General features: G+C 39.5%; 56 protein-coding genes, 1 tRNA gene and 1 pseudogene (2 of these 58 only partly in view). 37 read left to right on the forward strand and 21 right to left on the reverse strand.

Annotated elements, in window-relative coordinates; genetic code table 11:
- On the reverse strand, positions 1 to 212 hold the start of the coding sequence (locus P162_RS15280; protein WP_031428586.1) for an ABC transporter permease. 655 nt of this gene lie to the left of the window's left edge; only the first 212 of its 867 coding nucleotides appear in the window; the start codon lies at positions 210 to 212; its stop codon lies beyond the left edge, outside the window.
- A gap of 316 nt (positions 213 to 528) precedes the next feature.
- On the opposite strand from P162_RS15280, the gene P162_RS15285 reads away from it, so the two are divergent.
- The 5 genes from P162_RS15285 to P162_RS15305 are packed head-to-tail and all read left to right on the forward strand — an operon-like array spanning position 529 to position 4881.
- The gene (locus P162_RS15285) at positions 529 to 1539 is read left to right on the forward strand and encodes a zinc-binding alcohol dehydrogenase family protein (RefSeq protein WP_031428588.1); all 1011 of its coding nucleotides are present in this window, start codon (positions 529 to 531) and stop codon (positions 1537 to 1539) included.
- A 33-nt stretch (positions 1540 to 1572) separates the two neighbouring features.
- Positions 1573 to 2406, forward strand: coding sequence for an amidohydrolase family protein (locus tag P162_RS15290; RefSeq protein ID WP_031428590.1), 834 nt, complete (start codon positions 1573 to 1575; stop codon positions 2404 to 2406).
- Positions 2406 to 3200 carry an SDR family oxidoreductase gene (locus P162_RS15295; RefSeq protein WP_031428591.1) on the forward strand — a complete coding sequence of 265 codons (795 nt, stop codon included), beginning with the start codon at positions 2406 to 2408 and terminating at the stop codon, positions 3198 to 3200. Before P162_RS15290 ends, P162_RS15295 begins: the two co-directional genes overlap by 1 nt.
- A gap of 14 nt (positions 3201 to 3214) precedes the next feature.
- Complete coding sequence (gene fucP, locus P162_RS15300) at positions 3215 to 4534, forward strand: L-fucose:H+ symporter permease (protein ID WP_031428593.1); 1320 nt, start codon at positions 3215 to 3217, stop codon at positions 4532 to 4534.
- 2 nt (positions 4535 to 4536) lie between these two features.
- Positions 4537 to 4881 carry an L-rhamnose mutarotase gene (locus tag P162_RS15305; RefSeq protein ID WP_031428595.1) on the forward strand — a complete coding sequence of 115 codons (345 nt, stop codon included), beginning with the start codon at positions 4537 to 4539 and terminating at the stop codon, positions 4879 to 4881.
- A 973-nt stretch (positions 4882 to 5854) separates the two neighbouring features.
- Here the strand turns inward: P162_RS15305 and P162_RS15320 are convergent.
- Together P162_RS15320 and P162_RS15325 are read right to left on the reverse strand one after the other, a co-directional pair.
- Entirely contained in the window at positions 5855 to 6727 is an 873-nt protein-coding gene (locus P162_RS15320) for a fumarylacetoacetate hydrolase family protein (protein WP_031428600.1), read from the reverse strand.
- A 19-nt stretch (positions 6728 to 6746) separates the two neighbouring features.
- The gene (locus P162_RS15325; protein WP_031428602.1) at positions 6747 to 7523 is read right to left on the reverse strand and encodes an SDR family NAD(P)-dependent oxidoreductase; all 777 of its coding nucleotides are present in this window, start codon (positions 7521 to 7523) and stop codon (positions 6747 to 6749) included.
- Between the two features lie 319 nt (positions 7524 to 7842).
- Between P162_RS15325 and P162_RS15330 the strand changes: the two genes are divergently transcribed.
- Positions 7843 to 8865, forward strand: coding sequence for a hypothetical protein (locus P162_RS15330; RefSeq protein WP_031428603.1), 1023 nt, complete (start codon positions 7843 to 7845; stop codon positions 8863 to 8865).
- 129 nt (positions 8866 to 8994) lie between these two features.
- Here the strand turns inward: P162_RS15330 and P162_RS15335 are convergent, their stop codons facing one another.
- The 4 genes from P162_RS15335 to P162_RS15350 all read right to left on the reverse strand — a co-directional run bounded on the left by P162_RS15335 (position 8995) and on the right by P162_RS15350 (position 11891).
- Positions 8995 to 9246: a DUF3253 domain-containing protein gene (locus P162_RS15335; RefSeq protein WP_031428605.1), complete on the reverse strand. Its 252-nt coding sequence runs from the start codon at positions 9244 to 9246 to the stop codon at positions 8995 to 8997.
- Between the two features lie 764 nt (positions 9247 to 10010).
- Positions 10011 to 10085 (reverse strand) — tRNA-Pro (locus P162_RS15340).
- A 205-nt stretch (positions 10086 to 10290) separates the two neighbouring features.
- On the reverse strand, positions 10291 to 10761 hold the full coding sequence (locus tag P162_RS15345; RefSeq protein WP_081868444.1) for a c-type cytochrome: 471 nt from the start codon (positions 10759 to 10761) through the stop codon (positions 10291 to 10293).
- The gene (locus tag P162_RS15350) at positions 10758 to 11891 is read right to left on the reverse strand and encodes a PQQ-dependent sugar dehydrogenase (protein WP_031428608.1); all 1134 of its coding nucleotides are present in this window, start codon (positions 11889 to 11891) and stop codon (positions 10758 to 10760) included. Before P162_RS15350 ends, P162_RS15345 begins: the two co-directional genes overlap by 4 nt.
- Positions 11892 to 12052: 161 nt before the next feature.
- On the opposite strand from P162_RS15350, the gene trxB reads away from it, so the two are divergent.
- On the forward strand, positions 12053 to 13009 hold the full coding sequence (gene trxB / locus P162_RS15355) for a thioredoxin-disulfide reductase (protein WP_031428610.1): 957 nt from the start codon (positions 12053 to 12055) through the stop codon (positions 13007 to 13009).
- A gap of 86 nt (positions 13010 to 13095) precedes the next feature.
- On the opposite strand, the gene P162_RS15360 is transcribed toward trxB, so the two are convergent.
- Together P162_RS15360 and aroB are read right to left on the reverse strand one after the other, a co-directional pair.
- Positions 13096 to 13419, reverse strand: a complete 324-nt coding sequence (locus P162_RS15360) for a hypothetical protein (RefSeq protein ID WP_031428611.1) — start codon at positions 13417 to 13419, stop codon at positions 13096 to 13098.
- A gap of 235 nt (positions 13420 to 13654) precedes the next feature.
- Complete coding sequence (aroB, locus tag P162_RS15365) at positions 13655 to 14731, reverse strand: 3-dehydroquinate synthase (RefSeq protein ID WP_031428613.1); 1077 nt, start codon at positions 14729 to 14731, stop codon at positions 13655 to 13657.
- A 92-nt stretch (positions 14732 to 14823) separates the two neighbouring features.
- On the opposite strand from aroB, the gene P162_RS15370 reads away from it, so the two are divergent.
- A complete protein-coding gene (locus P162_RS15370) occupies positions 14824 to 15993 on the forward strand; it encodes a proline dehydrogenase family protein (RefSeq protein ID WP_031428615.1) in 1170 nt (389 codons plus the stop codon).
- A gap of 15 nt (positions 15994 to 16008) precedes the next feature.
- On the opposite strand, the gene P162_RS15375 is transcribed toward P162_RS15370, so the two are convergent.
- The 6 genes from P162_RS15375 to P162_RS15395 form a co-directional block, all read right to left on the reverse strand.
- Positions 16009 to 16401, reverse strand: a complete 393-nt coding sequence (locus P162_RS15375; protein WP_031428616.1) for a hypothetical protein — start codon at positions 16399 to 16401, stop codon at positions 16009 to 16011.
- Positions 16402 to 16485: 84 nt separating this feature from the next.
- Positions 16486 to 17694: an alanine dehydrogenase gene (locus P162_RS15380; protein ID WP_031428617.1), complete on the reverse strand. Its 1209-nt coding sequence runs from the start codon at positions 17692 to 17694 to the stop codon at positions 16486 to 16488.
- Between the two features lie 195 nt (positions 17695 to 17889).
- Positions 17890 to 18504, reverse strand: a complete 615-nt coding sequence (locus P162_RS17760; RefSeq protein ID WP_051907952.1) for a hypothetical protein — start codon at positions 18502 to 18504, stop codon at positions 17890 to 17892.
- Positions 18443 to 18586 (reverse strand): hypothetical protein, encoded by a 144-nt coding sequence (locus P162_RS17765; protein ID WP_164076273.1) that lies wholly within the window; start codon positions 18584 to 18586, stop codon positions 18443 to 18445. The genes P162_RS17760 and P162_RS17765 overlap by 62 nt, the downstream gene beginning before the upstream one ends.
- Positions 18587 to 18870: 284 nt before the next feature.
- Positions 18871 to 19278, reverse strand: coding sequence for a tRNA (adenosine(37)-N6)-threonylcarbamoyltransferase complex ATPase subunit type 1 TsaE (tsaE, locus tag P162_RS15390; protein ID WP_031428621.1), 408 nt, complete (start codon positions 19276 to 19278; stop codon positions 18871 to 18873).
- A gap of 208 nt (positions 19279 to 19486) precedes the next feature.
- Positions 19487 to 21034 (reverse strand): response regulator, encoded by a 1548-nt coding sequence (locus tag P162_RS15395; RefSeq protein ID WP_031428623.1) that lies wholly within the window; start codon positions 21032 to 21034, stop codon positions 19487 to 19489.
- 77 nt (positions 21035 to 21111) lie between these two features.
- Between P162_RS15395 and P162_RS15400 the strand changes: the two genes are divergently transcribed.
- The 20 genes from P162_RS15400 to P162_RS15495 all read left to right on the forward strand — a co-directional run bounded on the left by P162_RS15400 (position 21112) and on the right by P162_RS15495 (position 41232).
- The gene (locus tag P162_RS15400; RefSeq protein WP_031428624.1) at positions 21112 to 22347 is read left to right on the forward strand and encodes an HD domain-containing protein; all 1236 of its coding nucleotides are present in this window, start codon (positions 21112 to 21114) and stop codon (positions 22345 to 22347) included.
- 137 nt (positions 22348 to 22484) lie between these two features.
- On the forward strand, positions 22485 to 23513 hold the full coding sequence (gene lpxD, locus P162_RS15405) for a UDP-3-O-(3-hydroxymyristoyl)glucosamine N-acyltransferase (RefSeq protein ID WP_031428626.1): 1029 nt from the start codon (positions 22485 to 22487) through the stop codon (positions 23511 to 23513).
- On the forward strand, positions 23503 to 24915 hold the full coding sequence (locus P162_RS15410) for a bifunctional UDP-3-O-[3-hydroxymyristoyl] N-acetylglucosamine deacetylase/3-hydroxyacyl-ACP dehydratase (protein ID WP_031428628.1): 1413 nt from the start codon (positions 23503 to 23505) through the stop codon (positions 24913 to 24915). The genes lpxD and P162_RS15410 overlap by 11 nt, the downstream gene beginning before the upstream one ends.
- A gap of 1 nt (position 24916) precedes the next feature.
- Positions 24917 to 25705 (forward strand): acyl-ACP--UDP-N-acetylglucosamine O-acyltransferase, encoded by a 789-nt coding sequence (gene lpxA, locus P162_RS15415; protein WP_031428630.1) that lies wholly within the window; start codon positions 24917 to 24919, stop codon positions 25703 to 25705.
- A 127-nt stretch (positions 25706 to 25832) separates the two neighbouring features.
- Positions 25833 to 26399, forward strand: coding sequence for an elongation factor P (efp, locus tag P162_RS15420; protein WP_031428632.1), 567 nt, complete (start codon positions 25833 to 25835; stop codon positions 26397 to 26399).
- 85 nt (positions 26400 to 26484) lie between these two features.
- Positions 26485 to 27423 (forward strand): UDP-3-O-(3-hydroxymyristoyl)glucosamine N-acyltransferase, encoded by a 939-nt coding sequence (locus P162_RS15425; RefSeq protein ID WP_031428633.1) that lies wholly within the window; start codon positions 26485 to 26487, stop codon positions 27421 to 27423.
- The gene (locus P162_RS15430) at positions 27420 to 27833 is read left to right on the forward strand and encodes a nuclear transport factor 2 family protein (protein WP_031428635.1); all 414 of its coding nucleotides are present in this window, start codon (positions 27420 to 27422) and stop codon (positions 27831 to 27833) included. The genes P162_RS15425 and P162_RS15430 overlap by 4 nt, the downstream gene beginning before the upstream one ends.
- Before the next feature lie 61 nt (positions 27834 to 27894).
- Positions 27895 to 28770, forward strand: coding sequence for a succinate--CoA ligase subunit alpha (gene sucD / locus P162_RS15435; RefSeq protein WP_031428636.1), 876 nt, complete (start codon positions 27895 to 27897; stop codon positions 28768 to 28770).
- Positions 28771 to 29066: 296 nt separating this feature from the next.
- Entirely contained in the window at positions 29067 to 29813 is a 747-nt protein-coding gene (fabG, locus tag P162_RS15440; protein ID WP_031428638.1) for a 3-oxoacyl-[acyl-carrier-protein] reductase, read from the forward strand.
- Positions 29814 to 29910: 97 nt separating this feature from the next.
- Positions 29911 to 31944: a hypothetical protein gene (locus tag P162_RS15445; protein ID WP_031428640.1), complete on the forward strand. Its 2034-nt coding sequence runs from the start codon at positions 29911 to 29913 to the stop codon at positions 31942 to 31944.
- Between the two features lie 11 nt (positions 31945 to 31955).
- A complete protein-coding gene (locus P162_RS15450) occupies positions 31956 to 32774 on the forward strand; it encodes a prohibitin family protein (RefSeq protein WP_031428642.1) in 819 nt (272 codons plus the stop codon).
- A gap of 410 nt (positions 32775 to 33184) precedes the next feature.
- On the forward strand, positions 33185 to 34045 hold the full coding sequence (gene hisG / locus P162_RS15455; protein ID WP_031428643.1) for an ATP phosphoribosyltransferase: 861 nt from the start codon (positions 33185 to 33187) through the stop codon (positions 34043 to 34045).
- A gap of 28 nt (positions 34046 to 34073) precedes the next feature.
- On the forward strand, positions 34074 to 35360 hold the full coding sequence (gene hisD, locus P162_RS15460) for a histidinol dehydrogenase (RefSeq protein ID WP_031428645.1): 1287 nt from the start codon (positions 34074 to 34076) through the stop codon (positions 35358 to 35360).
- A 21-nt stretch (positions 35361 to 35381) separates the two neighbouring features.
- Entirely contained in the window at positions 35382 to 36434 is a 1053-nt protein-coding gene (gene hisC / locus P162_RS15465; protein ID WP_031428646.1) for a histidinol-phosphate transaminase, read from the forward strand.
- A gap of 61 nt (positions 36435 to 36495) precedes the next feature.
- Complete coding sequence (hisB, locus tag P162_RS15470; protein ID WP_031428647.1) at positions 36496 to 37635, forward strand: bifunctional histidinol-phosphatase/imidazoleglycerol-phosphate dehydratase HisB; 1140 nt, start codon at positions 36496 to 36498, stop codon at positions 37633 to 37635.
- Between the two features lie 75 nt (positions 37636 to 37710).
- On the forward strand, positions 37711 to 38325 hold the full coding sequence (gene hisH, locus P162_RS15475; RefSeq protein WP_051907957.1) for an imidazole glycerol phosphate synthase subunit HisH: 615 nt from the start codon (positions 37711 to 37713) through the stop codon (positions 38323 to 38325).
- Between the two features lie 9 nt (positions 38326 to 38334).
- A complete protein-coding gene (gene hisA / locus P162_RS15480; protein ID WP_031428650.1) occupies positions 38335 to 39072 on the forward strand; it encodes a 1-(5-phosphoribosyl)-5-[(5-phosphoribosylamino)methylideneamino]imidazole-4-carboxamide isomerase in 738 nt (245 codons plus the stop codon).
- Positions 39073 to 39102: 30 nt separating this feature from the next.
- On the forward strand, positions 39103 to 39858 hold the full coding sequence (hisF, locus tag P162_RS15485; protein ID WP_031428651.1) for an imidazole glycerol phosphate synthase subunit HisF: 756 nt from the start codon (positions 39103 to 39105) through the stop codon (positions 39856 to 39858).
- Positions 39825 to 40508, forward strand: coding sequence for a bifunctional phosphoribosyl-AMP cyclohydrolase/phosphoribosyl-ATP diphosphatase HisIE (gene hisIE, locus P162_RS15490; protein WP_262493930.1), 684 nt, complete (start codon positions 39825 to 39827; stop codon positions 40506 to 40508). The genes hisF and hisIE overlap by 34 nt, the downstream gene beginning before the upstream one ends.
- A 37-nt stretch (positions 40509 to 40545) precedes the next feature.
- Positions 40546 to 41232: a DUF2461 domain-containing protein gene (locus P162_RS15495; protein ID WP_031428655.1), complete on the forward strand. Its 687-nt coding sequence runs from the start codon at positions 40546 to 40548 to the stop codon at positions 41230 to 41232.
- Here the strand turns inward: P162_RS15495 and P162_RS15500 are convergent.
- Complete coding sequence (locus P162_RS15500) at positions 41222 to 42385, reverse strand: PAS domain-containing sensor histidine kinase (protein WP_051907959.1); 1164 nt, start codon at positions 42383 to 42385, stop codon at positions 41222 to 41224. The two genes, P162_RS15495 and P162_RS15500, sit on opposite strands and share 11 nt — an antisense overlap.
- Before the next feature lie 186 nt (positions 42386 to 42571).
- Between P162_RS15500 and P162_RS15505 the strand changes: the two genes are divergently transcribed.
- Genes P162_RS15505 through P162_RS15515 form a run of 3 tightly spaced genes read left to right on the forward strand, consistent with a single transcriptional unit; the run spans position 42572 to position 47644 of the window.
- A complete protein-coding gene (locus P162_RS15505) occupies positions 42572 to 44425 on the forward strand; it encodes a DNA topoisomerase IV subunit B (RefSeq protein ID WP_031428658.1) in 1854 nt (617 codons plus the stop codon).
- Positions 44426 to 44436: 11 nt separating this feature from the next.
- Positions 44437 to 44949 carry an O-acetyl-ADP-ribose deacetylase gene (locus tag P162_RS15510; protein ID WP_031428660.1) on the forward strand — a complete coding sequence of 171 codons (513 nt, stop codon included), beginning with the start codon at positions 44437 to 44439 and terminating at the stop codon, positions 44947 to 44949.
- 40 nt (positions 44950 to 44989) lie between these two features.
- Positions 44990 to 47644 carry a DNA gyrase/topoisomerase IV subunit A gene (locus P162_RS15515; RefSeq protein WP_051907961.1) on the forward strand — a complete coding sequence of 885 codons (2655 nt, stop codon included), beginning with the start codon at positions 44990 to 44992 and terminating at the stop codon, positions 47642 to 47644.
- A 63-nt stretch (positions 47645 to 47707) separates the two neighbouring features.
- Here P162_RS15515 and P162_RS15520 read toward each other — a convergent pair whose 3' ends face one another.
- Positions 47708 to 48661 (reverse strand): CHAD domain-containing protein, encoded by a 954-nt coding sequence (locus P162_RS15520; RefSeq protein ID WP_031428663.1) that lies wholly within the window; start codon positions 48659 to 48661, stop codon positions 47708 to 47710.
- Positions 48662 to 48914: 253 nt separating this feature from the next.
- Between P162_RS15520 and P162_RS15525 the strand changes: the two genes are divergently transcribed.
- Positions 48915 to 49895, forward strand: a complete 981-nt coding sequence (locus P162_RS15525; RefSeq protein WP_031428665.1) for a Gfo/Idh/MocA family protein — start codon at positions 48915 to 48917, stop codon at positions 49893 to 49895.
- A gap of 67 nt (positions 49896 to 49962) precedes the next feature.
- Here the strand turns inward: P162_RS15525 and P162_RS15530 are convergent.
- Positions 49963 to 50809 (reverse strand): annotated as a pseudogene (locus tag P162_RS15530) (UDP-2,3-diacylglucosamine diphosphatase).
- 143 nt (positions 50810 to 50952) lie between these two features.
- On the opposite strand from P162_RS15530, the gene aroC reads away from it, so the two are divergent.
- From aroC to P162_RS15555, 5 genes are all read left to right on the forward strand, one after another.
- Positions 50953 to 52017 carry a chorismate synthase gene (aroC, locus tag P162_RS15535; RefSeq protein ID WP_031428666.1) on the forward strand — a complete coding sequence of 355 codons (1065 nt, stop codon included), beginning with the start codon at positions 50953 to 50955 and terminating at the stop codon, positions 52015 to 52017.
- Between the two features lie 77 nt (positions 52018 to 52094).
- Complete coding sequence (locus P162_RS15540; RefSeq protein ID WP_031428668.1) at positions 52095 to 52520, forward strand: antitoxin Xre/MbcA/ParS toxin-binding domain-containing protein; 426 nt, start codon at positions 52095 to 52097, stop codon at positions 52518 to 52520.
- A gap of 8 nt (positions 52521 to 52528) precedes the next feature.
- On the forward strand, positions 52529 to 52984 hold the full coding sequence (locus tag P162_RS15545; RefSeq protein WP_031428669.1) for an RES family NAD+ phosphorylase: 456 nt from the start codon (positions 52529 to 52531) through the stop codon (positions 52982 to 52984).
- A 161-nt stretch (positions 52985 to 53145) separates the two neighbouring features.
- Positions 53146 to 54594: a dicarboxylate/amino acid:cation symporter gene (locus P162_RS15550; RefSeq protein WP_031428671.1), complete on the forward strand. Its 1449-nt coding sequence runs from the start codon at positions 53146 to 53148 to the stop codon at positions 54592 to 54594.
- A 136-nt stretch (positions 54595 to 54730) separates the two neighbouring features.
- Positions 54731 to 55540 carry a hypothetical protein gene (locus P162_RS15555; protein ID WP_031428672.1) on the forward strand — a complete coding sequence of 270 codons (810 nt, stop codon included), beginning with the start codon at positions 54731 to 54733 and terminating at the stop codon, positions 55538 to 55540.
- On the opposite strand, the gene P162_RS15560 is transcribed toward P162_RS15555, so the two are convergent.
- The 3 genes in view from P162_RS15560 to P162_RS15570 are tightly spaced (at most 33 nt apart) and all read right to left on the reverse strand, a layout consistent with a single transcriptional unit that may run on beyond the window.
- A complete protein-coding gene (locus P162_RS15560) occupies positions 55533 to 56204 on the reverse strand; it encodes a haloacid dehalogenase type II (protein ID WP_031428673.1) in 672 nt (223 codons plus the stop codon). The genes P162_RS15555 and P162_RS15560 overlap by 8 nt on opposite strands.
- A gap of 31 nt (positions 56205 to 56235) precedes the next feature.
- The gene (locus tag P162_RS15565) at positions 56236 to 56649 is read right to left on the reverse strand and encodes a DCC1-like thiol-disulfide oxidoreductase family protein (protein WP_031428674.1); all 414 of its coding nucleotides are present in this window, start codon (positions 56647 to 56649) and stop codon (positions 56236 to 56238) included.
- Positions 56650 to 56682: 33 nt separating this feature from the next.
- A protein-coding gene (locus P162_RS15570) for an endonuclease MutS2 (RefSeq protein WP_031428675.1) crosses the window boundary here: on the reverse strand, positions 56683 to 57671 show its final stretch. It continues 1186 nt past the right edge of the window; only the last 989 of its 2175 coding nucleotides appear in the window; the start codon falls outside the window, past its right edge — the gene reads right to left on this strand; its stop codon occupies positions 56683 to 56685.

Here is a 57671-nt window from a genome sequence, read left to right on the forward strand (position 1 = left end):
AAGATGAAAGTGGTAAGGATAGGTCGTATTATTAACCAAAGCGGGCCTAAAATTGTTTGTTTATAGTTCACGATGAGGTCCCGCCGCACCATAAGAACCATAAGATCTTTATATTCTAAAATCTTGCCCAACTTAAAAGTAAATAACTTAGTGTGCGCATTTACTTCAATATCCCACTGGGGCGCTGCTTTATCAGATGAAGATGTGGACATTGATATTTGTTTCTAAATTCATGTTTAAAATAGGCAATTCAAAACTAAAGTATTAAAAACTTTTAGACAGAAGAAACAGGAGGTTTAGCATTTGAAAAAAGTTCGGGGTAATAGAATTTACTCTCCGTTAAATGAACTTTAAGAATCATTGAGCAAGCTTTCTTGAAGAATCATAAAACATTGCCTGGAGATATTTTCTAAATCAAATCTATATCTGGGTATTATTAAAGATATATGATTAGATTTGAAAGTGTAAAGAACAAACTTATTAGAGAAGTCCCTAGTCTAAAGGCTTAAATTTATTTAAAGCATGTCCATAAAATATATCGTTTGCGAAGAACCTGGCAAATTCAGCTATAAAGAAAAAGAAAATCCAACTCGAGAACGAGGTCATGTCTTGTTACAAATCAAAAAAGTAGGGATTTGCGGAACAGATCTTCATGCTTATGGAGGCAACCAACCGTTTTTTTCCTATCCACGAATTCTGGGTCATGAGTTGGCCGCTGTAGTTTTAGACGCAGACGACACCAGTCGTTTTAAAAAAGGTGATAAGGTTGTTGTTATGCCTTATTTAAGTTGCGGAAAGTGTATTGCCTGCCGAACGGGAAAAACAAATTGTTGTCAGCAGATCAAAGTATTTGGTGTACATATAGATGGTGGTATGCAGGAAGAAGTTGTGCTACCGGAAGCAGTACTATTACCCACACCTGAGCTGACTTTTGAAGAAATAGCAATAATAGAACCGCTGGCCATTGGCGCGCATGCCTTGCGCCGGGCAGCTTTGAAACCTGATGAGTTTGTGGTTGTGGTAGGCTGTGGTCCCATAGGTATTGGCATTATTAAACTGGCGCAAATCGCTGGGGCAAAAGTTATTGCACTTGATGTTGACGACAACCGCTTAAAATATGCAAAAAATGAAATTGGGGCAGGCTACACCATAAATGTTTTACAAAATCCCATAGAACAAATCTCTGAAATTACTTCTGGAGATATGGCTACTGCCGTTTTTGATGCCACGGGGAACAAAAAAGCCCTTGAAAATGGTGTTGATTACATGGCGCATGGCGGCCGCTATGTTTTAGTGGGATTGTCAAAAGGAGACCTTACATTCACACATCCTAAAATACACGCGAAGGAAACGACACTGATGTGCAGTCGCAATGCGACCCTTGAGGATTTTAAACATGTGATAGAACATATCAAATTATTTCCAACGGATTCTTTCGTGACCCATACGGTTGCGTTTGAAAGTATGGCAGCTCAATTCCCAGACTGGTTAAAGCCAGAAAACAATGTGATCAAGGCGATGGTAGATTTTGATTTGTAATTGAGTAAACAGAAAATTAGATTTAGCTAAACTATGATTCTAGACAGCCATCAGCATTTCTGGAACTATGAGCCGGTAAAACATGCGTGGATCGATGATACGATGAACGTGATTCGGCAGGATTTTATGCCTGAAATGCTTAAAAAAGAATTTGATGAGTATCAAATTGAAGGCTGTATTGCCGTTCAGGCAGATCAAAACGAGGCGGAAAACGAATTTTTATTAAATCTTGCCGAAAATAACGATTTCATAAAAGGAATCGTGGGTTGGGTAGATTTGCAATCCGATAGTCTTGAAGAGCGGCTGAAGTATTATGATTCACAGAAAAAAATAAAAGGTTTTAGACATATCGTACAGGCCGAAAAAGATCCTGATTTCCTGCTCAGGAAGCCGTTTTTAGCTGGAATTAGCCAATTATCCAATTATAACTTTACCTATGACATTCTGGTTTTTCCACACCAGTTGGGCGCTGTTCTTGAATTCGTAAAAAAATTTCCGAAGCAAAAATTTGTAATAGACCATCTGGCCAAGCCGTACATAAAAGATGGATTCATAGAAGGCTGGGCGAATCAGATAAAAGCCATTGGCGCGTGTGAAAATGTGTGGTGCAAACTATCTGGAATGATCACGGAAGCAGATTATAAAAAATGGACCTACAAAGATCTGGATCCTTATATGAATATCGTACTGGAAGCCTTTGGTCCAGAGCGTATCCTGTATGGTTCAGACTGGCCGGTATGTCTTGTGGCGGGTCAGTATGGGGAAGTCCTGGAGGTGGCAAAGCGCTTTGCCAACAGTTTATCAGCGCAGGAACAGGAACAATTTTGGTTTAAAAATGCAATTGAATTTTACAATTTAAAACAATAATGGATTTAAAGTTAAAGGATAAAGTAATTCTGGTGACCGGCGGTGATGGCATTGCGGGTAGCATAGGTCAAACCATAGTATTTGCGCTGGCCAAAGAAGGTGCGATTCCCGTGATTGTGGGGCGCAATGATAGGGGAGTAGACCATGAAAAAGAGCTCAGGGAAATGGGGATCGACGGAATGTTCATCAAAACCGATGTTACCAGAACCGAACAAATTAAGAGCGCAGTTTCTAAAATTGAAGACCATTACGGGCGTATTGATGCTGTTGTCAATAATGTGGGGGTAAATGACGGCGTAAACCTGGATGCCTCGGTAGATGAATTTATAGATTCCCTAAAATTAAACCTGATCAGCTATTTTGCTACCGTAAAGTATGCGCTTCCCCTATTGAAGAAAAGCAAGGGTAGCATTCTCAATATTGGCTCTAAAGTGGCACTAACCGGACAGGGAGGAACTTCTGGCTACGCGGCAGCAAAAGGCGGAGTGCTAGGGCTTACCAGGGAGTGGGCGGTAGAACTTATTGGTTTCGGTATACGGTCCAATGCGTTGATCATTGCGGAAAGTTACACGCCGGCCTATGAAAACTGGATCGAAGGACTTAATAATGGCAAACAGAAATTACAGTCCATTAAGGATAAGATACCACTTGGAAACCGAATGACAACCCCTGAGGAAATTGCAGATACCTGTTTATTTGTTTTGTCAGATAAATCCTCGCACACTACAGGACAATTTATTTTTGTGGACGGTGGTTACGTACATCTGGACCGCGCACTACTTTCTAAGGAATAATAAAAAAACCAACCATGACCGAACCAAAATCACCTCTTGTATCTAAAAAGGTACTGCTTCCCTTTGTGCTTATCACTTCGTTGTTTGCCTTATGGGGTTTCGCAAACGATATCACAAACCCCATGGTTTCGGCTTTTAAAAAAGTACTGGAACTTGATAACTTTCAGGCTTCTTTAGTACAACTGGCTTTTTACGGTGGGTATTTTACGATGGCGCTCCCAGCGGCAATTTTCGTGAATAGATATTCCTATAAAAAGGGAATACTCCTTGGTTTGATTTTATATGCCGTGGGAGCGCTTTTGTTTTATCCGGCGGCTGCTTATGAAGAGTTTGGTTTTTTCCTTGCAGCGCTGTATATATTGACCTTTGGACTCGCTTTTTTAGAAACCACGGCAAACCCGTATATACTTTCCATGGGGCCCGAAAAAACGGCCACGCAACGGCTCAACCTCGCTCAGGCTTTTAATCCATTAGGCGCTTTAGGGGGGTTGATTGTAGCTCAGAAGTTTATACTGGGCGGCTTGCAATCTGATGATCTTGATGCTACGGGCAATTCGGTCTATGAAACGTTATCAGAGGGTGCAAAAGCCGCCGTCCGAACGTCAGACCTGGCCATTATACGGGATCCTTATGTTATTCTTGGCCTTGTGGTGATCGCTTTTCTCGTCATCATTGGCTTTATGAATATGCCACAGAACAAAGATCAGGAATCAAAAGTAAAGATCGGGAAGTCAATAAAACGACTTTTTAGCACGCCAAAGTTTGTGGGTGGGGTACTCGCACAGGCGTTTTATGTAGGAGCACAAATCATGTGCTGGACGTATCTTTACCAGTATGCAGAATCCTTTGGGATCGATAATGAAACCGCAGTAAACTACGGGATTTCTGCCCTGATAATGTTTATTATTGGACGCTGGGTAGGTACATTTTTACTCAAATATGTACATGCAGGTAAATTATTGCTCTATTTTTCAGTAGGAGCCATGAGTTGCACGTTGATTACTATATTTATCCCAGGAATGGTAGGATTGTATGCCCTTGTAGGTATTTCCTTTTTCATGTCTATCATGTTTCCCACGATCTACGGTATCGCTTTGGAAGGTAGGGGGGAAGATGCAAAATTTGGCGCAGCATTCCTTGTTATGGCAATTGTAGGCGGTGCCCTTATGCCCACATTGCAGGGATTGATTTTAGATCTGGGGGGCAATGGTTATACAGATGTGCAGCTATTAGGCGTACCAGAAGTCAATTTTTCCTTTATTTTACCTCTTTTTTGTTTCCTGATGGTTGCCCTTTATGGTAGGAATGTATTTGCTGTTTACGACAAAAATTAATTATGAAAAGTAAAAGAATGTGTTTTGCATGTGATCTAAAGAGCGATCCAAAGCTTATTGAAGAATATAAAGAATATCACGCGGCTGAAAATACCTGGCCTGCAATTACACAGAGTATAAAAGATGCCGGCATACTCAATATGGAGATTTACCTATTGGGAAACCGACTTTTTATGATCATGGATGTTGATGATACTTTTGATCCCGACAGAAAAAAGCAAATGGATGAAGAAAACCCCAAAGTGCAGGAATGGGAAAAACTGATGTGGAAATTTCAAAAACAGCTTCCAGAGGCTAAAAACGGCGAAAAATGGGTAGAAATGGAGCGCGTATATGCTTTTCAATAAAATAAATTATCTGATTTCTTAAACCAGTTTTTGATTGTGCATTTTTTGGGCGTTTCCCTGCGGGCCGGGCTTTGTGTTGCAATCTTTTTGCTCGTACCTCATAAAAAGGATTTTCACTTCAATCCCTAACGCAAAAACCGTTGATGATTGTGCATTTTTTGGGCGTTTCCCTGTGGGTCGGTCTTTGTGTTACAATCTTTTTGATCGTTCCTCACAAAAAGGATTTCCACTTCAATCCCTAACGCAAAAACCGTTGCTGATTGTGCATTTTTTGGGCGTTTCCCTGCGGGTCGGGCTTTGTGTTGCAATCTTTTTACTCGTGCCTCACCAAAAGGATTTTCACTTCAATCCCTAACGCAAAAACCGTTGCTGATTGTGCATTTTTTGGGCGTTTCCCTACGGGCCGGACTTTGTGTTGCAATCTTTTTGCTCGTGCCTCACCAAAAGGATTTCCACTTCAATCCCTAACGCAAAAACCGTTGCTGATTGTGCATTTTTTGGGCGTTTCCCTGCGGGTCGGGATTTGTGTTGCATTCTTTTTGCTCGTGCCTCACAAAAAGGATTTTCACTTCAATCCCTAACGCAAAAACTGTTGATGATTGTGCATTTTTTGGGCGTTTCCCTGCGGGTCGGGCTTTGTGTTGCAATCTTTTTGCTCGTGCCTCACCAAAAGGACTTCCACTTCAATCCCTAACGCAAAAACCGTTCTTAACTCATGTTTTTGTCTTTATGTATTCGATTTTTAAGATGTTATAAATGAAGTATTTGGTCTGTTATGTTAGGATTAAAGCTTCATTATAGTATTTCGAAATTATTCTGAATAAATGACGGATTTTCAGTAAAAATGTTGAAAAAAATAGGCCAAAAATGATCTAAAACCAACAAAAATAGGTCAAAAAACAAGCGATTTTAACCAATTTTTATCAACTATATCCAACAAAAAAACCGGGGATTTTCCCGGTTTTTTGATGTTTTAAGCTGTTTTTTCACCTTCAGAATACGCTTTTGCCGTTTGTTTAGAAGTTCCCAGGCCATCTATTCCCAATTCGACAACATCGCCAGGTTTTAAATAGCGAGGAGGTTTAAAGCCCAAACCTACCCCGAAGGGTGTTCCCGTAGAAATAATATCACCGGGCAGCAAAGTCATAAACTGACTGATATAACTTACCACTTGTGGTATATTAAAAACAAAGTCAGACGTGTTGCTATTTTGCAAGGTTTCTCCGTTGACCTTGAGCCAAAGGTTGAGGTTGTGTGGATCTTTGATTTCCTCTTTTGTGGCCATAAAGGGTCCTAACGGCGCAAAAGTATCACAACTTTTTCCCTTGACCCATTGCCCAGAGCGTTCCAGCTGAAAAGCCCGCTCGCTGTAGTCATTGTGCAAAACATAACCGGCAACATAATCCATCGCATCTTCCTCTTCAACATACGACGTTTTTTTGCCAATTACCACACCCAGTTCAACCTCCCAATCTGTTTTTGTACTGTTTTTTGGAATAATAATATCATCATTAGGACCCACAATGGCTGAGGTTGCTTTAAAAAATAAAATGGGTTCCTTAGGCAAGTCGGCGCCTGTTTCCTCGGCATGTTTGGCGTAATTGAGACCTATACAAACAAGTTTTGAAGGTCGTAACGTGGGAGGTCCCAAACGGGTTTCTGGAGAGATTTCAGTACAATGGGCCTGCTCTTTCTCAAGCCAGGTTTTAAGACGTGATAGACCATCGTTCTCAAAAAATTGTTCCGTATAATCTTCACCAAAATCGGATACATCAATGCGTTTCTCATTATTTAGTTGAATCCCTGGTTTTTCTTTTCCGGCTTCGCCGAAACGTATTAATTTCATAGTTGGAGCTTATAGTTAGTTATCCGTTCAATTTAATAAATCCGCCATCAATGGGAAAATCGGTTCCGGTGATAAAGGAAGCCTCGTCAGAGGCAAGGTATAGCGCTAAATGGGCGATTTCTTCTGGTTTGCCCATTCTTCCCAAGGGTTGGGTTTTAGATAGTTTTTTAAACATTTCATCCTGATTGTCAGGATAATTCTGAGCGATAAAATTGTCCACAAAAGGAGTATGTACGCGTGCGGGCGAGATGCAATTACAGCGTATGCCCTCAGCTACATAATCTTTTGCGATGGAATAGGTCATGGTAAGCACCGCCCCTTTTGACATGGAATACGCAAAACGATCAGAAATCCCTACTGATGATGCAATTGAAGCCATATTGAGAATCACCCCGCCGTTGCCTTTCATGTTGTTGATAACAGCTTTTGCACAATTAAAGACCCCTTTTATATTTATGGAATAAATGTGGTCAAGATCTGCTGCTGTGGTTTTTTCTATATTTCCAATGTGGGCCACACCCGCATTGTTTATAAGGATATCTATTTTATTTTTGTTAGCTATGCGATCTATAAGTTCTGCGATTTGCTTTTCATCTGCTACGTCACAAAATTCAAAAGAAGCTTTAAATCCCTTATCAGTAAGCTCCCTGGCGACATGTGCGCCTTCCTCCTTGTTATAATCTAATATGTAAACTTTTGCTCCATGCTGTGCAAAAACAGTACTTATTGCTTTACCTATACCGCTTGCCCCGCCGGTAATCAATGCTGTTTTTCCATTCAATTGAAATGCTGCCATAATTTTTTAGTTGGGTTGAATATTTGAAAATCTGCATTGTTGAGATCTCTAACGGGTAGTAAAGTTAAGAACTTACTTTTTTTACCGAACAGTATTGCGAAATTTTTGAAGTTAAATTGTACTTGTGGGATATGGTTTATAATATTCTTATCTCAAAAGCGTGTCAATCTAAATTTACATAAGTATCATTATATCCTTGCGTCTTTTATATCATTAAAAATTATAACCTCTTTTACTATGAGTAAATAGTATTGTTTGAATTTTGTTTGTTGTATTACTTTCAATCATTAAAATTGGTTGTAATTCTTATCTTGCAACAATGGAAATTGCTTTGTTCATTATAGGTGTAACCGTTGTTTTTGTTACCCTTTACGATATTACCACGACCATACTTGCCCCCAGGGGAGTGGGTTTAATCGCAGATAGGGTTTCGAGGGGAATCTGGAGATTTTCCCTTGTATTATCTGGAAAAAATGGTAGAAATAGGCCATTACGTTCTGTAGGTCCATTTTTATTATTGATAATAATATTTATATGGGTGATTCTTATGTGGTTGGGTAATACCCTTATCGTTTATTCGGATAGCCAGTCTTTATGGTCTCCTGATAAAAGTGCTTATGTTAATGATTTTGCAGAGAATATGTATTTTGTTGCCTACGTGCTCTCTTCAATGGGAAGCGGTAATTACACTCCCGTTTCGGATTGGTGGTTGTTTTATACCGGTCTTATTTCTTATACGGGGGTGATTTTTATAAGCTTAAGTATATCTTTTTTGATACCGGTGGTAGAGGCGATAACGCTCAAGAGGGAGGTTAGCCTAAGGATACACGCGCTGGGTAAGAATCCACAGGAAATACTTACGAGGTACAAGGATGACAACTACAGAGAACTTCTGGAAGTTTTGGCAGATCTTGAGCCATCTATTCTGAAACTTGCACAGTACCATTTAGCCTATCCCGTAATCCATTATTTTCATGCGGTAAATCTTTTTGAATCCCTACCTGTTAAGCTGGTATCCTTAGATGAGGCCATGTCGATCCTAATGTATAAGATTCCAGAAGAAAACATAGCCAACAGGGTTATTCTTGAAAGGACGTATGAATCTATGACCTATTACCTGTCAACCCTTGCAAGCGCTTTTATCAAACCTGGCGATGACGAACCAGAATATCCTGATATCTCGTATTTAGAACATATTTCAGAAGAATCATCTATAAAAGGGACGGAATGGAACGATAACCTTAAAGGACGCCGATTATTGCTTTTAGCCTATTTGCAGAATGACGGCTGGGGTTGGGACGATATGGTTCAAAGCACAGATAGGGTACAAATCAATATATAATCAATACACCGCCCATAAATTATTTTTATAAGTTTCTTATGATCAAATAGTTAGATATTACACGACGTTCTATTTGTAAATTATTGTGGCAAATATGGTTTCCATTGATAATATTGTTTTAGGGGTTGGTTATTTCTTACGTAACCGAATAGGACCAGATGCATTTGATGCACTGTCCTGAATAATCTTTCCTTTTTGCATTACAACCAGAACAGCATCATCAACCAGCTCGTCTGCAACTTCCCGAACAGTGTCCATCAAATCCCTCCAGTTTTCAGGATTTATTTTTCGTGCAACTTCTGATGGACAGTAAGTAGCTTCCAGACCTCGGCTTTCAGCAAATTCTATATGCGATTCTCTGATTTGTTCTTTAATATCCATAAGGTGTATTTTATAGAATTGCTGTATTTACTATATGACGAGTAAAAATTTACTCTATCCAATATTTTTTTAAATTAAGATAATTATGGTAGTCTTGGATAACTCGGTTTTAAGGGATGCTTACAAAACTTGAATAGCATAGGAGTTAAACAAGGAAAATAGTAAACAACTTGTATTGATAGATGTAGCCAACAAGATTTTAGGGCTTGCCTTATGATAAGGACTACATATCTTTTTTAATTATGAAGCAATTGAAAAATGGCATAAATACAATTGCTAATATAAAAAATCGTGGATGATGGGCGAAAGAGAATATGATTAGAGAAGAATTGTTTTTACCTCAGTTCTTCTTAGTTTAACTCTAGTTAAATTTTGAGGAGAAAACCTTAGAAAAAGGAAGTGTAGGAACTCTGTTCTGAGTAAAAAAAATTGCCCTGTATTAAAGATTTAAAATTACATATCGGGATATATAGTGAAATATATATTTTGCAGAGAGAAGATATAATTTGAACATTTTTGATAAAATCCTCTAGTGCAATTGATTTATCAAGGTCGCAATCTAAGTACTTCTAGCTTCAATTTATAAATGCAATTTTCAACAAAAGAGAGAAATTCTTTTAAAGAACAATTACTTGAGTTTTAAATGGGGATTAGGTAGTTTTTCAACTATCTAATGGCAAAGAGACGTTTACCAAGTCTAAACTTATAATAATACTTGATTTTTAATTTTAGTCAATAATCAATGTGTTACAACACTGTAATTGTCGGGTAGAGAGGATTCGAACCTCCGCTCTCGCGCCCCCCAGACGCGCACTTTAACCGGACTAAGCTACTACCCGTAGTTTTAACATTGCCCATAAATTTGGGACGGCAAATATAGCTAATTAAACACTTGTAAAAAACATCTTGTAAATAAATTTAGCAGCACTGACAATTTAGCATATAGCTTTACCATCTCATACTAAATAGATCAATAGGATAGATGTTGACTATCTATGTTCAAAAGGATGTTTTTAATATAGAAATAATATATATCGGTAGACTTCAATTCTGCTTTTCTTGAACTTCACTTACCTGATCTTCGGTAATGGTTCCCTCTGCTTTATTTCCCCAGGAATTAAGAACGTAATTCATTACATCGGCTACTTCATAGTCATAAAGTCCAGGAGATGGCATGGCGCTGTCATAAGTAGTACCATTAACGACAATTTTGCCCTGAATACCATATTTAACTGCTCTGATACTTGCCACTGTATTAGTATTCAAAAAATCTGCTTTGGCAAGTGGTGGAAAAGTGCCAGCTACACCAGAACCATTTTCCATATGACATTGCATACAGAAATCTGTGTATATAGTGCTACCGCGCTCCATACTTTTTACAAGTAAACTGTCTTGAACCTGTAACGGCTTAATTTCGCTTTTTGCTATATAGAGGTTGCTATAATCTATTACAGAAGGTTCATTTATGGTATTAAAATTAAATAAATTACTTATTAGTATGAAGAAGTAGATCATTGCTCTTTATTGATAATTAATTTTACGATACCTTTTCCTTCTACGCTAACATAAATAGTTCCATCAGGAGCGCTATTAATGTCACGGATACGACCTATGTCTTCCAATAGCTTTTCCCTCTTTACGACTTGGCCGTCATTCAAGTAATCTGCTTCTAGATATTGAAACTTTAAGGAGCCTACTAATAAATTACCTTTAAGTTCTGGATATTGATCGCCAGTTACAAATGCCATTCCACTAGGTGCTATAGAGGGTAGCCAATAATATAGCGGTTGTTCCATCCCTTCTTTTTCCCTTTGATCAGTAATTTCGGTACCACTATAATTTATACCATAAGTAATTAATGGCCAACCGTAGTTAGCTCCCTTCTTGATCACGTTGATTTCATCACCTCCACGCGGCCCGTGCTCATGAACCCAGATATCACCAGTTGTTGGATTAACATCCATTCCCTGCGGATTTCTATGTCCATAGGACCAAATAGCCTCTTTTGCATTCGGCTGACCTACAAAAGGATTGTCCTTAGGGATACTTCCATCCAGATTAAGTCTATACACCTTACCACCATCACGGGTTATATCTTGAGGGTTCACATCACGCTCACCGCGTTCACCCACCGTAAAAAATACGTGACCATCCGCGTCAAAAACAATTCGACTGCCCCAGTGCTGACCCTTTGTTGTGTTTGGAGTCGCTTTATAAAGTACTTTCTGATCAGTAAGCGCATCTCCATTTAGAGTAGCTTTCATAAGTGCGGTGTGTCCACCTTTGGCATCACCTGCGGTGGAAGAATGGGTTAGATATATGGATTTATCATCACTATAGTTGGGGGAAAGTCTGACATCCAGTAAACCACCCTGTCCGCGTGCATACACATCCGGCGTGCCTTTGATGACGGTCTTCTTGCCATCTTTGAAATGAATAAGCGAACCACTCTTTTCCGTAATCAGGAAACTTCCATCTGGCATAAAATCCATTCCCCAGGGAATTTCAAGATCTGGAACTACAAGTTCATATCCATAGGTAGTAGATGTGGTTATAGGTATATCATTTTCCTTTTGTCGATCCTCTTCTTGAGCGGAGGCATAAGTACTTATAATAAGTAGTAAACTAAGAACGTAATATTTCATTGGTGTTGGTTTTGATCGAATATAGTTAGAAAACGATTACTAACTGATATTTTTACATTTTTTTACAATTAGTAATTCAAATGATGATATTGAGGATCAACATGGCATATCATATATCATCTGATTATAATAAAGTACTTTTGTACTTATAAATCTATATTATGGAAACAGAACACATAAAATGTTTAATAATAGGTTCAGGACCTGCAGGATATACTGCGGCTATTTATGCCGCAAGGGCTGATCTAAAGCCTGTTATGTATACAGGTATGGAGCCCGGAGGACAGCTTACCACAACTACAGAGGTGGATAATTTCCCAGGATATCCTGAGGGGATAGATGGACCTACCATGATGGTGCAGTTGCAGCAACAGGCAGAACGCTTTGGCACAGAAGTACGCATAGGCATGGCTACTCAGGTCACGTTTAGCAATGAGGTAGGCGGGATGCACAAGGTTGTTATAGATAATGAAAAGCATCTTGAAGCAGAAACGATTATAATAAGTACTGGAGCTTCGGCTAAATATTTAGGTATTCCAAGTGAGCAAAAATTGCGTGGCGGTGGAGTATCTGCTTGTGCGGTATGCGATGGTTTCTTCTATAAAAATCAAAAGGTCGCCATTGTGGGCGGGGGCGATACTGCTGCAGAAGAAGCTACCTATCTGGCAAACATATGTGAGCACGTGACCATGTTAGTGCGCAAAGATGAGATGAAAGCTTCAAAAGCGATGCAACACCGAGTAAATACGCGCAAAAATATTACCGTACGCTACAATACCGAAGTTGATGAAGTTTTAGGTGAGCAGGTGGTTGAAGGATTGCGAATGATCAATAATGAAACCAAGGAAAAAGAGGAAATAGATATTACCGGACTCTTTATTGCCATAGGCCATAAACCAAATACTGATATTTTCAAAAACCAGTTGGAAATGGATACTACCGGTTATCTAATTACAGAACCTAAATCTACCAAGACGTCCAAGCCAGGTGTTTTTGCAAGTGGTGATGTACAAGATAAAGATTATCGCCAGGCTATTACAGCGGCAGGTACTGGTTGTATGGCAGCATTAGATGCAGAACGTTACCTTGCAGAAATAGAAACAGCTGTAGAGGTTTAGAAATCAATAGTGTCTTTTTGGGAACAAAAAAAAACGCCAGTGTTTACTGGCGTTTTTCTTGTTTATATGTTTAGAAAAGGAGCATATTAATCTTCATCATCCTCTTCTTCCTCTTCGATAGCTTCTTCCCCTTCAACTTCTTTTTCCGGGATTTCTACGATAGGATCCTGCATGTCGTCATCTTCGTAATCATCCACGTCAAATTTTTCCATGGAGTTTTCAAGCTTTTTGCTCACTTTGACCAGGTATATAGTGTCTTCTGTACGAACTTCAACAGCCTCAATAGTTTCATTTTTTGCATTCTTGAATGAAATAATCTGGTCATCGTCGTAACCATAAGGATATTTATCTACTAAAAGTGCCAGAATTTCTGGAGTGAGTTTTTTAAAATCAACAATTGTGCGACGCATAGTCATAATTAAAAGTTTTTGTTTTTCGGTGGGCGGTCATTCCCCAGGATTTATGTTTAATGTAGGTTGTTTATATAATCTGGTTCTTATATTTTCAACGTATTTTATTTTAAAAAGAAACCCTTCAAATGAAAAATACAAGGGCTCAAAACACGAATTTGACCAATATTAAATTGATTCTCTATGAGAGGTTAAATGAAAAAAAAAAAATTGTTTTTGCAAGTCTAAAAATTACTTATTTACTAAAACTTTTGTAAAAATCAAATGCACCGTAAATAGTGTCATTTGTCACTTTCTGATCCGTTAATGGTTCGCCTATTTTCTTTAATAATACAAAATAAATCTGACCGTGGCTGTTCTTCTTATCGTATATTAAAAGTTCAAGAATCGCCTCGATATCTTCTTGGGTAAAAGTTACCTTATCATAATACTGAAGGATACCTTTAGTGATTTCATTGAGCTGCTCATTTGGTAAGCCGCTAATTTCTTTGGAAATAAAAGATGCAAGTATCATTCCTATGGCTATAGCCTCGCCATGTAGAAGCCTGTGATTTGAACCTTTTTCCATAAAATAAGATTCTATGGCATGTCCCAGCGTATGACCGTAATTGAGCGTTTTTCTAACATTGTGCTCTCTTGGATCTTCAAGGACAATGCTGTTTTTTATCTCAATAGAGCGTTCTATGAGCTGCGAAACGCTATCTAAATTATCATATCGGTTGGTATTCAAGTCTAACCAATAAGAGTAGTCTGCGATAAGACCATGTTTGAGCATTTCTGCATATCCAGATCGCAATTCCATAAGGGAAAGGCTGCCCAGAAACCAGGGGTCTACAAGAACCATTTTAGGATTGCTAATTACGCCTATTTGGTTTTTTAGGGTTCCCAGGTCGACCCCGGTTTTGCCTCCCACAGAAGCGTCAACCATTGCAAGCAAACTCGTGGGGACGTTTACATAATCTATTCCGCGCTTAAAAGTACAAGCTACAAAACCGCCCAGATCTGTTACCACACCTCCGCCTACGTTAATCATAAGACTTTTGCGATCCCCGTTAAGTTCTGAAAGTGCTGCCCACACACCTGAACAGGTTTCTATGTTTTTGAAATCTTCACCTGCATCTATTTCAATAATTTCTATCGTTACACCCGTTTCAAGATTGCTCAAAAAATGAGCAAGACAGTGCTCATGGGTATTTGAGTCCACAAGAATAAATAGGGTACTATATTTTGAGGTCAATAGATGCTCATTAAGTAGGGTGTAGCCTTTTTCTTTTAGAACAATTGGATAGTCCTTTGCAGCAATGATGCTCATAACTTTAAGTATTTGATTCTGGGAAATTAATATACTTTTATAAATAAGCTTTTTAATTCGCAGTATATTTGCCGCAATTTTAAAAAAAAATAATGTTAGACAATAAGATTTTTGAAGATACTAAGACTGCATTTGCGCTAAAATCTGATAGTGAGCTTGATCGCGCATATTTTTTATTTAAAATGATTTCTGTACAACCACTGGTAAAAGTGGGTACAGCGGTGACCCGTTTTGCCCTTAATGCTAAATTGCCTGTCGAAAAACTAATACGCGCGACGGTTTTTGATCATTTCTGTGGGGGTGTAAATGTGGAAGACTGTAGTACTACCGTAGAGAAGATGCACACTAAAAATGTACATTCGGTATTGGATTTTTCAGTGGAAGGGGAAGAGGAAGAACGTCTTTTTGATGCGGCAGCAGATAAAGTCTGCCACGTTATTGAATTTTCGGAAGATAAAAAATCAATGCCGTTTTCGGTATTTAAACCTACCGGGTTCGGGCGTTTTGAAATCTTTCAGAAATTGAGCGCCCGTCAGGAATTGACTGTTTCCGAAGAGAAAGAATGGAAGCGGATCAGGAACCGTTTTGACCGTGTTTGCGCAAAAGCAGATGAGGCGGATATTTACCTGCTCATAGATGCAGAGGAGAGCTGGATGCAGGATGCAGCTGATATGCTCGTTGAGGAAATGATGGAAAAGTATAACAAGGAGCGTGCGGTCGTTTCAAATACCATACAATGCTATCGCTGGGATCGTATGGATTATGTAAAAGTTTTGCACCAGGAAGCTCAAAAGAAAAATTATAAGTTGGGCTTAAAGATTGTGCGCGGGGCATATATGGAAAAAGAACGCAAGCGTGCTGAAGAAATGGGCTATGATTCTCCAATTTGCAAAGATAAATCAGAGACAGATGCACATTTTAACGCAGTTATGGCCTATAATTTTGAACATCTGGATGACATCTGGATGTTTGTAGGCTCTCATAATGAGGAAAGCAATTATCTTGCAATGGAGCTAATGCGTCAAAAAGAAATCCCTAATAACGATCCCCGTGTATGGTTTGGTCAATTATATGGTATGAGCGATCATATAAGCTTTAATATGGCCGCGGAAGGTTTTAATGTGGCGAAATATCTCCCCTTTGGCCCTGTTAAAAATGTAATGCCCTATTTAATGCGAAGGGCAGAGGAAAATACTTCTGTTGCGGGACAAACAAACAGGGAACTCACCCTGTTACAGAAAGAACGCAAACGAAGGGATTAATACGTTTGAATTAGATCAACGTTTCACAGCAATAGATTCCACAGTGACATAATCTGCTTCTTCACAAATAGAAACCGAAGCATTAATGGGATTTGTTTCATTTTTTGAAGAAGTTATAAAATACATCCCGCAGGGTTTTAGATGTTGCTGACTTTTGTCAAAATCTACATTTCCTTCTAAGAACAAACGGTTCAGTTGCAGGGTGTCAATGCTTGTCTGCGCCATAAGCTGCTGTAATTCTGGAGTGATTTTATAACCTTTGTTGCGTATGGTTTTCAGGACGCGAGCGTTTGGCATATAATCACAGGAAGGTATTTCTGTTCCACTTCCTTTTAGAAAAAATGCGAGCAGTACGAGTCCTACCGCAAATCCCCCTATGTAATAACTAACCCGTTTTAAAATGTGCATGGAAAAAGTGATCTTAGGCTATTTTCAACATTCACGATAGAAAATATCCGATTAAAATATTGCTGTTTTGGAGAGAAAATTGCCCTAAAAGAACAATAAATTGATGTCTTTAAAGGGAATATCAAACCATTCTGAAACAGATCTGCTTGTCAGGATTCCGCGGTAAAAGTACAATCCGCTTTTTAAACGTTTGTCCATTCTCAAACTATTTTCCAGCCCACCGTGTTCCGCGATATCAAGTAAGTAAGGGGTAAAAATGTTACTGATAGATATGGAAGCGGTACGGGCATATCGAGAGGGAATATTCGGCACACAATAATGCAATACACCGTGTTTTAAAAAGGTGGGATTGTCGTGGGAAGTCACGTCGCTCGTTTCAAAACAACCGCCCATATCAATACTCACATCTATAATAACAGAACCATTTTTCATATATTCAACCATGTGTTCTGGTACGACAATGGGAGCCCTGTCCCTACCACGTACCGCTCCTATGGCAACATCACAGCGCCTTAGCGCTTTTAAAAGATTTTTAGGCTGTACTGTTGAAGTGTAAATGGTACGGCCCACATTGGTTTGCAGATTGCGCAGCTTGGTCAATGAGTTATCAAAAACTTTGACATTGGCGCCAAGTCCCAGGGCAGAACGCGTAGCAAATTCACCTACGGTACCAGCACCCAGAATAACAACTTCTACCGGGGGCACACCGCTAATATTACCGAACATAAGACCATTTCCCTGTCCTTTTGCAGACATAAGCTCAGCCGCAAGTAAAACCGACGCGGTACCCGCAATTTCACTTAATGCCCGTACGGCAGGATAGGTGCCATCATCATCCTTTATAAATTCAAAAGCGAGTGCGGTGATACGCTTCGTGGCCAATGCCTCAAAATATTCCTTTGATTGTGTTTTAAGCTGAAGCGCAGATATGAGAACCGTTTGCGGTTTCATCAGGGCAAGTTCATCAAGAGACGGTGGCTCAACCTTTAAAATCATAGGGCAGCCAAATACCTTTGCAGTATCAGCAGTAATTTCTGCACCAGCTTCAGAATAATGATGATCAGTAAACTTCGCATCTATGCCGGCTTTGCTTTCCATAAGCACGCGGTGCCCATTTGAGGTCAGGGCATTCACGGCATCAGGAGTAAGGCAAACACGTTTTTCCTGAAAATGGTTTTCTTTGGGAATACCTATAAAAAGGGCTCCTTTTTTCTTTTGGATTTCCAGTTTTTCCTCCTGTGGGAGGAGCTCTTCGCGGGTAAATGGACTGTTGGATAAATTAATGCTGCTCATGCACGCTTAAGATTTCATTGTTGAAATAGGAATACACTAAGGAGTATATTCTATTTAGTAATGGCTAAGCTAACAAAAATAAAGTATATATGTGCTTTTGCCAAAATGAAAGCAAAGGGAGTATTAAAAGAAATAAAAGGATGTTTTAAAAAGTCTATTGTAAAATTTACTTTAAGCAATTAAGATGAACATCAACTAACCCATATATAGGGGCTCATTATCATCATCGTCCTCATAGTTCTCTTCTTCTTCCTGAGCGGAAAATGAAGAATAGCTAGCTTCAAAAGGATAATCCTTTTTGTTTTCTTCTTTGATGTCACCTTTAAGTGTAACTCTTTTAAGTTCAGAATAATCAATGTTATGAATTTTATCAAAAATCTGCATTCTTATTCCGTATGAGAAAATTAGCATTATAAAAATAATAGGAGCTAAAATATAAAATTCATTACTATCCATCCATTTTAAGTCATCATTTAATGTAAGATATATCTGAATACCAAACATTAGTATGGGAATAAGTATGGCATGATACCACCAATGTTTGCATGTAAAAAACCAAATCATCATAAAAATTAAGGGGAAGACTTTACTTACTAATGTCCAAGCGACAACATAAACACTTTCGTAATATTTACTATCATAAGTAAACTCTAGACCCAAAAAAGAGGCTTTCCAAATTTTGACATTTGGAAAGCCCTCATATAAGTAATAAAGATACGGAGATGCTACTAAAAAAGCGGCAATAAGACTACCCGTGAGTAGGGACTTTAATTTGACTTTTGAGTATTTCTTTTGCTGCTTGGTTTGCATTTGATTGATCTTGAACTGTTACATAAGACATTGCAGTTGCACCAGCAATCAATAATCCGAATAATAAAGCTTTGATTTTCATAATTAAGAATTTTATATAGTTATTATTTGTTTTTGTTGGTACAAATATCACTACATAAAACCCCTAAAACCAAACTTTTGGATTATCGTAATTTTGCAAATTTCTGTCTGTAAAATGTGAATTAATTGATGTTTTTATTTGGACAATATTACCAATATTTTTACGATAATCATTATTTTTTTAATATAAACGCTGATTGTATGATATAATCTTCATTCAAATATTTTGAATGTAAGAAAAAACTTATAAATGTTAAATTTAAAATATTTTTATTTTAACTTCGTTTAGGAAACCGTTAACATTCTTTTTACGTTGTTAATCGAGTTCAGTTTTACCGTATGTGATGGTTTTGGGAGAAAAGTGTTAATTTTTTGTGGCCATTCTATTAGTGTCCAACAGTTTTGTCCAAAATAATCGTCAAGTCCAAGTTGACCTACTTCAAAACTGTCCTCTATTCTATAAAAATCAAAATGATAAATAGGTAGTTCATTTTTATCCCTATACTCATTTACAATAGAAAAAGTAGGACTGCTTACAGAATCCAGTGAGCCTAGGTTTTTCACAATGGATTTAATAAGGGTTGTTTTGCCCGCTCCCATTTCTCCCTCAAACAATATTGTTTTATGTTTGCAGTAGGCTATGATATTTTTTGCTACTTGATCAATCTCTGCTAATGTGTATGTTATTTCCACTATTCTTATTCTTTAAAATGGTTCAATCTTTTAAAATCCAATTTTTCACTATATAAAAATGATAGCATTAGAACATAAAGATGAATTGATATATTAAATGAAAGCACAATTATTTAGAACTAAAAAGCGATCAATAGTTCTTGGAACCACTGACCGCTAGTAATTTAGCTATAACAATTTATTTTTTTAAGCTTAAAATCATTTTTAACTATTTTGGGTTCATTACAACGAAAGGAATAATCATTTCCTCCAGCGATACGCCTCCATGCTGATATGTATTTCTATAATAGCCCACATAATGGTTATAATTATTGGGGTAAGCAAAAAACAGATCGCCTTTAGCAAAAATAAATGAACTGCTCATATTGATAGTAGGCAAGTGTATCTCTTTAGGATCTGTGGCTGCCAGAACATCCTTATTTTCATATGTAAGACTTCGGCCCGTCTTATAGCGTAAATTCAAGCTTGTATTTTTATCCCCAATGACCTTAGATGGATTTTTTACATTGATGGTACCGTGATCTGTAGTGATCAATAATTTGAGGCCCATTTGTTGTGCTTTTTGAATCATTTCAAGAAGGGGGGAATTCTTAAACCAACTTTCAGTTAGTGAGCGGTAGGATTTGTCGTTTGATGCCAGTTCTTTAATAACTTCCATCTCTGTTTTAGAATGAGATAGCATATCTACAAAGTTGTATACTAAAACGGTCAGATCATTATTTTTTAAAGAATTGAAATTCTCAACCAGCTTTTTACCTGCTCTTAGATTGGTAATCTTATGATATTCCCACTTTATTTCCAGGCCTAATCTCTTGAGCTGTGCTTCCAGGAATTTATCTTCGTTCATGTTTTTGCCGCCTTCTTCGGTATCATTGAGCCATAAGTTGGGATATCTGGCTTCCATATCGCTGGGCATTAAGCCCGAAAATATGGAATTACGTGCATATTGTGTAGCTGTGGGCAAAATACTGCAATAAGCTTCTTCGCTCTCTTTTTTATAGTAATTACCTATTATCGGTTCAAAAGCTTTCCACTGGTCATACCGCAAGTTGTCTATAACTATGAGTAGGGTAGGGGTTTTATCCTTTAAATGCGGTGCAATACGTTCTTTAAATAGCGTATGCGACATGATGGGTTTCTCAGTATTCTTAAACCATTGTGGATAATGGCGCTCTACGAATTTAAAGAACTGGTTGTTTGCTTCAGCCTTTTGGGATTCCAGGATTTCATGCATTCCCTGGTCTTCTATATTCTCAAGTTCCAGCTCCCAGTAAACAAGTTTTTGATAGAGGTCAACCCATTCATCAAAGGTCCTGACCATAGCCATATCCATGGCGATTTTTCTAAATTCCTGTTGGTAATTGAGCGTGGCTTTTTCAGAAACAAGTCTGCTGGTATCCAGGTTTTTCTTTAAACTGAGCAAAATCTGGTTGGGATTGACAGGTTTTATAAGATAATCGGCGATTTTTGAACCTATCGCTTCTTCCATAATCAATTCTTCCTCACTTTTGGTAATCATAATTACCGGTAGGGTATCCCTCCTTTGTTTGATCTCGCTCAGCGTTTCAAGACCGGTAATACCTGGCATATTCTCATCCAGGAGAACAATATCAAAATTATCTTTCTCTACAAGCTCAATGGCTTCGCTACCACTTTGACAAGTGGTTACCTCATAGTTTTTTTGTTCAAGAAATAATACATGTGGTTTTAAGAGATCAATTTCATCATCAACCCATAATATTTTTATCGCGGTCATAGTTATGTATCTTTGTTATGTTTTTATATTCAGAAAAAACCATCTAAATGGCTCTAAGGGGCCTTAACTGCTGATCATTGAAAGACTCCCACAAATTTACTATAATTAACGACCCTATTTATGGGTTTATTACCCTGCCGCAAGGACTGCTTTTCAATCTTGTTGAGCATCGTTATTTTCAACGGCTGCGTCGTATTTCCCAAATGGGAATGTCGTATTTGGTTTATCCAGGTGCCCACCATACCCGTTTTCAACATGCGCTGGGTTGTCTTTATATTATGGGCAAGGCGTGCGAAACCCTACGTGGTAAGGGAGTTGCTATAAGCGATGCGGAAATGGAGGCCGCACAGGCAGCAATCTTATTGCATGATATAGGTCATGGGCCATTCTCCCATGCGATGGAAAATAGCATTGTTGAAAACACCAGCCATGAGGAGATATCGCTTCGGTTTATGGGTAAACTCAACGAGGAGTTTAACGGAAGTTTAACGACCGCCATTGCCATGTTCACGGGTAGTTACCCCCGCCGCTTTTTTCATCAGCTTATTTCCGGGCAATTGGATATGGATCGTACAGATTACCTAAAACGCGATAGTTTTTATACGGGCATGGCAGAGGGGAATATAAATACAGATCGCATCCTGGCCATGCTGAACGTAAAAAATGACCAACTCGTAGTCGAAGAAAAAGGAATTTATACCATTGAGAAATTTCTCGTTGCGCGTCGTCTCATGTATTGGCAGGTATATCTTCATAAAACCAGCTTGGTGGCAGAGCAATTACTGGTAAGGGTTTTAAAACGGGCCAAGGAGCTTACGCTTGCCGGGCAAGAATTGCCTGCGAGCTCTTCACTTCAATATTTTTTGCGCGATGATATTTCGCTCCTGCCTTTTAGTGATGATGCAATGGAAGTCTTTTCAAATTTAGATGACTATGACATCGTCATGGCGATGAAATACTGGTGCGACCACGAGGACTTCGTGCTCAGAAAACTATCTGCAATGATCATCAACCGTCATTTACTGGCCATAAAAATCAAGAAAAAGCCTTTTCAGGAAGATTTTATAAAGGCAAAGCTGGAAGAGGTTCAAATTAAATATCAAATTACTAAAAAGGAAGCACAGTACTTTGTCTTTACCGGTACGATCACTAACCAGGCCTATACATTTACTAAACAAGGTATCAACATTATTACAAAAAAAAGTAAAATAATAGACGTTATTGAGGCGAGTGATCAGCTTAGCCTAAAGCCGCTCTCAAAGGTGATTATCAAAAACTTTATTTGTTTTCCCAAAAAACAAGGGGATTTATAAGCATAAAAGGTGATTTTATATAAAATTATCTGTTTTAAGTTGTTGCAATCAAAGGTTTTGGGTGGAATCCAAAGTAATAAAAACCAATTCATAAAATTATAAACCTGCTCTAGCTCTTTTTTTCTATTTTTGTGCAGATGAAATTTACTGCTGCACAAATTGCTGGGATTTTGGAAGGTGACGTTGAAGGCGACACTGAAGCCGAAGTTTCCACACTCTCAAAAATAGAAGAGGGCACTCAGGGATCGCTAACCTTTTTAGCAAACCCCAAGTATACTTCCTACCTATATACCACGGAAGCTACCATAACCATAGTAGATAAAAAGTTTAAGGCTGAACAGGAATTTTCAACAACACTTATACGTGTTGATGATGCCTACAAGGCATTCACGAAACTTCTTGAATACTATAATAAGGTAAAACTGAGCAAAGAGGGTATAGAACAACCCACATTTATCTCAGAAAGCGCTATCTATGGGGAAGGTATCTATCTAGGTGCTTTTTCTTATTTGGGAGAGAATGTAAAAATCGGTGATAATGTAAAGATTTATCCTAATGTTTATATAGGGGATAATGTCACCATAGGTGATGATTGTGTGATTTTTGCCGGTGCTAAGATTTATTCTGAATCAATTCTTGGAAACCACGTTTCTATACATAGTGGTGCTATCCTGGGAGCAGATGGTTTTGGTTACAGGCCAGAAGAAAATGGGGAATACGTTAAAGTACCACAGACCGGTAATGTCATAATAGAAGACCACGTTGATGTGGGTGCAGGTACAACCATAGACCGGGCCACATTAGGATCAACCATTATACGGCGTGGGGTGAAATTAGATAATCAAATACAAATTGCGCACAATGTAGAAATTGGAGAGCATACAGCGATCGCCGCGCAAAGCGGTGTTGCAGGCTCCACTAAGATAGGTAAAAACTGTGTTATAGGTGGTCAGGTAGGTGTGGCCGGGCACTTAAAAATAGGTGACCGTGTAAAGATACAGGCGCAGTCTGGCATAGGTCGCAATATTAAGGATGACGAGGTGTTACAAGGTTCACCTGCGTTCGGTTATGGCGACTGGAACAAATCCTATGTACATTTTAAAAACCTGCCAAAAATAGTCAGAGAACTTAACAATCTTTCAAAAGGAGAATCCCATGATAAGTAAAGCTAAGGGGAAGCAAAAGACCATTGCCGGTGAAGTATCACTCCATGGAGTAGGACTTCACACGGGTAAAAATGTAACGCTTACTTTTAAAGCAGCAGCAGAAAATACCGGCTTCGTTTTTAAACGTGTAGATCTTGAAGGTCAGCCTACCATTGAGGCAAATGCAGATTATGTTGTAAATACGCAGCGCGGTACCAATCTGGAAAAGATGGGTGTCAACATACAGACCAGCGAGCATGTCCTTGCGGCTTGTGTGGGTATGGGTATTGATAATATAATCCTGGAGCTCAATGCGTCAGAACCTCCCATTATGGATGGCTCTTCAAAATATTTTGTCGAGGCACTTGAAAAAGCGGGAATCGTTGAACAGGAAGCTTGCAAAGAAGAATATGTAGTTACCGAAATCATCAATTATATAGATGAAGAGAGCGGGAGCGAGATAATTTTAATGCCTTCGGAAGACTATCAGGTGACTACCATGGTAGATTTTGGCACTAAAGTTTTAGGTACTCAAAATGCCAGTATAAAAAATATCACCGAATTTAAGAGCGAAATAGCAGATTCAAGAACTTTCAGTTTCTTGCATGAAATTGAAATGTTACTGGAAAACGGACTCATAAAAGGTGGTGATCTCAATAACGCTATTGTTTACGTAGATAAGGAACTTTCTCCTGAAACCATGCAAAAACTGCGTAAAGCTTTCAATAAAGACAATATTTCGGTGAAACCGAACGGTATTTTGGATAATCTGACCTTAAACCATCCCAATGAAGCGGCAAGACATAAACTGCTTGACGTGATAGGGGATCTGGCGCTTGTGGGAATGCCCATTAAAGGAAAGATCATAGCAAATAAACCGGGTCATCTTGTTAATACGCAATTTGCACAAAAATTAAAAAAGATAATCAAAACCGAGAAGAGGAACAACGCTCCGGTCATTGATCTTTCAAAACCTCCGGTAAAAGATGTGAATCAGATTATGGCGATGTTACCGCACCGCCCACCTTTTTTATTGGTTGATAAAATTCTTGAACTTTCAGACAGTCATGTTCTGGGATTGAAAAATGTAACGATGAACGAACCTTTTTTCGTTGGTCATTTTCCTGGGTCTCCAGTTATGCCTGGAGTACTTCAGGTTGAAGCGATGGCGCAGACGGGCGGAATATTGGTTTTGAGTACCGTACCAGATCCTGAAAATTACCTGACTTATTTCATGAAAATAGATAAAGTACGTTTTAAACAACAGGTTCTTCCCGGCGATACGCTTATCTTTAAACTTTCATTGTTGTCTCCCATACGCCGTGGTATTTGTCATATGCAGGGCTATGCTTATGTGAATGGAAAAATTGCTTCCGAAGCGGAATTGATGGCACAAATTGTAAAAGTAAAGAAAGACCAGTAGCATGAATCAACCACTAGCTTACGTACATCCAGGAGCCAAAATCGCAAAAAATGTCGTGATAGAGCCCTTTACAACCATAAACAATGATGTGGTCATAGGTGAAGGGAGCTGGATAGGCTCTAATGTTACGATCATGGAAGGTGCCCGTATAGGAAAAAATGTAAACATTTTTCCCGGTGCCGTAATTTCCGCGGTACCCCAGGACAAAAAATTTGATGATGAAGATACCGTTACCATAATTGGCGACGGTACGACAATACGGGAATGTGTGACTATAAATAGGGGGACAAAAGACCGCCAGCGCACACAGATAGGTAAAAATTGCTGGATCATGGCCTATAGTCATATCGCGCATGATTGCATCGTGGGAGACCACTGCATTTTTTCAAACAACAGTACGCTCGCCGGTCATATACTCGTGGGCGATTATGTGGTGCTTGCAGGAATGGCTGCCGTGCAACAGTTTTGCACGATAGGAAGTCACGCTTTTGTAACCGGTGGTTCCCTGGTGCGTAAGGATGTTCCGCCTTATGTAAAAGCGGGGCGTGAGCCACTTTCCTATGTGGGAATAAACTCCATAGGATTGCGCAGAAGGGGTTTCTCCACAGATAAGATCAGGGAAATACAGGATATTTACAGGATTTTATATCAAAAGAATTACAATAATTCCCAGGCGGTGAATATTATTGAAGCCGAAATGGAAGCAACCCCTGAACGGGATGAAATACTTCAGTTTATCAAGAATTCGCAACGCGGAATCATGAAAGGCTATTTTACCGCCAGTAACTGATTTTGATATAGAAATAGACCGATTTTTAGATGTAAAAGGTCAATTTCCGTAAAGTGATAAAGAAAACTAACTTTAAATTTGGTTCCTGGGTTTTATAAAACCAGGTCCTAACTATAATAATACAATCATGGCAAGTACTTCAGATATTAGAAATGGGATGTGTATTCACTATAACCATGATATCTATAAAATAATAGAATTTTTGCATGTGAAGCCTGGTAAAGGCCCCGCATTTGTACGTACCAAACTAAAGAGCGTGACCAATGGAAAGGTATTGGACAATACTTTTTCCGCAGGACATAAAATAGAAGACGTGCGTGTAGAAACGAAAGGATATCAGTTTCTTTATAAAGATCCAGATTTCTATCATTTTATGAATACTGAGGATTATACTCAGATTCGTTTGCTGGAAAGTGCTTTAGATCAACCCGGACTTTTAAAAGAAGGGGAAGTTGTTCAGGTAAGTATCAATACAGAGGACAATGCGCCACTTTCTGTGGATATGCCAGCGCACGTAATTCTGGAAATCATACAAACCGAACCAGGTATCAAAGGAAATACTGCGACAAACTCCACTAAAGCTGCCATTGTTGAGTCAGGTGCAGAAGTACAGGTGCCGCTTTTTATCAACGAAGGCGACAAAATCAAAGTAGAAACCGAAAAAGGTACCTATAAAGAGCGTATCAAAGAGTAAAAATCATCCGCCTTATATGTGTTCAAAAATGAGCAATATTAGGTGATTATAGCCCAAATAAGGGTAGAAAGCCGCTTCATTCAATATGAAATTCAACCAGCAGCATACTTTAAAACAGATTGCAACCATCATTTCTTCAAAAATGGATGGTGATCCTGATTTTCCGGTGCTGGGTATGAATGAAATCCACGTGGTAGAACCTGGGGATATTGTTTTTGTAGATCATCCCAAATATTATCAAAAAGCGCTAAATTCTGCCGCAACCATAATATTGATAAATGCGGAGGTATCTCGTCCAGAAGGAAAGGCCTTGCTTATTTCAGAAGACCCCTTTCGCGATTTCAACATTCTTACCGAATATTTCCGACCGTTTCAAAAAGCAACTTCTTCAGTAGCTGCTTCTGCCACAATAGGAAAGGAAACCGTTATACAACCCAATTGTTTTATAGGTAACAATGTAATCATTGGCGACAATTGCCTAATTCATGCTAATGTTTCCATTTACGATAACAGTATCATTGGTGATAACGTAACCATTCATTCAGGTTCGGTATTGGGCGCAGATGCTTTTTACTATAAAAAAAGACCGCAAGGTTTTGATAAATTAAGATCTGGCGGTCGCGTGGTTGTAAAGGACAATGTAGATATTGGCGCACTTTGTACCATAGATAAAGGCGTGTCTGGTGATACGACCATAGGCGCGGGCAGTAAACTTGACAATCAGGTACATATAGGCCACGATGTGCTAATCGGAGAGCGCGTTCTCATTGCATCCCAGGCAGGCATTGCGGGTTGTGTAATTATAGAAAATGATGTTACCATCTGGGGTCAGGCGGGAGTTAAGAGTGATATTCGCCTGGGTGCAGGATCTGTTTTGATGGCTCAAAGTGGGGTAGGCAATGATCTTGAAGCAGGGAAAAGCTATTTTGGTTCTCCAGCAATGGAATCGCGACTGAAATTCAAAGAGCTCTTGGCCGTACGTCAGTTACCAGATTATATTGATAAATTAAAAAACATACAATGAGTACTTCGGCTAAAAATATAGTACGGGATTTATACGCTTCAGATTTTCTGAATGATCCAAGTGTTTTAAAGAAATACTTACATAAGGATGCAGAGCTGTTCTGGAATGCTTCCACCGGTTTTTCAAAATTAACAATTTCGGACATTTCAAAAATGTCTACGGAAATGGGCAGGTCGTTTATTTCGCTTCGTCCCTCCATAACCCATGTTCTTGAAGACAAGGATCAGGTTTGCATACGGGTAACCTATTATGTGAAGACTATCGAGAATCCAGATGAAGAGGTTGCGATTATCCATTTTATGGCCATATGGGAACTTAAGGATGGGAAGTTGTACAAAGGCTATCAGATTAGTCAGCCCAGTGACGACGACCCTATGAACATAGATGCGCACAGCCGTATAAAGTCCTGAATTTCCTTTAGGTTTAGCCTCTAAACATTTACTTTTACAACCACTTTAAATACGATATACAATGAGCGTTTTAGTCAATAAAGATTCAAAAATAATAGTACAGGGTTTTACCGGGAGTGAAGGTACTTTTCACGCAGAGCAGATGATTGAGTACGGTACAAATGTGGTAGGTGGTGTAACACCGGGAAAAGGTGGTAATACACACCTGGATCGACCTGTTTTCAATACCGTAAGCGAGGCGGTAGAAGAGACTGGTGCAGATTTATCTATAATTTTTGTTCCCCCGGCATTTGCGGCAGATGCAATTATGGAATCTGCAGATGCAGGTATCAAAGTTATTATCACAATAACTGAAGGTATACCGGTTGCCGATATGATTAAAGTAGCGAGTTACATCAAAGATAAACCTTGTCGTTTAATAGGTCCCAACTGTCCCGGAGTTATCACTCCCGGTGAAGCAAAAGTGGGTATCATGCCCGGTTTTGTATTTAAAAAAGGAAAAGTAGGTATTGTTTCAAAATCAGGAACACTTACGTATGAAGCGGCAGATCAGGTCGTTAAGCAAGGTCTGGGAATTACCACGGCTATCGGTATTGGTGGTGATCCTATCATTGGAACCACAACCAAAGAAGCTGTTGAACTGTTGATCAATGATCCTGAGACGGAAGCGGTTGTTATGATAGGCGAAATAGGCGGTCAGCTGGAAGCTGATGCGGCTCGCTGGGTGAAGGAGAGTGGTACTAAAAAGCCGGTTATTGGCTTTATCGCCGGTGAAACTGCTCCTGCGGGTAGAACAATGGGTCATGCTGGAGCTATCGTAGGCGGAAGCGATGATACCGCACAGGCTAAAAAGAAAATCTTGAAAGAATGTGGAATCCACGTGGTGGAATCCCCAGCCGAAATAGGCAAAAAAGTTGCCGAAGTTTTAGGTAAATAAGACTGAAATTTCATTAAAAAAGCGGATTGGCAGCAATCCGCTTTTTTTATTTGCAAACTGCCAAACTATGGTATTAGTGAATTTTAGTACATTTGAATTAATAGTTTGAGTTTAAGAACGATCATTTAGAGGTTAAAAAGTGCATTTTTCTCACCAATTATTGGCATTTTATGGTCAATTATTACCTTAAAATGGCAATTATCGCTATTTAAAACCTAAAATAGCAAGAGAATAACCTAAAAATATTCATACACCTTTAGAGAATTAAAATTCCAAAGCATAAAATTTTCAACATTATGAAATTACTTGAAGGAAAAAATATAATAATCACAGGCGCAAGTCGTGGTATAGGCCACGGTATTGCTACAGCTTTTGCAGCACAGGGAGCAAACGTTGCTTTTACCTATAGTTCTTCCGCGGGTCCCGCAGAAGCACTGGAAAAAGAGTTGACCGAAAAAGGCGTGAAGGCCAAAGCATATCAATCTGACGCTGCTTCTTTTGAGGCTTGTCAGGAACTGGTTAAACAGGTTCTCGAAGATTTTGAACAAATAGATGTACTGGTGAATAATGCTGGTATTACTAAAGACAATCTTCTCATGAGAATGGGAGAAGATGATTTTGACAAAGTTATTGAAGTCAATCTCAAATCTGTTTTCAACATGACAAAAGCGGTACAACGTACCATGTTAAAACAGCGCAAGGGCAGTATAATCAATATGAGCTCTGTTGTGGGAGTGAAAGGAAATGCAGGTCAGTCCAATTATGCGGCTTCTAAAGCGGGTATCATTGGCTTTTCCAAGTCTATGGCACTCGAACTTGGTTCCAGGAACATACGTACCAATGTAGTTGCCCCAGGATTTATAGAAACAGAAATGACCGAAAAGCTTGATGAAAAAACAATTGCAGGATGGCGCGATGCTATCCCGTTAAAACGTGGCGGAACTCCAGAGGATATCGCAAATGCCTGTATATTTCTTGCCAGCGATATGAGCGCCTATATCACGGGGCAGGTTCTTCAGGTAGATGGTGGTATGCTTACCTAATATTTCCGGTCTTTGAATCCCGATGACCAGAATGTATGAAAAAATTGTAAAAGCTGCCCCCAGGATTTAATAGCTTAGGTACTTGATTTTATAGCTGATGACGACACAAACACTATTTTTTATTATCCTCGCTGGGGTAATAGCGTTGTCTGTGTCGGTACTTTTTTACTTTTATAAGAGTAACTCGTATACAAAGCGCAACCTACTTTTTAGTATGTTGCGCTTTTTGAGTTTATATGCGCTGCTACTATTAATTATTGATCCACAGTTTGAAAGTGTGGAATACACAACCGTAAAACCAGTTCTGGCGGTTGCTATTGACAATTCAGCTTCAATAGATTTTTTAGCGGAAAAGGACGAGGTTGAAGAAGCACTCCGTAAAATACAGTCAAATACAGACCTAAATGAGCGTTTTAATATTGATTATTATCAATTTGGCACCGATCTGGAAACCCTTGACAGCCTTTCGTTTACCGAACAGCAAAGTGATCTGTCCAAACCGTTGCTCACCTTCGCTTCCATATATAAAAATGCATACGCCCCGGTGCTCATTACAGACGGTAATGCAACCATAGGGGCAGATTATGAATATAACATCACTTCCTCAAAACAACCAGTCTATTATTTAGCGGTGGGGGACACGTCGCGGTTTGAGGATTTAAAAATGGAGCAAATCAACGTAAACCGCTACGCATATCTCAATAATAAATTTCCGGTAGAAATACATACTTCCTATAGCGGCAGAGCCGAAAAATCGACGGAATTATCCGTTTTTTCGGGGAATAAGAAGGTTTTTTCGAAAAAATTGGATTTTAATTCCGCAGAAAATGGAAAGGTGACCAACTTTTACCTACCGGCCAATACCGTAGGCTTTAGACAATATACTGCGCGCATCACACCTTTTGAAGGTGAGAAAAATACCATTAACAATGAGAAAAGTTTTGGCGTAGAAGTTATTGATCAGCGTGCTAAAGTTGCTGTGGTTTATTCTTATTTACATCCAGACCTGGGTACTTTAAAAAAGGCTATTGAAAGTAACGAATTAAGGGATGCAGAACTTATAAATATCAGTGATTTTCAAATCAGTACGCTTGAGGATTATGAGTTGGTTATCCTCTTTGAGCCCACACGCGCTTTTAGTAAAGTATACAGTGGTCTTGAAAAGTTGAACAGAAACCGTTTCACGATTGCTGCGGCTAAAACAGATTACAATGCGCTAAATGCTTTTCAGGCTACTTTGAAAAAGAGAAACACAAATCAGGTTGATGAAGTGCGGCCTGAATTGAATCTCAATTTCACGGCATTTTTGATGGAAGATATAGGTTATTCTGATTTTCCGCCATTGAAAAGTGCCTTTGGGCCCAGTTCCTTAAATGGAAAAACAGAGGTACTGTTGTACAAGAATATTGCAGGAGTGCAAACGCAGGAACCGCTTCTAGCTGTAAGTGAAACCGAAGGTAGGCGCGAAGTGCTGCTATTGGCCACTGGTATCTGGAAGTGGCGGGCGCAGTCTTATCTATCCAACCAATCTTTTGAACCATTCGATAATTTTATCGATAAACTTCTGCAATATTGTATTTCTACATCTAGAAAAGATAAATTACGATTGGATTATGAGTCTTTTTACTATGGTTCACAAAACGCAATGGTGAGGGCGCAATATGTAGATGACAATTACAATTTTGACAATAGGGCTAGCCTGATGATTGAGGTTGTTAATAAAACCACGAAGAAGAGCCAGCAATTTCCTATGGTAGCAAGGAGTAATTTTTTTGAGGTTAAACTGAATATTCTTGAGGCAGGATCTTATGATTTTACAGTTCAGGTAGAAGGTGGGGAAACTTCGGCTACGGGGGCATTTACCATCATACCTTATGATATTGAGAGGCAGGCACAGAATGCTGCCTGGCCTAAACTCAAACGTGCTGCGCAGGCCTCTCAGGGCGATGTACAGACCATTGATAATCTAGAGGTGCTAATTGACAAGCTTTTAAGTGATAATAGCTATATTCCCATTCAAAGGAGTGTCAAAAAAACCGTATCTTTGATTGATTTTCATTTCCTGCTCTTTATTATCGTGGCGTGTCTTGCGATAGAATGGTTTATCAGAAAATATAACGGACTTATTTAATAAAATATACAATGGATAGATTACCAAAAGTAGGCGTGCCTATATTAATAGGAATTGTACTGCTCATTATACTTATTGCTAAATCTACCGTTACCGTAGAGTCTGGTGAGGCCGGAGTGCTTTACAAAAGATTTGGTGGAGGAGTAGTTACAGATGAACCTGCCATGGGAGAGGGTTTGCATATTGTTGCACCATGGAACAAGGTCTTCATTTACGAGACCAGAAGGCGTGATTTATCTGAAAAGATGAACGTACTTTCTTCAAATGGACTGGATATTAAACTGGATGCGACTGCATGGTACATGCCAGAGGTCAAAAATCTTGGGAAACTGCATCAGGAAATAGGAGAAGATTACGTGCAGCGAATTTTATTGCCCACAATTCGTTCTGCAGCGCGATCTGTGGTGGGCCGTTATACGCCCGAACAGTTATATTCAACAAAGCGTGACGCCATTCAAGCTGAAATCTTTGAGGAAACCAAAAAAATCATAAGTGATCAATATATAATTCTGGACGAAATACTCGTACGGGATGTGACATTGCCTTCTACTATTAAAAATGCCATTGAACGTAAATTAAAGCAGGAGCAGGAATCCCTGGAATATGAGTTTAGACTGGTTTCCGCACAAAAAGAAGCGCAGCGCCAGCGTATTGAAGCCCAGGGTAAATCTGATGCGAACCAGATATTAAGTCAATCCTTAAATGACAAAATATTAAAGGATAAAGGTATAGAAGCTACTTTAAAACTTTCCGAAAGCCCAAATGCGAAGGTTATCGTAATTGGTGCCGGAGATGATGGTATGCCGCTTATCCTTGGGGGAAGTAATTAGGAAGTCTCTGGTAGTATTTACTTAGAATATTGAATTTTTCATATTATTTTTATTAAGTTTTATTTCAGTTTCGGAATAGAAGTGTTTGCGCTTAGAATTTTTGACTAAGGTTTTCTAATTAATGAAAATCAGCGAATTGAGTTCTATTGGAATACTATGTTGGATTCAGTTTTTGGTAGTGAAACATATTTCTGTTTTTTTTAGTAGAAAACATCGAAAAAACTCTAGATTCCTAGTTCTTAAAATCATATATTTTAGTAATTTCGCTAAGGAATGAAAAGAAACATTATAAACCGTCATCATTTTAGCCCACGTAATCAAACGAGGTAATATGTGATGGTCCACACCAAAATATTTGAAACCCGTTTGAAATTTTCAAACGGGTTTTTATTTTAAAAGGTATTTAAAAAATGAGTAAAAAGATTCGTATTGCTATTCAGAAATCGGGGAGGCTCAATGAAGATTCCCTGCAAATATTAAAAGATTGTGGTATCCATATTGATAATGGCCGCGATCAACTAAAAGCCAGCGCCGGAAATTTTCCATTAGAGGTCTTTTACCTGCGCAACGGCGATATTCCCCAGTATTTGCGTGATGGAGTAGTAGATATTGCTATTATAGGTGAGAATGTATTGGTTGAAAAAGGCGAAGATATCAGTATCGCACAGAAGCTCGGTTTTTCAAAGTGCAAGGTTTCCCTAGCAATTCCCAAAGGTAAAAATTACAATACCGTTCAGGATCTTGAAGGAAAGCGCATCGCGACATCCTATCCCAATACCGTAAAACAATACCTTGAGAAGCATGGGGTCAATGCAGAGCTGCACATCATCACGGGCTCTGTGGAAATTGCACCAAACATAGGTCTTGCTGATGCGATCTGTGACATTGTTTCCAGCGGAAGCACCTTGTTCAAGAACAATCTCAAAGAAGTCGAAGTCATGCTTACATCAGAGGCTGTTCTTGCCGTTTCTCCAGGTATTGATACAGCGCGCAAAGAAATTCTTGATAAATTATTGTTCCGTATTCAGTCCATATTGAAAGGGCGGGATTACAAATATGTGCTGCTCAACGCACCGAATGAAAAAGTAGCCGATATCATTGCTTTGCTGCCCGGTATGAAAAGTCCCACCGTCTTGCCCCTCGCAGAAAAAGGCTGGAGCAGTATCCATTCTGTGGTTGGCAAAAATCGTTTTTGGGAAGTTATCAACGAACTCAAAGAAAATGGTGCGGAAGGAATTTTAGTATGTCCCATCGAAAAAATGGTGAATTAAGCCAATATAATGGCTAAAACAGCAAAAAATGAATAGAATTGAGTTTCCGCTTCGTGATACCTGGGATGCGCTTTTAAAACGGCCAGCACATACCTATGAACATATAGAATCTATTGTTCGTGATGTTTTTGAAGACGTGCGTAATTCTGGTGATGAGGCGCTTAAAAAATATACCGAAAAATTCGACGGGGTTTCTTTGTCAAAAATTGGTGTAAATGAAGCCGAGTTCGATGCTGCCGCTGCCCAACTTGACGACGCACTCAAAAATGCCATAGTGCTTGCCAAGAATAATATCGAAACCTTTCACCGGGCACAACGTACGGAGCGAGTTTCCGTAGAAACCGCGCCGGGAGTACAATGCTGGCAGGAAAAACGTCCCATTGCAAAAGTGGGGCTTTATATTCCTGGTGGTACTGCGCCTTTGTTTTCATCCATATTGATGCTGGCATTACCGGCAAAAATAGCAGGTTGCCGGGAAATCGTACTTTGCTCCCCACCGGATAAATCGGGCAATTTGAATCCGGCGATTTTATACACCGCCTACTTGTGTGGTGTTACACAAATTTTTAAAGTGGGCGGTATTCAGGCGATTGCCGCAATGACTTTTGGCACGCCAAGTATCCCAAAAACTTATAAGATTTTTGGACCGGGCAATCAATATGTTACCGTTGCAAAACAGATGGCGACACGCTATAATGTGGCGATTGATATGCCCGCCGGCCCTTCGGAATTACTTGTGGTTGCTGATGATAGCGCGAATGCCGCGTTCGTTGCTTCAGACTTATTGAGTCAGGCGGAACACGGCGTCGATAGCCAGGTTATTCTGGTTACCACATCAAAATCTATGCTAGAGGCGGTTGAAGAGGAAATTGAAGCGCAAATCAACCAACTGCCGCGCAAGGAAATTGCAAAAAAAGCTATTGCAAACAGTAAATTGATTTTGGTCAATGACAATAGGCAAGCTTTGGATTTAATAGATGCTTATGGACCAGAACATTTTATAGTGTGCATGAAGGATGCTGATTTCTTTGTTGATCAAATCCAGAATGCAGGATCGGTTTTTATAGGAAATTATACACCAGAAAGCGCGGGTGATTATGCTTCGGGGACAAATCATACCCTTCCTACAAATGGTTATGCAAAGCAGTATAGCGGTGTGAACCTGGACAGTTTTATGAAGCAAATGACCTTTCAAAAAGTTTCTGAGGAAGGGATTCAAAACATTGGCCCCGCTATAGAACTTATGGCCGAGGCCGAAGGGTTGCAGGCGCACAAAAATGCTGTAACGCTCCGTCTGGAATCACTAAAACCTTAACCGGATTTTATTACTACACTGATGAAAATAGAAGATTTTAATATCAAAAGCCTTATACGTCCCAATGTGGAGCGTATGAAACCTTATTCTTCCGCTCGGGATGAATTCAAGGATTTCAAGGAGGATATGGTTTTTCTAGATGCGAATGAAAATCCTTTTGAAAATGGGGTGAACCGCTATCCAGATCCGCGACAGGCGACTTTAAAATCCCATCTGTCCACCTTAAAAAGGGTTCCCGTTGATCAGATTCTTTTTGGCAATGGTAGTGATGAAGTGCTTGACTTGATCTTCAGGGCTTTTTGTGAACCGCGGCAGGACAATGTGATCACGCTCCCACCCACGTATGGCATGTACGGCGTACTCGCAGATACAAACGATGTTGGCAATAAGGAAGTGCTTTTAAATACAGATTTTGAACCTGATATAGACGCGATTTTAAACGCGGTAGACGCAAATACAAAACTTATTTTTCTATGTTCGCCAAACAACCCTACGGGAAATAGATTTGAAGATAAAGCGATAGAAAAACTGCTCAGCAATTTTAAGGGTTTGGTCGTCATTGATGAAGCTTACGCAGACTTTTCTTCAGCTGAAAGTTGGTCAACGCGCCTGCATGATTATCCTAATCTCATCGTCACCCAGACACTCTCAAAAGCCTATGGTATGGCGGGTATACGCCTGGGTATTTGTTTTGCTTCCGAAGAAATCATTGAGGTTTTGCACAAGATAAAACCACCCTACAACGTTAATGAACTTACCCAAAAAAAGGCTTTACAGCGTATAATGGATGAAAATGTGGTTCAAAAAGAAATAAATACTATTCTTGAAGAACGCGAAAAACTGCTTAAAACGCTCAAAAATGTCCCTTTTGTGGCCAAAATTTACCCTTCTGAAGCCAATTTTATCCTTGCCAAAGTTGATGATGCCAATAAACGCTACGACCAATTATTGACTGAAGGAATTGTGGTACGCAACCGCAGCAAACAGCCCCTGTGTGAGAATTCACTGCGTTTTACGGTAGGCACGACTGTAGAAAACAGTAAATTAATTGAAGTTTTAAATAAATTGAACTAAACTTTACAACGATAAGCTGAGAAGTCAGTTTTGGTTTGAATAATAGATTCCGAATAAAGCGATGAACAAGAAAAAAGTACTTTTTATAGACCGGGACGGCACCATGATTAAAGAAACTGTTGATGAACAGATTGATGCTTTTGATAAAATGGTATTTTATCCCAGTGTCTTTACCTATCTGGGTAAAATAGCGAAGGAACTGGGTTATGAACTGGCGATGATCACAAACCAGGATGGTTTGGGAACAGAGGCTTTTCCTGAGGAAACGTTTTGGCCTGTTCATAATTTTATAATGAAAGCTTTTGAGAATGAAGGGGTCGTTTTTGACGATGTTTTTATAGATCGTACGTTTCCTCACGAAAACGCAGATACGCGTAAACCTGGCACCGGATTGCTGAAAAAGTATTTTACCGAAGACTACGATCTTAAAAATTCGTTTGTCATTGGCGACCGACTCACCGATATGGAACTCGCTAAAAACCTGGGTGCAAAAGGTATTTTTATTGATGACAAAACACATCTGGGCGAATCGGAAATTACCATTAACCGTGGGGAAATAGATGATTTTATTGCATTGTCAAGTAATAACTGGCAGGAAATCTATGAATTTTTGAAGCTGGAGGCGCGTACTTCAGAAATTTCGAGAAAAACCAATGAAACCGATATTTATATCAAACTCAACCTTGATGGCACCGGTAAAAGCAAAATTGATACGGGTCTGGCCTTTTTTGACCATATGCTGGATCAGGTTTCACGCCATGGTGCCATGGACTTAGAGATTAAAGTGAACGGTGACCTGGAAGTTGATGAACACCACACGATTGAAGATACAGCGATCGCGCTGGGCGAACTGTTCAGCAAAGCGCTGGGCAACAAGCTGGGCATTGAGCGTTATGGTTTTTGCCTTCCCATGGATGATTGTTTGGCACAGGCTGCAATTGATTTTGGCGGCCGCAACTGGCTGGTTTGGGAAGCAGGTTTCAAGAGGGAAAAAATAGGGGAAATGCCTACGGAAATGTTCTATCATTTCTTTAAATCCTTTACTGATGGTGCAAAGGCAAATCTTAACATCAAGGCAGAGGGAACAAATGAGCATCATAAAATTGAAGCTATTTTCAAAGCCTTTGCAAAAGCGATAAAAATGGCAGTCAAACGTGATCCTGAGCGTATGTGGCTTCCCAGTACGAAGGGTGTTTTGTAGATTCATCTCCCTAACCCCCTAAGGGGGAATAGTTAAAAGTAAATAAATGATTGAGAATAAAAAATTAGATAAGTCATCCACAAAAAACTTGGCTCCTCCTTCGGGGGCAGGGGGGTTGTCATCATCAATTATGGAGCTGGCAATATACAGAGTTTAAAATTTGCTTTTAAACGCCTGGGCGTTGAAGCTGTGCTCAGCCACGATGAAGAAGAAATACGCAACGCAGACCGCGTCATTTTTCCTGGTGTGGGCGAGGCAAAAAGCGCAATGGCCAAATTAAAAGATACCGGTCTGGATAGCGTTATACCCACGCTTACCCAACCTGTCTTAGGCATCTGCCTTGGCATGCAGCTGATGTGTAACAGCACTACGGAAGGAAATACGAAAGGTTTGGGTATTTTTGATGTGGATGTGGTTCGGTTTGAAAATACGGTAAAAGTGCCGCAAATAGGTTGGAACCAGATTACCGACTTGAAAACCGATCTTTTTAAAGATATTCCCGAGGCGAGTTATATGTATCTTGTCCATAGTTTTTATGCGAAAAAGTGTTCAGAAGCGATCGCTTTTACAGAGTACGGTCTCGAGTATGCATCTGCTTTAAATAAGGATAATTTTTACGGCGCGCAGTTTCATCCGGAGAAAAGTTCAAAAGTTGGTGAACAGATTTTAAAGAATTTCCTTTCCATTTAAAAGAAAAATATGCGAATAATACCCGCAATAGATATTATAGACGGTAAATGTGTGCGCCTTTCCAAGGGTGATTATGCGACAAAAAAAGTATACAATGAGAACCCTCTGGAAGTAGCAAAGCACTTCGAGGCTCATGGGATCACGTACTTACACCTTGTAGATCTTGACGGCGCAAAGAGCAAGCATATTGTAAATCATACGATTTTAGAACAAATAACAGGCAAAACGAGCTTAAAAGTAGATTTTGGCGGTGGATTAAAGACTGATGAGGATTTGCGCATCGCCTTTGAATGTGGCGCGAATCAAATTACCGGAGGAAGTATCGCGGTTAAAGATCCAGATGTTTTTGAAGGATGGATTCAGAAGTTTGGCGATGAAAAGATAATTCTTGGCGCTGACGCTACAGATGAAAAGGTAGCGGTTAGTGGATGGACGGAAGAATCCAATGAAAAACTGGTTCCTTTTATACAAAAATACCAGCAAAAAGGCATTAAATACGTGATTTGTACAGATATCAGCAAAGATGGTATGCTTGAAGGTCCGGCGTTTGATCTTTATAAAAAGATACTTGAAGAAGCAGAAAATGCTGATAATCCCTTAAAATTGATCGCTTCTGGCGGAATTTCTGAATTCGACGAATTACCAAAACTTGCCCAGTTAGGCTGTCATGGAACCATAATTGGCAAGGCCATTTATGAGAACAGAATCACCCTTAAGCAGCTTGAAAAATTCATCCTTCAGTTTTAGGATGTAAGAAATAACAAAATAAGAAAAGCAGTGCTCACAAAACGCATCATTCCCTGTCTCGATATTAAAAACGGAAGAACCGTAAAAGGTATTAATTTTGTAGATCTTCGCGATGCGGGCGATCCAGTTGAACTTGCCGCAAAATATGCAGAAACCGGTGCTGACGAACTCGTATTTCTCGATATTTCTGCCACGGAAGAGAGACGCAAAACCCTGGCCAAACTCGTAAACAGGGTTGCGGAAAAAATCAACATTCCGTTTACCGTGGGCGGTGGAATTTCAAGTGTGGAAGACGTTGATGTTCTTTTACAGAACGGAGCGGATAAAGTCTCAATCAACTCCGCGGCGGTACGCAATCCACAATTGATCAATGATCTGGCGGCTAAATTTGGTTCGCAGTGTGTGGTCGTTGCCATAGATGCAAAACAAATAAATGGAAGGTGGATCGTGCATCTTATGGGTGGAAAAACGCCCACCGAACATGACCTTTTTGACTGGGCGAAAGAAGTAGAGCAACGCGGGGCAGGGGAAATTTTGTTTACTTCCATGAATAATGACGGCACTAAAAATGGTTTTGCCAATATCGCTTTGGCAAAACTCTCCCAAGATCTTAACATTCCCATTATTGCTTCCGGCGGGGCCGGAAACGTGCAGCATTTTATTGACGCTTTTAAAGAAGGCAAAGCCGATGCTGCCCTAGCGGCAAGTGTTTTCCATTTCAAGGAAATTGAAATACCAGATTTAAAGAAACAATTGCAGGAAGCCAAAATCTCCATGCGGATTTAAGAAATAATCCTCTTGAAAACTCCTCTAATTTTAACGCAAGTAATACGATTAAAATGCAAATAAAATACAATAGCGACGGTCTTGTACCGGCAATCATACAGGATGCCAAAACAAAAAATGTACTTATGCTGGGCTACATGAACGAAGAAGCTTTCCTTAAAACAAACGAACTTAAGAAAGTCACTTTCTACAGCCGAAGCAAGAAAAGACTATGGACAAAAGGGGAGGAGAGCGGTAATTTTCTTGAGTTGGTCACCATTAAGAACGATTGTGATAATGACACCTTGCTCATTACCGTTAATCCCGTAGGTCCCACGTGTCATACCGGTACAGCTACCTGCTGGGGAGGGGAAAACAAACAGGATTTTGGTTTTTTCAGTGATCTGGAACATGTTATTGAAGACCGAAAGAAAAACAGCGCTAACGACAATAGTTATGTGGCAAGCCTTTTTAGAAGCGGAATCAATAAAATTGCACAAAAAGTAGGTGAAGAAGCGGTAGAAACGGTAATTGAAGCAAAAGATGATAATGACGATTTGTTCTTAAATGAAAGTGCAGACTTGCTATTTCACTATCTTATTTTGCTCAAGGCTAAAGGTTTTGGCTTAAAAGATATAGAAAACGTTCTTTTAGACCGAAAAAAAGACTGATTTCAACCAATTTTTAAACCAAAACACCACTTTATAAATGGCTGTCCAACTCAACGAAGATATTTTTAAATTTCTGAATGCCTTAAAAGAAAACAATCAACGCGAATGGATGGCAGAGAACAAGCCGTGGTATCTTAAAAACGAAGCGCTTTTAAAGTCATTTTATGGCGAAATTCAGGACGGGCTGAACACATTTGATCATATTGAGAAAACAAAGGTGTTTAGGATTCACCGGGATGTTCGGTTCAGTAAAAATAAGACGCCGTACAATGTGCATCGCAGCGCAAGTTTTAGCAGGGAAGGTGCACACAGGCGTGGCGGGTATTACTTGCGTATAGAACCGGGCGGAAAATCAAGAATGGCAGGCGGCTTTTTCAATCCGAACCCGGCTGATTTAAAACGTATCCGTAAAGAATTTGAAGTAGATGCAGCGCCTATACGGACTATTCTCAATGCTACGAAGTTTAAAAAAGCCTTTAGTGGTTTAAATACCAATAATCAGGTAAAAACAGCACCGCGAGGTTTTGATATAGAAAACCCTGCGAACGATTTGATTAAAAATAAAAGCTTCGTAGTGAGTCACTCCTTTTCAGATCAAGAAGTGCTTTCAGCAAATTTTAAAGAACAACTACTTGACCATTACAGGTTATTACAGCCTTTTTTTGAATATATGAGCGAAGTACTCACCACAGATTTAAACGGGGCATCCTTACTTAATCAGTAACCATCATATCTTTTGGAAAATTGATATAAATGGTAGTACCCACCTCATCATTGGTTTTGAAGGATATGCTGCCACCATGCGTTTCTGTGATCAATTTTGCGATATAAGTTCCCAGACCGGTACCTTTATCTTTACCTGCGGTTGTATATTTTTCAAAAAAATTATCACGCATAGTATCAGGAATAAGTCCTTGATTTGTAACTTCGATAAGCAAACTCTTATCTGTATTGACAGAAATATTCACAGTCGCCTTTTTTGGTGAGGCTTCCGCAGCGTTGTTCAGCAAGTTTTTGAAAAGGCGTTTTATGTAAAACCTATCTGCATTGAGTTCTAGTTGCTGGCCTTCTTTTTCAAGTTCTCTTCCATCCAGAAAATATTGAGGCGAAATTTCTTTATCTACATTATTTTCTATTATTTCCTGCATTTGAAATTTTATCACCTCAAACAGATCAAAATTTTGCATCTTGGGCTTATAATTACCACCTTCCATCTTGGCATAACCATTAGAAGCTTCAAGCAATTCTAAAGTGTCGTTGCCAATGTTTTTAATCATTTTCAGCCATTTTAGTTGATCTTCTGTAGGTTTAGAATTTTCTAAAATACTCGCTATACTTACTATCGCGCCTAAATTGTTGCGCATATCATGTTCTGCCAGTTCTTTGGCATTATCCTGTGCGGTAATTTTGCTTTCTAAAATTTCAATGGTTAGACGCAGTTTATTGAGTGTGTCATCAATATCTTTCGCCCGTACCACAAGTGTCATCTTACGAGGTTTCTTGTCAACCTCTCCATCCATATATGCAGCATTAGTAACTATGTCAAATTTTTTGCCATATTTATCCTGAACCGTCCATTTTCCTCTAAGTTCAAACTTTTTACTTAAAAAGTCCTCATGTAATTTCTCCAGGACGGGCCGTTCCGCTTTTGGAACAACCATGGTAAATTCTTTGCCTATAAGTTCATCAGAACTATATTTGTAAATATCGCAATACGCTTGGTTGACATCTGTAAAAAAACCCTGTTCATTGGTAATACAGATACCTATGGGCATTTCATTAAAAACTTTATAGGAAAGATCATTATCTTTCTCAAATGCACTTTTTATAAATTGCAAATCTAGAGCGGTTTTAGAAACCTTTGAATTTGAGGACATTTAGCAATTATTATTGTTGAAAATAATAGTTTATTTTTTTAAAAGTTTAAAAGTAATTAATTATCTGTTATTTTATGCTTTCCAACGATGTTTTAACAGCGAAATAGTGTGAATTGTTAATTACTTTGGTCAACTACAGATGGCTTAAAAGTTTTCAAATGGTTAAATTAGCGAACATTCAAAAAGATGGCAGAAGAAACAAAGTACACCGAAGATAATATTCGCTCCTTAGACTGGAAAGAACATATACGTATGCGCCCGGGTATGTATATAGGAAAGTTGGGCGATGGTTCTAGCGGTGATGATGGTATTTACATCTTGCTAAAAGAAGTTCTTGACAATTCTATTGATGAATTTGTCATGGGAGCTGGCAAAACCATTGAGGTGAGCATACAGGGCAGTCGCGTGATCGTGCGGGATTATGGCCGTGGTATCCCGCTGGGAAAGGTGGTTGACGTGGTTTCAAAAATGAATACCGGTGGTAAATATGATTCCAAGGCTTTTAAAAAATCTGTTGGTCTCAATGGTGTGGGTACAAAAGCCGTCAATGCCTTATCAGAATATTTTAGGGTAGAGTCTTCCCGTGATGGAAAATCAGCTTCTGCGGAATTTGCACAGGGAAACCTTACAGAGGAAGAATTCCTGGAAGAAACCTCCCGCAGAAAAGGAACCAAAGTAACCTTTGTTCCCGATGAGATTATCTTTAAAAAATATAAATACCGTAATGAGTATGTTGAGAAAATGCTCAAAAATTATGTGTATTTAAATCCAGGTCTTACCATTGTTTTCAACGGGGAGAAATTTTATTCAGAAAACGGACTAAAAGATTTACTGGGCGAGAGCATTGATGTTAGTGATATGGTTTATCCTATTATCCACTTACGTGGCGAGGATATTGAAGTGGCGATCACGCATAGCCGAACACAATATTCAGAAGAATATCACTCGTTTGTTAATGGACAGAACACCACACAGGGTGGTACGCACCAGGCGGCTTTCCGGGAATCGATTGTAAAGACCATACGTGATTTTTATGGAAAGAATTACGACGCCTCAGACGTAAGAAAATCTATCGTTTCCGCAGTAAGTATTAAGGTGATGGAACCGGTTTTTGAATCACAGACCAAGACAAAACTGGGTTCTACGGATATGGGCGGTGAATTGCCTACGGTGCGAACCTATATCAATGATTTTCTTAAGCGCAACCTGGACAATTACCTGCATAAAAACCCGGATACGGCAGAGCAGCTGCAACGCAAAATATTACAGGCAGAGCGCGAGCGTAAAGACCTGAGTGGCATCCGGAAATTAGCCAAAGACCGCGCGAAAAAAGCGAGTTTGCATAACAAAAAACTCCGGGATTGCCGTATCCATTTAGTGGACAGTAAAAAAGAGCGCAATCTGGAAAGCACGCTTTTCATAACGGAAGGGGATTCTGCTTCGGGATCGATTACCAAGTCGCGCGATGTTAATACCCAGGCGGTTTTCAGCCTGCGGGGCAAGCCGCTCAATTCCTATAACATGAGCAAAAAAATTGTTTATGAAAACGAAGAATTCAACTTATTGCAGGCAGCGCTCAATATTGAAGAATCCATTGAAGATTTAAGGTATAACAACATTGTGATAGCTACAGATGCAGACGTTGACGGGATGCACATCCGGTTGTTACTGATTACTTTTTTCCTTCAGTTTTTTCCGGAATTGATCAAAGAAAACCACCTTTATATATTGGAAACCCCACTTTTTAGGGTACGGAACAAGAAAAAAACAATCTATTGTTACAGCGAGCAGGAACGCCGCGATGCCATGGAAGAACTGAGCGGGAAACCAGAAATAACGCGATTTAAAGGTTTAGGTGAAATCTCACCAGATGAATTCAAACATTTTATAGGTGATAATATTCGATTGGCGCCGGTCATGCTTGAAAAAGGAATGTCTATTGAAGAAATCCTTTCCTTTTATATGGGCAAAAACACGCCAGACCGACAAAAATTTATAATAGAAAACTTAAAAGTTGAACTTGATCCCGTTTCGGCTTAAAAAGAAATTACATGATTATTGAACTGGTACAAGGTGATATTACGAAGATCCAAGTTGATGCGATCGTAAATGCGGCAAATAGCGCGCTGCGTGGCGGGGGTGGTGTTGACGGTGCCATTCACGCGGCCGGCGGAAGCGAAATTCTTGAAGAATGCATGCAAATTAGAGGAGGCTGCCCGGTAGGCGAAGCACGAATCACCACTGCCGGAAAATTACCGGCAAAAAAGGTGATTCATACGGTGGGTCCGCAATGGGGCAAAGAAGATAAGGAAGAAGAAAAACTGGCCAATTGTTATATAAACAGCCTGGAATTGGCAAGAAAACACGGTCTGAACAGCATTGCTTTTCCTAATATAAGTACCGGTATCTATCATTTTCCGAAGCAAAAAGCGGCTGAAATTGCCATAAAAACGGTAAAAAAGAACATAAAACCCGGTCAGGAAGTGTTTTTTGTTTGTTATGATGATGAAAATTTTGCTATATATAAACAAGAACTTCAGGCGCACGCGGCGCAGGACCAATAAAATAAAGCACAACCTTTAGAAACTTCCGGAAGAAGCAACAATGAGCGAAAATTACGAAGACCCAAATAGCAACAACGAAGAGGAAGAAAATTCTGGTGAGACCATTACCCGGGTTACGGGCATGTTTAAGGACTGGTTTCTTGATTATGCTTCTTATGTGATCCTGGAGCGGGCCGTTCCAGCAATAGAGGATGGTTTTAAGCCTGTGCAGCGTCGTATCATGCATTCCATGAAAGACCTTGACGATGGCCGTTACAATAAAGTGGCCAATATCGTGGGTCACACCATGCAGTACCACCCGCACGGTGATGCCAGTATTGGCGATGCCATGGTACAAATGGGCCAGAAAGATTTACTCATTGACACCCAGGGAAACTGGGGGAACATCCTTACCGGGGACAGCGCGGCGGCATCTCGTTATATTGAGGCACGTGTTTCTAAATTTGCGGGGGAAGTACTTTATAGCCCTAAGATCACCGAATGGCAGTCCAGTTATGATGGCCGTAAAAAAGAGCCTATCAACCTTCCGGTAAAGTTTCCTTTGTTGCTCGCTCAAGGCGCGGAGGGAATCGCTGTTGGGCTCAGTACAAAGGTTCTACCACACAATTTTATTGAACTGATAGATGCTTCCATAAAGCATTTAAAGGGTAAAAAATTTACTATTTTGCCTGATTTTCCTACCGCGGGCGAGGCTGATTTTAGCGATTATAAAGATGGAAGACGTGGCGGGAAAGTGCGTGTGCGCGCAAAAATAGAGCAGCAGGATAAAAATACCCTTGTTATTACCCAACTTCCCTTTAGTACCAATACGGTCACGCTGATCGACTCGATCTTAAAGGCAAATGACAAGGGGAAAATAAAGATCAAAAAGATAGAGGATAATACCTCTGCAGAGGTAGAGATCGTTATTCACCTTCCGCCGGGCATGTCGCCAGACAAAACTATTGACGCGCTTTACGCATTTACGAATTGTGAGGTCTCCATATCACCGCTGGGCTGCGTTATTGAAGATAATAAGCCGCTTTTTGTGGGCGTAAGCGAGATGCTGCGTATTTCTACGGAAAGGACTAAGGAACTGCTTAGGCAGGAACTTGAAATCCAGCTACAGGAACTGGAATCCCAATGGCATTTTGCTTCGCTCGAACGTATTTTTATAGAAAACAGGATCTACCGCGATATTGAAGAGGAAGAAACCTGGGAAGGAGTGATCGATGCCATAGATAAAGGGCTTCAACCATACATTAACCATTTGAAACGGCCGGTAATTGAAGAAGATATTGTTCGGCTTACCGAAATACGAATCAAACGGATCTCAAAATTCGATATAGATAAAGCGCAGCAGAAAATTGATGCGCTTGAAGGCGAAATTACTACCGTAAAGAACCACCTGAGCACGCTTACCCAATATACCATTGATTATTTTACGCGACTTAAAGAAACCTATGGCAAAGGGCGCGAACGTAATACCGAAATCAAGATTTTTGAGGATATTGAGGCCAGTAAAGTAGTTATCAGGAACACAAAACTTTACGTAAACCGTAAGGAAGGTTTTGTGGGCACCAGCCTTAAAAAAGATGAATACGTCACAGACTGTGCAGATATTGATGATATCATTGTTTTTACTAAAGATTGTAAAATGATGGTCACCAAAGTGGATAGTAAAACCTTTGTGGGCAAGGATATCCTTCATGTGGCGGTCTTTAAAAAGAAAGACAAGCGTACCATTTACAATATGATTTATAAAGATGGCGCAAAGGGAAGTACTTATGTAAAGCGTTTTAATGTCACCAGTATGACCCGTGATAGGGAATATGATCTTGCCAAGGGTAAAAAAGGTTCCACCGTATTTTACTTTAGCGCGAATGCAAACGGCGAAGCCGAAGTGGTCACGGTTTACCTGCGGGCGATCGGTAATATTAAAAAGCTCAAATTTGACCTTGATTTTGCCGAAATCCTTATAAAGTCAAGAACCGCAAAAGGGAACCTCGTCTCTAAACATGCCGTACGAACTATTGATCTTAAAGAAAAAGGTGTTTCAACTTTAAAACCTCGAAAGATTTGGTTTGATGAAACCGTACAGCGCATCAATACGGATGAACGCGGCGAATTGTTAGGTGAATTCAAGGGAGAAGATCGGTTGCTTATACTGACTCAGGAAGGTGTTGTACGCACTATAAGTCCGGAAATTACCGTGCATTTTCCTGATAAAATGATCATTTTGGAGAAATGGATTCCTGAGAAACCTATTTCTGCGGTTTATTGGGATGGGAACAAAGAGCGCTATTACGTAAAACGTTTTCTAGTAGAAAATCCCGAAAAAGATGAGGAATTTATAACGGATCATCCAGATAGCCAACTGGAAATTGTTTCCACAGATTACAGACCGGTTATTGAAATAGGTTTTTATAAAGAACGCAACAAAGATCAAAAGGAAAACGAAATTTATGAACTGGATGAATTTATCGCGGTTAAAGGTATCACGGCGCAGGGCAACCAGCTTTACACAGAAAAGCTGAAACAAATCAATTTGCTGGACCCTCTTCCACAGGAAGAGCCAGAAGCGGAAACGGAAACTCATGAAGAGAAGGAAGAGCCCTCTGGCGATGACCCCAACCCTAAGAAACCTCTGGATCCTGATGCGACCTATCGCAGGACAGATGACGATGAGGAAGGTCAAAAATCATTATTCGATTAAAAAAAAACCTGCAATGTACAGTTTCATTGCAGGTTTTAAATTTTAAAAAATCAAGACGCTGTTTTAGCGTTCCAGTTTATCTGAAGGAAGCAATTTTTTATTCATTCCCGCTTCATGACTTTCCCAGGCTACTTCCAGTAATGCCACAAAATCCTTAGCGGATAAGTGATACAGTTTTTTGCCCAAAAGTATGGCGTGCTTTCGCAGTTGGTCGCGATGCCCTGCTATAAGTGTACCTAAAAGATAAGCACCGTCCTCCGTATCAGATTCTTTGTTGTTTTCCTCCAGGTATTCGTGCAACATGGTCAAATCCCTGTAGCTGCTCAAATATGCTGAGAGCTCATTCAATTCTTCCTGCCATGCATTGAGCACTTTTGGCCAAATGGTATTTATGGCGCCCAGCTGATATTGCAAATAGGTTATACGCTTTTTCAGTTCATGCAAATTGCTCGCAGATTTTGAATCCATTGCCTTGGTATGCGCTTTTTTTCCTCTCCTGTAAACACGTTTTATTCCAGAGCCTATGGTTTTAAAATCCAGAGAACCTTTAAAAATGCTATCCATTTTCTCACATTTAGGTTCCAGATTCTGGTACATATCCTGTAAAATGTGTTTTTCGGTAAGCGCTTTTTCTACTTCTTGATCCCGGTTTTCCTCCAGTTGAGTACGTATATCTACAAAGGCTTTTTTGTAAATACGCTCGTTATACTGCTGTTGTATGAGGTCTAAAGCTTCTATTTTTGCCTCGGCATGACGCAGTGGTGCAATCTTTCTTGCCTCATCACGATAAAATTTATTCTCACGGCCATAATTGTCATTAGTGTCCCTGACCAGGCGTAGCAAAGCGCGGTTCTTTTTTAAATGCTGTCTTACCTCGTGAATATCGCTGTGAATGTCATCTTTCTGATCTTTATTAAGCAGTTTCAATGCATTTTGACAAGTCTCCTTTGCAGAAGAAGAGAGCTGTTCACTCATCCAGTTATTCGTTGTTTTCTTATCGTTATCTTTTTTACTCATAGGTTGGTTTCTTAAATATTGAATCTTAAAAATATAAAATAAAGATTTACTTAGAGTTTCTATGTTTAGTTATCAAATCTTTAGCACTTTACGTTTAAAACCAACGCTTATTTTGCTATTTGAAGAAATATTTTTATTTAAAGTAGCTTGGAAAATTGGTCAGAAAACCACTTATTTTGTGCTAAAATTAGCCAGATATTGACTAAAAATGTCCGATTTTCATTAGTTTTAGTCAGATTGAAAAAATATTAAAATGGCTGAAAAAGATAAAATTATTTGGGGGATTTTAGGTTGCGGTGATGTTGCCGAAGTAAAAAGCGGACCAGCTTTTCAGAAATGTTCTAATTCTGAATTGCGTGCCGTTATGCGCAGAAATGCTGCCAAAGCCGAAGATTTTGCGAAAAGGCATAAGGTGCCTATCTGGTATGATGACGCAGACGATCTTTTAAATAATAAAGAGATCAATGCGGTTTATATCGCCACACCGCCATCGAGCCATTTAAAATACACCTTAAAAGCTATTGAGGCCGGGAAAGATATCTATCTTGAAAAACCCATGACCCGCACAGCAGCCGAAGCGAATGAAATCCTTACAGCACTCAATAAAAGTAAAGTAAAGTTGGTCGTGGCACATTACCGGCGGAAACTGGCAGCATTTGAAAAAGTAAAACAATTGCTTGAAAACAATGCCATAGGAACCGTTCGTTTTGCAAAAATCGAAATTTTACAGCCCTTAAAGTCTGACCTTATTGCACAAACCGATGACAACTGGCGGGTGGAGCCTGATGTTTCTGGTGGTGTCTATTTTTATGATATTGCCCCGCATGAACTGGATCTAATGGCCGATTTTTTTGGCCCAATCAAAAAAATACATGGTTTTGCCGTAAATCAAGCAGCAGATTATAAAGCCCCTGATATTGTAAACGGTGTAATTTCCTTTGAAAATGGGGTGCAATTTCAGGGAATGTGGTGTTTTAACGCTTCCGAAAAAGATAAAAAAGATCAGTGTATCATCTACGGAAGTGAAGGTACGATCACTTTTGCCTTTTACGGTAAAGAGGTGTCTTTAGACGGGATACAAGGAAAGGAAATTTTTAGTTTTGAACAGGAAGAACATGTACAACAGCCACTAATTCAGGCAACGGTAGACTACTTTATGGGAAAATCAGAAAATCCTTGTCCGCCAGAGGCCGGTCTTACCGTGATGCGAATGCTAGAGGGATTGAGCAATTAAGTTCAGTATTATATTATTTGATGTTAAAGTGTTGTTTTTAACGATTTACAAATAAATTTAGAATTTATTATTGAATATTCAGGGTTGAAAGTGTAGTCATGAGAGATACGAGAAATGCTTCCATATCCTTTGGTTTATCATACTGCTTTGAGACAACATCCTGTTCTTCGTGAACCATGAGCGACCATTTCCCATCATTATATTCGAGTGCCGATAGATTTTCGATCCAGTCACCGCTGTTGAGATAAAGGCAGGATTGCTGTTTGTAATGAAAGTTGCGTATTTGCGGTTGATGGATATGGCCACAAACAACATAATTAAAGCCATTTTCGCAAGCGAGTTGGCCAGCGGTTTCCTCAAAATCGGTGATAAAACGTACCGCTTTTTTTTACGCTGTTCTTTATTTTTTTAGAAAGGGAATATTTTGGCCTGCCCAATTTTAGTAACCACCAATTGATAAACCGATTAAAAACAATCAAAAAGTCATAACCCCAACCTCCCAATTTAGCAATCCATTTAGCGTGTTGAACAGAAGCATCAAACACATCGCCGTGAAAAAACCAGGCTTTTTTTCCGTCCAGATTCAACACAAGTTTATCAATCACCGAAATATTACCTAACGTAATTGGACTAAATTTTCTTAGTTTCTCATCATGATTACCGGTGATGTAATAAACTTTGGTTCCTTTTGTTGCCAGCGCCAATATTTTTTTGATCACCTGTAAATGGCTTTGTGGAAAATAGCTTTTTCTAAATTGCCAGATATCAATGATATCGCCGTTGAGAATAAGGATTTTAGGTTTTATGCCCTGCAGATAGTGCAACAGTTCATTAGCGTGAGAACCATACGTACCCAGATGTACATCTGAAATAACGACTATTTCTACTTTTCGTTTCAATGGCTTGGTTTTCATCAAAGAACAGCTTTCTACATTACTCCAATATTAATGGGTCATTAAATCTATGTGGAGTGGCTCTATATAAATTCATAAATGAGGTTAGAAAACGGTCATTTATTGGTCAAAAGCTGCTATTTTCGTACTAAAACTAGAAAATCATGGCAGGAAATAGCTTTGGCACATTATTTAAACTAACGACATTTGGCGAATCACATGGAGAAGCGATAGGTGGTATCATAGACGGCTGTCCGGCCGGCGTAGAACTTGACCTTGATCTTGTAGAACGTGATATGCAGCGCCGTCGCCCTGGCCAATCCTCTATAGTCACACAGCGCAAGGAACCAGATACCGTGCAGTTTTTTTCCGGTATTTTTGAAGGAAGAACCACCGGGACGCCCATAGGTTTTCATATAGTGAACACCAACCAGAAATCTAAGGATTATGGTCACATAAAGGACAGCTATAGACCCTCACATGCAGATTATACGTATGATCAAAAATATGGCGTACGGGATTACAGGGGAGGCGGGCGTTCTTCTGCCCGGGAAACTGCAAGTAGGGTAGCAGCTGGAGCGATCGCTAAACAAGTACTGAAAAATATAAAAATCAATGCTTTTGTGGATTCCGTAGGTGATATCCATATGGATACACCATATCAGGAACTTGATTTTGATAACATTGAGAGCAATGACGTGCGCTGTCCTGATTCCGTTTTTGCGGAAAAAATGATCACGCGAATAAAAGAGATCAGAAAAGAAGGAGATACCATTGGCGGGACGGTCATGTGCGTACTGCAGAATGTGCCCGTGGGCCTTGGCGAACCCGTATTTGACAAGTTACATGCAGATCTGGGCAAGGCCATGCTCTCTATCAATGCCGTAAAAGGTTTTGAATACGGAAGCGGTTTTGATGGTGCCAGGATGAAGGGGAGTGATCACAACGATCTTTTTAATAAGGATGGAAGCACAAAAACCAATATGAGCGGTGGTATACAGGGAGGTATCAGCAATGGGATGGATATATACTTTCGGGTAGCCTTTAAGCCTGTTGCCACAATTATGCAAAACCAGCCTACCATTGATAAAGAGGGCAATGAAACGGAAATGCAGGGCAAAGGCCGCCATGATCCTTGCGTGGTTCCCCGTGCCGTTCCTATTGTAGAAGCTATGGCCGCACTCGTGCTCGCTGATTATCTCTTAATCAATAAAACCTCTAAATTGTAAATCGAATTATTCGTTAAATAGGTAAAAATACTTCTAGGATAAGGAAATTTTACCTAAATTTAGGGAAATAAAAAGCTATGACAGTATCTAAAGCATATCTCATTTCAGATAAAATTCCAGATCAGGTCAATGAAACTGCCGTCCTGAGTTATTTAGAGACAGAAAAAGTGGGTATAAGCTCTCTCGATACGCTGCGCGAAATGGCATTTTTTAATGAATCGGTGATTGCAGAGTGGTTGAATATAAACGTAAAGACTCTGCGCAATTACAAAAACAAAAACACCACCATTAAAGACTATGTTCAAGAAAAAATAGTGCTTTTACTTTCCCTTTTCAAGCATGGGAAATCGGTTTTTGGGGATTATAAAATTTTCTCTGAATGGCTAGAAACAGCTAACTTTTATTTTGATAATAAAGCTCCTGCTTCATTTTTAACAACGTTTAGTGGCGTACTGTTTATTGATGACCGTCTTGCAGCCATGGAACATGGAGACAATATCTAATTCGTTTCATGGAGGTTTTTAAGATCACAGCGGCCAAATATGATCATTTACTTACCGCTTCTGGACGACCAAACCGGTGGAACAAAAAAGGTGAATTTGTTATTTACGCAGGTAGTAGCAGATCACTTTCCACATTAGAATTAATCGTTCACCGCAGTGCGATACAACCTATGGTACCCTACAGCGTAGTTGTACTTTCCATCAGTGACGATCCAGATCTATACAAAACACTTAGTCAAAATCAACTTCCTGAAAACTGGAAAAAAATCAGTGCTTATCCACAATTGCAACAGATTGGTTCTGATTGGTATAAAAAACAGGGGGGTTTGGTGCTAAAAGTTCCATCTGCTGTTATTCCTTTTGAATTTAATTATATTCTCAATACTGCTCATAGTGCATTTAAGGAAAATGTTAGACTTGTTCGCACCGAACGTTATTTTTGGGATGAACGTTTGCCACTTTAAAAAAGTTAGCTATTTTGCTGAACCAATTCAAATTTTGGCTTAAAAGGAACGATTTTTTAGCCATTAATGGCAACAATTGATATTACCCGTTACCCAACTTAACATCCCTTCGGAAATTTAAGAAGCAAAATTGCTTACCGAAGGTTCTATAAAATATGTACATGAAGAAAATAGCACTACACTGGCAGATCATTATCGGTTTATTTCTGGGTATTATCTGGGCGTTGCTTTCCAGCCAATTGGGTTGGAGTGAGTTCACCATAAACTGGATAGCTCCTTTCGGTACCATTTTTATCAATCTGCTCAAATTAATTGCGGTTCCGCTGGTGCTTTTTTCCATTATAAATGGTGTGGCAAATATAGGAGATCCCTCAAGTCTGGGCCGAATGGGGGGTAAAACCCTTCTCGCGTATTTGCTTACTACTGTTCTCGCAGTTACCGTGGGTTTACTTCTTGTAAACCTTATCAAACCCGGTAAGTTAGTAGATGAAGACAGTCGCATAGACAATCGTATAGGATATGAAGTATGGGCGGCCTCCCAGAATTTACAGATCAAAGACGGCGTGAATTACCTGCAGGATCCTGAATTTATGGAGCGTGCAAAAAAAATAACTGACTTATCCCGTGGCGAACTTAATGACGCAGCGGTAAATGATAAAGTGGCAACAGCAAATCAAGCGGAAGAATCTGGCCCGCTGCAGCCACTGGTTGATATGGTCCCAGAAAACTTTTTTCAAGCCTTAGGAGACAATGGTCTTATGCTACAGGTGATTTTCTTTGCACTGTTTTTCGGTATAAGTTTATTGTTTATTCCCACAGAAAAATCTGCCCCTGTTACGAAGGCTGTAGATGGTATTATGGAGATCTTTCTTAAAATGGTAGATATTGTGATGCGTGCAGCACCCTTTTTCGTATTCGCCCTTCTTGCAGGAGTAGTAAGTAAAATGGCAGGGAATGACGTAGGGAAGGTTCTGGAGATCTTTAAGGGACTAAGTTGGTATTCACTGACAGTGGTCATAGGCCTTGCTTCAATGATCTTTATTATTTATCCATTGATATTTAAGATTTTTGTGCGAGCGGTATCTTATTTCGGCTTTTTTAGGGCCATGGGACCTGCTCAGATGCTCGCTTTTTCAACTTCCAGTAGTGCAGCTACATTGCCGGTTACAATGGAATGTGTAGAAGATAACCTGGGTGTAGATAAGAAAATCACCAGTTTTGTCTTACCTATAGGTGCGACAGTCAATATGGACGGAACTTGCCTTTATCAAGCTGTAGCTGTAGTATTTTTAGCACAACTTCATATGATAGATCTCACCCTAGGCCAACAGCTTACGATTGTTCTGACGGCTACACTTGCCTCCATAGGATCTGCGGCGGTACCTAGCGCCGGTCTCGTTATGTTGATCATTGTCTTACAATCTGTGGGTCTCAATCCTGCCTGGATAGGTATTATTCTTCCCGTAGACCGTATTCTTGACATGATGCGCACCGTGGTCAACGTAACTGGGGATGCAACCGTTTCTTCGGTAATCGCTAAAGGGGAAGGTTTGTTTAATTATCAGGAAAACAAAAATCCTGATAAAGCTTTTGATGTAGAAGAGGATTAACAGATTATCGGATAATTTAATTGATTTATCGAAATAGTTGGTAGCCATGTATTTAGAATATAATTAATAGCTATATTCAAAATCCAAACCTACCTTTAAACCAATTTAATCTACGCATGTTCTGAAAACATAGCGTATGAAAATAATTACTTTACTACTATCCTTTTTCTTCTTTTTAAAACTATCTGCCCAGGTGGGTATAGGGACTACTGAGCCAAGTGGTGCCGCAATGCTCGAGGTGAGTAGCTCATCAAATGATGTGGATTATAAAGGATTTATGCCACCCCGGGTTTCTGTAGCTCAGCGCGACAAGATCAATGCAACTAAAGAGGATGCTGGATTAATTGTATTTGTGAACGATGCCGCTCAAGCAAATCAATGTCTTCAAATCTGGAATGGTTCTGCCTGGCAGGATATTTATTGCATAAATGATATTGGTTTTTCAAACATTGTACAAAATTTTGACAGTGGCAGAACATGGTCGTATTCATCAGACATTGCATTCTTTGATAATGGTGATGATGGGTTTTATGGTATCACAGAGCAGTCTAACCTTGATGATATCACTACGCTTACTAACAATTTTCTAGGTATTCTTGATTTAAATGATGAGGGTGATAATGGAACTACCGAATTTGCTACACTAACATTTGACCCTGTGGACATCGCTTCGCTACCCAATGGTGCCACGGTTTCCTTCAATTACGAGTTTTTTGAATTTGATGGCGGGGATGCTTGTTATTATACTATCGTCATTGATGGAGAAGATCAGGCCGAGGTATTGCTTATAGAGGGTGCTGCCGAAGGAGACGGTATTTCCTCTAATGGAATGATTTCTGAAATTATACCTGCCGGAACCTTAACCGTGGCGTTGCGCATTAGAATAAAGCAGAATGGGGCTGAAGATTCTGCAGGATTTGATAATTTTACCGTATCTGCTAATTAGTCAATAAATCAGGCAATTCCGTCAATTTTTTGATGGAATAGGTCGGTTTTTCGGCTAGCGGGTATAAGAACTTACCAGGGCGTTCTAGAAAGCATGTTTGCAATCCTGCGCGCTGCGCGCCAGTAATGTCCCAGCCGTGAGCGGCAACAAGCATGGCATTTTCTTTTTCAGTATTCATAACATTTAAAACATGCGCATAAGTCTCTGGATGTGGTTTATACTTTTGCACGGCATCAACGCTATAAATACCTTTAAATAGATGATCTATCTTGGCAAAATGCAATTGATCCTTAACCGTTCTTAAATTGCCATTAGTCAGCGCAGCGAGTTCAAAACCCTGTGCAGCCAATTGTTCCAGTCCCTCAATAACATCAGTATGTGGTGGAAGTTCCTTAATTTTCGAAAGGATATTTTCAATTTCAGTATCCTGTAAAGGTCTGTCAAACTGCTTTGACACCATTTTTAAAGTTGCCTGACCTATCTCTCCAAAATCAGCATAATTTAAGGATGTTGTTTCCACAAGCGAATAGTGCAGCAGGGTACGAAACCAAACGGAAAAGCCTGTTTCACTTTCAAGCGCCTCGTTGACTTTTTCCTTCAGCGGTTTGAGATCGAGTAAAGTCTCGTTAACGTCAAAAATCAATAATTTTGGTTTGGTGCTCATTCTTTGATTATTTAATTTGATTATAAACCAACTAGGTTAAAAACTTATCTTTTAAAGTTGGTGTGGGGATCATGCAACTTTCTTTCTTTCCGAACCAATTGTAGCGGTTTTTTGCGATAAAATCATAGACCCCATTCCTTATAAATTTAGGCAATAGCAAGAAAATGGACAATACGGGCCAGCCTCCGGATAAATCACGTGCTATATGTAGGGCTGCACTGGATTTAATAAAAGCTTTTTCCTCGGTAATTAGTATCAGGGAATCTGTTTTTTCCGGATCGATGTCAAACTTATTAAGCAATTTAATCCCCAGATCACTTGTTAATGGAGCGAACCTAAACATATCTTTTGTATCCCTTTTGATAATAAAAGTGATTGCGCTGTTGCACAAATTACAGACACCGTCAAAAAGAACTATTTTTTTATCTGGATTTTCCGTTTTCACGATTTTAACTGCTGATTATTGAACCTATTCAGGTTACTTTTTTGCTGGTTGAACCAGTTCCAATTTATCCACATCCACATTCGTTGTAAACATCCCGTAGTTTACAATTGCTTTTCCTTTCTCGATCTCATCAATGCTTCCCACTGCACGCCCATCTGGGAGGCGTACGCGGTCACCCACTTTCAAGACGACTTTCGGTTTTGCCTCCTCAGCTTTTTGCTTTTTGTACTTTTCGGTTTTTTTCTCCTGACGGATGGCTTCCACCTTCTTTTCAGCTTCCCGTTTTACAGCAGCTTCTTTTGCTTTTTCGGCACGCTTTTGCTTTGCATTTTGCTTTTTGCGTTTTGAATTTTCAATCTGAACGACTTTATAAAGTTCGTCGAGTAAGTCTTTTTTCTTTTTATTTGAATAAAACTTTTCGCTCAGGTCGTTTAATTTTTGACCTAAGTAGATCAGGCGCTGGTTGCTATCGTACAGTTCCTGATAACTTTCAAGTTTGTCCTGGATACGGGAATTGGTTTTATCCAGTTCCTGTTGTTTCTGCCGTGCTTCGTGTTCCTTTTCTTTAAGGGATGTAGTCGTTTTTGCCAGTTTACTACGTTCTTTTTGGAGGTCTGCGATACTTTTGTCAAAACGGATTTTTCCGCGTTCCACCTTTTTCTTGGAACGGTTGATCAAGGAATAAGGAATACCATTTTTTTGAGCTACTTCAAAAGTAAAGGAACTCCCTGCCTCGCCCAGATAAAGTTTGTAAAGCGGTTCAAGCGTTTTTGCATCAAATAGCATGTTTGCGTTTGAAATCGCCTCAGTCTCGTTTGCCATCATTTTAAGGTTGGCATAATGCGTTGTGATGATACCGTAACTGCCACGCTCATAAAATACTTCCAGAAACGTTTCCGCCAGTGCTCCACCAAGTTCGGGGTCACTACCGGTACCAAATTCATCAATGAGGAAAAGGGTATTTTCATCACATTTCCGCAGGAAATAATTCATATTTTTTAAGCGATAACTATAGGTGCTGA

Origin of the sequence: Flavimarina sp. Hel_I_48 (genome assembly GCF_000733945.1) — a bacterium.
Classification (GTDB): Bacteria; Bacteroidota; Bacteroidia; order Flavobacteriales; family Flavobacteriaceae; genus Leeuwenhoekiella.

Excerpts from the sequence above, each read along its gene's own strand:
- hisC (WP_031428646.1), top strand. The coding sequence starts at position 35,382 with ATGAAAATAGAAGATTTTAATATCAAAAGCCTTATACGTCCCAATGTG.
- lpxD (WP_031428626.1), top strand. The coding sequence starts at position 22,485 with ATGAAATTTACTGCTGCACAAATTGCTGGGATTTTGGAAGGTGACGTT.
- P162_RS15560 (WP_031428673.1), bottom strand. The coding sequence starts at position 56,204 with ATGAGCACCAAACCAAAATTATTGATTTTTGACGTTAACGAGACTTTA.
- P162_RS15555 (WP_031428672.1), top strand. The coding sequence starts at position 54,731 with ATGAAAATAATTACTTTACTACTATCCTTTTTCTTCTTTTTAAAACTA.
- P162_RS15500 (WP_051907959.1), bottom strand. The coding sequence starts at position 42,385 with ATGTCCTCAAATTCAAAGGTTTCTAAAACCGCTCTAGATTTGCAATTT.
- fabG (WP_031428638.1), top strand. The coding sequence starts at position 29,067 with ATGAAATTACTTGAAGGAAAAAATATAATAATCACAGGCGCAAGTCGT.
- hisA (WP_031428650.1), top strand. The coding sequence starts at position 38,335 with ATGCGAATAATACCCGCAATAGATATTATAGACGGTAAATGTGTGCGC.
- P162_RS15515 (WP_051907961.1), top strand. The coding sequence starts at position 44,990 with ATGAGCGAAAATTACGAAGACCCAAATAGCAACAACGAAGAGGAAGAA.
- P162_RS15450 (WP_031428642.1), top strand. The coding sequence starts at position 31,956 with ATGGATAGATTACCAAAAGTAGGCGTGCCTATATTAATAGGAATTGTA.
- fucP (WP_031428593.1), top strand. The coding sequence starts at position 3,215 with ATGACCGAACCAAAATCACCTCTTGTATCTAAAAAGGTACTGCTTCCC.
- P162_RS15445 (WP_031428640.1), top strand. The coding sequence starts at position 29,911 with ATGACGACACAAACACTATTTTTTATTATCCTCGCTGGGGTAATAGCG.
- P162_RS15395 (WP_031428623.1), bottom strand. The coding sequence starts at position 21,034 with ATGACCGCGATAAAAATATTATGGGTTGATGATGAAATTGATCTCTTA.
- efp (WP_031428632.1), top strand. The coding sequence starts at position 25,833 with ATGGCAAGTACTTCAGATATTAGAAATGGGATGTGTATTCACTATAAC.
- P162_RS15320 (WP_031428600.1), bottom strand. The coding sequence starts at position 6,727 with ATGAAATTAATACGTTTCGGCGAAGCCGGAAAAGAAAAACCAGGGATT.
- hisB (WP_031428647.1), top strand. The coding sequence starts at position 36,496 with ATGAACAAGAAAAAAGTACTTTTTATAGACCGGGACGGCACCATGATT.
- P162_RS15325 (WP_031428602.1), bottom strand. The coding sequence starts at position 7,523 with ATGGCAGCATTTCAATTGAATGGAAAAACAGCATTGATTACCGGCGGG.
- P162_RS15520 (WP_031428663.1), bottom strand. The coding sequence starts at position 48,661 with ATGAGTAAAAAAGATAACGATAAGAAAACAACGAATAACTGGATGAGT.
- P162_RS15410 (WP_031428628.1), top strand. The coding sequence starts at position 23,503 with ATGATAAGTAAAGCTAAGGGGAAGCAAAAGACCATTGCCGGTGAAGTA.
- P162_RS15505 (WP_031428658.1), top strand. The coding sequence starts at position 42,572 with ATGGCAGAAGAAACAAAGTACACCGAAGATAATATTCGCTCCTTAGAC.
- P162_RS15525 (WP_031428665.1), top strand. The coding sequence starts at position 48,915 with ATGGCTGAAAAAGATAAAATTATTTGGGGGATTTTAGGTTGCGGTGAT.
- trxB (WP_031428610.1), top strand. The coding sequence starts at position 12,053 with ATGGAAACAGAACACATAAAATGTTTAATAATAGGTTCAGGACCTGCA.
- hisD (WP_031428645.1), top strand. The coding sequence starts at position 34,074 with ATGAATAGAATTGAGTTTCCGCTTCGTGATACCTGGGATGCGCTTTTA.
- P162_RS15430 (WP_031428635.1), top strand. The coding sequence starts at position 27,420 with ATGAGTACTTCGGCTAAAAATATAGTACGGGATTTATACGCTTCAGAT.
- P162_RS15360 (WP_031428611.1), bottom strand. The coding sequence starts at position 13,419 with ATGCGTCGCACAATTGTTGATTTTAAAAAACTCACTCCAGAAATTCTG.
- P162_RS15510 (WP_031428660.1), top strand. The coding sequence starts at position 44,437 with ATGATTATTGAACTGGTACAAGGTGATATTACGAAGATCCAAGTTGAT.
- aroB (WP_031428613.1), bottom strand. The coding sequence starts at position 14,731 with ATGAGCATCATTGCTGCAAAGGACTATCCAATTGTTCTAAAAGAAAAA.
- P162_RS15540 (WP_031428668.1), top strand. The coding sequence starts at position 52,095 with ATGACAGTATCTAAAGCATATCTCATTTCAGATAAAATTCCAGATCAG.
- P162_RS15290 (WP_031428590.1), top strand. The coding sequence starts at position 1,573 with ATGATTCTAGACAGCCATCAGCATTTCTGGAACTATGAGCCGGTAAAA.
- P162_RS15350 (WP_031428608.1), bottom strand. The coding sequence starts at position 11,891 with ATGAAATATTACGTTCTTAGTTTACTACTTATTATAAGTACTTATGCC.
- P162_RS15305 (WP_031428595.1), top strand. The coding sequence starts at position 4,537 with ATGAAAAGTAAAAGAATGTGTTTTGCATGTGATCTAAAGAGCGATCCA.
- P162_RS15295 (WP_031428591.1), top strand. The coding sequence starts at position 2,406 with ATGGATTTAAAGTTAAAGGATAAAGTAATTCTGGTGACCGGCGGTGAT.
- P162_RS15545 (WP_031428669.1), top strand. The coding sequence starts at position 52,529 with ATGGAGGTTTTTAAGATCACAGCGGCCAAATATGATCATTTACTTACC.
- P162_RS15345 (WP_081868444.1), bottom strand. The coding sequence starts at position 10,761 with ATGATCTACTTCTTCATACTAATAAGTAATTTATTTAATTTTAATACC.
- P162_RS15330 (WP_031428603.1), top strand. The coding sequence starts at position 7,843 with ATGGAAATTGCTTTGTTCATTATAGGTGTAACCGTTGTTTTTGTTACC.
- aroC (WP_031428666.1), top strand. The coding sequence starts at position 50,953 with ATGGCAGGAAATAGCTTTGGCACATTATTTAAACTAACGACATTTGGC.
- P162_RS15380 (WP_031428617.1), bottom strand. The coding sequence starts at position 17,694 with ATGAGCAGCATTAATTTATCCAACAGTCCATTTACCCGCGAAGAGCTC.
- sucD (WP_031428636.1), top strand. The coding sequence starts at position 27,895 with ATGAGCGTTTTAGTCAATAAAGATTCAAAAATAATAGTACAGGGTTTT.
- P162_RS17765 (WP_164076273.1), bottom strand. The coding sequence starts at position 18,586 with ATGAAAATCAAAGCTTTATTATTCGGATTATTGATTGCTGGTGCAACT.
- P162_RS15495 (WP_031428655.1), top strand. The coding sequence starts at position 40,546 with ATGGCTGTCCAACTCAACGAAGATATTTTTAAATTTCTGAATGCCTTA.
- P162_RS15335 (WP_031428605.1), bottom strand. The coding sequence starts at position 9,246 with ATGGATATTAAAGAACAAATCAGAGAATCGCATATAGAATTTGCTGAA.
- P162_RS15370 (WP_031428615.1), top strand. The coding sequence starts at position 14,824 with ATGTTAGACAATAAGATTTTTGAAGATACTAAGACTGCATTTGCGCTA.
- lpxA (WP_031428630.1), top strand. The coding sequence starts at position 24,917 with ATGAATCAACCACTAGCTTACGTACATCCAGGAGCCAAAATCGCAAAA.
- P162_RS15425 (WP_031428633.1), top strand. The coding sequence starts at position 26,485 with ATGAAATTCAACCAGCAGCATACTTTAAAACAGATTGCAACCATCATT.
- P162_RS15375 (WP_031428616.1), bottom strand. The coding sequence starts at position 16,401 with ATGCACATTTTAAAACGGGTTAGTTATTACATAGGGGGATTTGCGGTA.
- P162_RS15550 (WP_031428671.1), top strand. The coding sequence starts at position 53,146 with ATGAAGAAAATAGCACTACACTGGCAGATCATTATCGGTTTATTTCTG.
- P162_RS17760 (WP_051907952.1), bottom strand. The coding sequence starts at position 18,504 with ATGCAAACCAAGCAGCAAAAGAAATACTCAAAAGTCAAATTAAAGTCC.
- hisG (WP_031428643.1), top strand. The coding sequence starts at position 33,185 with ATGAGTAAAAAGATTCGTATTGCTATTCAGAAATCGGGGAGGCTCAAT.